Below are 54,347 nucleotides of genomic sequence, written 5' to 3' on the forward strand. Positions count from 1 at the left end.
GGTCTTGACGAAGATGACTGGGAAGGTTGGGCTCAGTTAACAGAACGTTTAGGTGATCGTCTGCAGATTGTTGGAGATGACCTCTTTGTTACTAATGTAGAAAGATTAAGCAGAGGTATTGAGGAAGATTCTGCTAACTCAATCTTAATTAAGGTTAACCAGATTGGTTCCTTAACTGAGACTTTAGATACTATTAAGATGGCTACAAGAGCAGGGTTTACTTCTGTAGTATCACACCGTTCCGGTGAAACAGAAGATGTAACAATTGCTGATCTTGTTGTAGCAATGAATACTGGCCAGATTAAAACTGGTGCTCCTGCCCGTTCCGAAAGAGTTGCTAAGTATAATCAGCTGCTAAGAATTGAAGAAAGCTTAGGCGATGCAGCTCAGTATGCAGGTAAAGAAGCATTCTTTAACCTTAAGTAAAATTTTTTAAATCTAAAAGATAGTAACTATGAGACTGGGTAGAGATTTTTCTCTGCCTGGTCTTTTATAGTCTTAGATAAGGAAACTGTTTTCCGAGTTTTTAAAAAGTCTTTTTATCTTCTAAGTTATTGTTTTTTTGTCTTTAATATGTTAAAATTAAAACTGTGTTGAATTATGGATATCTAGTATTATTTTACTTAACTTACTGGAGGTGAGATTTAGATGTTTGTACTTAAGGTTTTACATTTTATTATAGCGATTGCAGTAATTGTTGGAGTTCTACTTCAGTCTGGTAAAAGTGCCGGTCTATCTGGAGCGATTGACGGTGGTGCCACAACTTTTTTTGGTAAGTCAGGAAAGAAGATGGAAGATAAAATTAGTAAGGCAACAACTGTTGCAGCAGTATTATTTATGATTAACTCTCTAATTTTAGCTATATTTTAAGTTTCATAATTAAATAATGATTTGTTAATTACAAAACAGGAGATTGAGTATTTTATAAATCATCTAATATTAAGCTAGGTAAAATTTTATAGTTTTGAATGCAATTAATACCAGATAAGATGCTAAAGATTAGCAAATAAAAATAAAATATTAATTAATAAGGAGGTTGGTGCATGAATTTTTATACACCTTTAGCGGGAATAATAGCTTTAATTTTTGCTTTTATTCTTGCTGGAAAAGTTAAAAAAGAAAGTATGGGAACAGAGAGAATGGCCGAGCTATCAGATGCAATCAATGAGGGGGCAATGGCATTTTTAGGTCGTGAGTATAAGATGCTTTCAGTATTTGTTGCAGTTGTAGCTGTAATAATGGCTGTTGTACCCAGTCTAGGCTGGCAGTATGCAGTATCATTTATCCTGGGTGCATTTTTCTCTGCTTTAGCTGGGTTTATAGGAATGCAGATTGCAACTCAGTCCAATGCCAGAACAACACATGCTGCTAGAACAGGCTTAAATGCTGCTCTAAAAGTTGCATTTTCTGGTGGAACTGTCATGGGGATGTCTGTTGTAGGTTTAGGAACCTTAGGACTTGGAATTTTATATATGTTCTTTTCTCATAATGTAGAGTTTATTAGAGGTTTTGCTTTTGGCGCCAGTTCTATTGCTTTATTTGCCCGTGTTGGTGGCGGTATTTATACCAAAGCTGCTGATGTTGGTGCTGATTTAGTGGGTAAAGTAGAAGCTGGGATTCCAGAAGATGATCCCCGGAACCCTGCTGTTATTGCTGATAATGTTGGTGATAATGTTGGTGATGTGGCAGGAATGGGAGCAGATTTATTCGAATCATATGTTGGATCAATTGTAGCTGCTATGACTTTAGGAGCTGCTTTAAGTGTAGATCATGTTTTACTGCCGATGTTAATTGCAGCCTTAGGAATTATTGCTTCTATTATTGGTACCCGCTTTGTAAGAGCTAAAGAAGGCGGAAATCCTGCCAAAGCTTTAGAAAGAGGGACTTTAAGTGCTGCTGGAATTACAATTATTGGAGCTTACTTTTTAGTAACTTCTTTAACTGGAGAAATTGGTATTTTTGTAGCAATTATTGCCGGCTTAGTTGCTGGAACACTAATTGGTAGAATTACTGAATACTATACTTCTGAGCATTATGGGCCTGTTAAACATATTGCCCGTCAGTCACAGACTGGTACCGCAACTAACATAATCAGTGGTTTATCTGTTGGTATGAGAAGTACAGCCCTTCCAATTTTAGTTATTGCAGCTGCTATTTATTTAGCTTATAATTTTGCCGGTCTTTATGGTATTGCAATGGCTGCAGTTGGTATGCTTTCTACAACAGGTATTACACTTTCAGTTGACGCTTATGGACCTATTGCTGATAATGCCGGTGGAATTGCCGAAATGGCAGAGCTGGATTCTTCAGTTAGAGATATTACTGATAAATTAGACTCTGTTGGTAATACAACAGCTGCTATGGGTAAGGGTTTTGCAATTGGTTCAGCTGCTTTAACAGCTTTATCATTATTTGCAGCTTTCTCACAGGCAGTTGGTTTAGAGTCTATTTCGCTGACCAATCCACAGGTTATTATTGGACTTTTCTTAGGAGCTATGCTTCCTTTCCTATTCTCCGCAATTACAATGGAGGCTGTAGGTAAGGCCGCAGGAGAAATGATCGAAGAGGTAAGAAGACAGTTTAAAGAAATGCCAGGTATTATGGAAGGTACTCAAAAACCTGACCACAGAAAATGTGTTGATATCAGTACAACAGCTGCTCTAAAAGAAATGATTTTACCAGGACTTTTAGCTGTAGTTGTGCCAGTAGTAGTTGGACTCTGGGATGTGCAGGCACTGGGTGGTCTTTTAGGTGGAGCCCTTTCTTCCGGTGTGCTCTTAGCGATTATGATGGCTAATGCCGGTGGAGCCTGGGATAATGCTAAAAAATATATTGAATCAGGAGCATTTGGTGGTAAAGGAACAGAAACACATTCTGCTTCTGTTGTCGGTGATACAGTAGGAGATCCATTTAAGGATACCTCTGGTCCATCCTTAAACATCTTAATCAAATTGATGACTATTGTTTCACTTGTATTTGCTCCTTTATTCATGTAAAATTAATATAGTAGTAAAGGATTAATCACCCTCCTTGTAGTTAATGCTGCTGGGAGGGTTTTTTGATAGAAGGGTAGTGATTTAATGCCGGAAGTCGATGATCAAATGTGTTTTGCCTGTGGTGAGGAAAATCCAATTTCTCTGGCCTTGAAATTTGAAGAAATTGGTAAAAATAGGGTTAAAGCCGAATTTGTTCCCGGAGAAAATCATCAGGGCTATAATGGGATAATTCATGGTGGTTTAACAGCTACTTTACTGGATGAAGCAATGGCCTATGTAATTGGATTTAAGGGAATCAAAGCTTTTACTGCCGAGTTAAATATAAGGTACAGAAAAGCAATAGAAATTGGAGAAAAGATAGAAATAATCGGAGAATATAAAAATTCCAAAAAAAGTTCTATTGCAAATGTTCATTATGCTCGGGCAGAAATTTTTGCTGAAGATGGTAATTTAAAGGCTCAGGCAGAAGCTAAATTTATTGAGGCTGATAATTAAAGTTTTTTTATACTTAAGTAGTTTATTTTTAAGCAAGATCAAAACATAATGGGGAGGAATTTTAATGCAGAGAGAAGAAGCTCTTAAACTGATGGAAGAAAATATCAAGCAGAAAAATTTACGCAAACACTGTCTTGCTGTTGAAGAAGTAATGGCCGAACTGGCTGATCATTTTGATAAAGATGAGCAAAAATGGCGGCTGGCAGGTTTACTTCATGATATTGATTATGAAGAGACTGCAGATCAGCCCGAAAAGCACAGTCAGCTTGGTGCCGATATGCTTGCAGAAATGGGAATGGAAAAGAAAATAGTAGATGCTGTTAGAGCTCATAATGGGATGCACGAGCTGCCCCGGAAAACCTTAATGGCTAAGTCTCTATATGCTGCTGATCCTTTGACCGGTTTAATTGTTGCTTCAGCATTGATTCATCCTGAAAAAAAATTAGAAGCACTGGATACGGAATTTGTTTTAAACCGTTATGGAGATAGTTCTTTTGCCAAAGGAGCAGATAGAGATGTGATTGCTTCCTGTAAGGAGCTGGATCTGGAGCTAAAAGAATTTGTTGATCTTTCTTTAGAGGCGATGCAAAATATTTCTGATGAGCTCGGACTTTAAATTTTAGTTTTAAAAGCGGAAAACAAATTGATTTAAATAGAACGCAAGTTAGTACGGAATCAGAAAAAGATTGGGGATGATTATTAATGAGTGCCAGAAGTGAATTATTAAATAAGTTAAGAGAAGATGTACACCGTCCGCTCAGTAAGGAAGAAATTTTTCAAAAATTTGAAATAGATAAAGGTCAGCAGCAGATGTTTTCAGAGCTCCTTGATGATTTGATCAAGTCGGGTCAAATTTTCAAAAACTCTCAAGGTTTGTATGGTGTCCCGGGAAAATTTAATTTAATTGGGGGCAGAATAGAAAAAATTGCTTCCGGTAATGCTTTTTTAATTCCGGATGATCCCGAAAAGGAAGATGTTTATATTTCTTCAGCCAATATGAATGGGGCAATGCACAATGATAAAGTGTTTGTGCGTCCTGTTCCTTCCAATCGGGGCAAAAGTCAGGCAGGAGAAGTTGCAGAAATTATTGAGAGAGTTAACAAAGAAGTGGTTGGTAATTTAGAAAAATATAAAAATTATGGGTTTTTAATCCCGGATAACAAGAGGATCTGTAATGATATCTTTATTCCACCAGAAGCTTTAAATGAGGCAGAAAATGGGCAAAAGGTTGTAGCAAAAATAAACCGCTGGCCGGAAAAAAACAGAAATCCTGAAGGTGAAATCATAGAGATCCTGGGTGATAAAGATGATGCCGGGGTTGATATCGAAGCTATAATTCGTCAGCTTAACTTACCAGGTGAATTTTCAGATAAGGTTTTAAAACAGACCGAAAATGTTCCAGCTCAGGTAAGTGAAGACACAATTAAAAAGGATGATCAACGAAAAGATTTAAGAGATTTAAAACTGGTAACTATTGATGGACCGGATGCTAAAGATTTTGATGATGCTGTTTCTATAGAAAAAAAGAGTGATGATCTTTATAGATTGGGAGTTCATATTGCTGATGTTAGTCATTACGTATCAGAGGGCAGTCCGCTTGATAATGAAGCCTATTCCCGTGCGACCAGTATTTATCTGGTTGATCGGGTAATACCGATGCTGCCGGAAAAGTTATCTAATGGAATCTGCAGCCTGAATCCTCAGGTGGATAGACTGACCATGACTGTTTTTATAGACTATAGATTTCAGGGGAAAAATGGAATAGAGATTATAGATCATGATATTACAAAATCGGTGATTAATTCTAATCATCGGATGACATACGGTGAAGCTCAGGATATTCTGGAAGATAATAAACAGGCAAAAAAAGAAGAATATGCTGATTTTATAGAAGAGCTGAAGATGATGAATGAACTTCGACGAAGACTGCGCCAAAATCGTTTTGAAGAAGGAAGTATGGACTTTAACTTTCCCGAGGTTAAGGTTGAACTTGACGAAGATGGTCATCCTGTTAATTTAAGGAAAAGAAAACATCGGGAATCAGAACAGTTGATTGAGGAATTTATGATTGCCGCTAACAGAATTGTGGCAGCAGAGATGTCCTGGCGTGAGATGCCCTTTATTTATCGAGTCCACGAAGAACCTGATCTGGATAGAATGCAGCAGTTTAACGAATTTATCCATAATTTTGGTTATCGCTTAAAAGGAGTCAAAAATGGAGTTCATCCCCGGGCTTTACAGGAGATTTTAGAAGATGTAAGGGGAACAAAAGAAGAAAAAATAATCGAAACAGTGATGCTGCGCTCACTCAAAAAAGCAGTTTATTCCGAAAAAAATGTAGGTCACTTTGGCCTGGGAATTACTCATTACAGCCATTTTACCTCTCCAATTAGACGTTACCCTGATCTGACCGCTCATCGGATAATAAAAGAAACTGTAACTGAAGGTTATTTAAGTCAGGATCGTCAGGATGAGTTGGATATCGAGCTTCCCAAAATTGCTGATCACTGCTCACTGCAGGAAAGAAGAGCAATGGAGGCAGAAAGAGATTCTGTTGACTTAAAGAAAATTGAATTTATGGAAGATAAGATTGGTGAGGAATTTGAAGGTATTATCAGTGGAATTACCGGTTTTGGGATGTTTGTGGAATTAGAAAATACTGTAGAAGGGCTGGTGCATATTAAAAACCTTCGTGATGATTATTATCATTATGACGAGGAAAAATATCATCTAATCGGAGAAAGAACCAAAAAGATTTACAGAATTGGTGATGAAGTTAAAGTTAAAGTTACAAAGGTAAATAGAGATGAAAGAGAATTAGATTTTGAATTACTGGAAAAAATAGATTAAGAGAAATTAAAGATTAAGGATGTGATAGTCATGGCTAAAGATAAAGATATAGAAATTATCGCTAAAAATAAAAAAGCCAGACATGATTTTTATATAGAAGAAACTTATGAAGCGGGAATAAAGCTTAAGGGAACAGAGATTAAGTCGATCAGAAATCATCGAGTTAACTTAAAAGACAGCTTTGCTCTGGTACAAAATGGAGAGGTTTACCTGCATAATATGCATATTAGCCCCTATAAAGAGGGAAACCGTTTTAATCATGAGCCAGAAAGAAAAAGAAAACTTCTGCTTCATAAAAATGAGATCAGAAAACTAATCGGTTATACCACTCAAAAAGGTTATACTCTGGTACCTCTGACTTTGTACCTGAAAAAAAATCTCTGCAAGGTGGAACTGGCAGTAGCTAAAGGTAAACAGCAGCATGATAAGAGAAGAGATATTGCCAAGAAAACAGCAAAGCGGGAGATGGAAAAAGCCTTTAGACGCCGTCAAAAAGGTGATATTTAAGGATAATCGATTACTGTTTCCCTGTATTTACAGATTATATTATAAAATGTGAAATATAATTTGACATTCCCTGACCTTTGCGTTATAATATTAATTGTAATAGGAAGACTTATTCGGGGGTGTTCTGGCTTCGCCTGGATAGTGAACCCTTTAGAAGCGAGCCGAGGAGTTCCTTTCACTCGTTAAACACTGGGAATATAAATTATCTGCAAACGATAATAATTACACTTTAGCTGCCGCGTAGGCAGTTAACGCCTGAGCGGATCCTGTCTGTGGAGTCGTCTTAGGTGCCATACAAAACAGGCTTACCTTCTTCTGATGTCTGTAGGAAGAAGGGACATTTAACAGGCTGGCAGTAAGTAATCCTGTTCAGCGGAGTGCTTACTGTGAGACGAAAATCTGAACTACGCTCGTAGAAACTACTGGGTGAGCTATTTAGTACGTGGGTTCGACTCCCACCACCTCCACCAAATAAAAAAAATTATATAACATAAATTTTAGAACCTGATCAAAAGGGTTCTTTTTTTTATTAGCTAAAAACAAATTTTTAAGTTAGAATAGCTTCTATAAGTTAAAATAGATTCTATAAATAGAATTATAATAAAGATAGATATGAGATACCTGAGATTGAGCTTGCTATCTCCTATAAAAAGCAGGAAATTAAGTTGAAATGTTTAATATATATAATAGAATATGAAAAGAGGTGCCCCATGTCCAGAACTAAATTGAAAGATTACATTTTAAAAAACAAAGAGGCTCTGGCAGTTAAATCAAATTAGTATTGCTCAGGAACATTATGCAACTTCAGTTACTCAGCTTGCTATGTCACAATTATATCCCAAGATTTTTTCCTCGTTTAAAAAAGGGAAAAAAGCGATAACTACCTGTATTGGTGATGAACTGCATGAACTTGGAATTAGGATGGTCGCCGATTTACTGGAATTAAAAGGCTGGGATACCATTCATCTGGGTTCAAATACTCCACCAGCAGAAATTTTAAAAATTTTAGAAGAAAAAGAAATTGATCTGCTGGCAATTTCTGCTACTCTGCCCGATCAATTAGAAGGCAGCAGGGAATTAATAAAAGTAGTTCAGGCCAACGATAAATTAACTAAAGTTAAAATTATGGTCGGGGGAAGGCTCTTTAGCCAGAGTGGTGATCTCTGGCAAAAAATTGGGGCAGATGGTTTTGCTGAGAATGCTAAAGAGGCAGTAAAGGCGGCTGATTCATTATTATGATCAAAGATAATCGACAGAGCAGTGGTTTTATATTAAAAATTGATGGGGACAGTCAGATTAAAGAAGTGATTTTCAATTCTTTAGAAAAAGATTTAAACTTTGAAAATAAAAATTTTAGCCAATTTATAGATCAGGGAAGTCTCAAAAAATATTTTTCCTTATTAAAAGAAAGTAACGAAAATGATGTAGTTTTCGGAAGGGAAATAAATCTTAACTTTGCAGGGAAATCAGAAGCTTATATTTTTATTATGCTTAATAATCTTGAGAATGATAATATTTTGATAGCTGCCAACCAGTCTGAGGGGATAATTAAATATTACGAAGAGTTAATGAAAATAAATAATAATTATGTTAACAATTTAAGGAGCAGTATCAAAGACAGAATCGCAGAAGAAAAACCTGTCAGTGATGATGAAATTTATAATGAGATGAGCAGACTAAATAACGAACTTGTCAATACAAAGCGGGAATTAAATAAAAAGAATTTGCTTTTAAAAGCAGAAAAAGAAAAATATAAAATAACTCTGGCCAGTATAGCAGAAGGAGTAATTACTGCTGATCAGGATGATTTGATAGTTTATTTAAATGCTAAAGCTGAAGAATTGCTGGGCTGGTCACAAAAAGAAGCAGCAGGAAAAAAATGTTCTGAAATTTTTAGAGTCTTAATTGAAAAAAATAGGGATTATGATTTAGAAATAATTTCAGATGAAATTAAAGAAGCTGATGAGCATAAAAACAATCTTTCAAAATTACTGGCAGAAAAGGGTGAAATAAATAACCAGGAAGCTGTTTTGACTTCTAAAATGGGCAGACATTTCCCCATTGAATTTTCAGCAGCTTTTGTGGAAGAAACTGGCGGCAAGGTTATTATTTTTAGAGAAATCAGCCAGAGAAAAGATATGGAAAAGCGATTAAAGAAATATGCTTCTACTGATCGACTAACTGAAGTTTTAAATAGAAGAGCTGGACTTGAATACCTGAAAGAAGAAATGGAAACAGCTGAGGCAGCTTAAGCTGTTCTTTCTGTAATTTTTATTGATGTTAATGATCTTAAACTGGTTAATGATAACTTTGGCCATCAGGAAGGGGATGAACTGCTGCAGAAGATTAGCAATATCTTACAGCATTCACTTCGCCGAGATGATAAAGTTATTAGACTGGGTGGAGATGAATTTTTGCTGGTTTTACCACAGAGCAATAAGAAATCAGCGGAGAAAATTTGGTTAAGAATTAAAGAAAAATTTAAACAGGCTACGGCAGCCAATAAAAAGGATTATAAAATTTTGGCCAGCCATGGAGCAGCCGAATACAGTCCTGATTATCAAAAAAGTTTGGATCAGCTGATCAATCAGGCAGATCATGCGATGTATGAGGAAAAGAAAAAAATTAAATCAGCGTCTGATATCAGGTAAAGGAGGAGTTTGATGCAGGAAATTGGACTGGGAACAATACTTTTAAATAACAGTATCGGAAATTATGGTTTAGCTTTATTATTTTTAGTTGCCGTTTTCTTGATAATAAAAATTTTCGATAAATTTTTGCTGGAAGAGATGAACTTATTTGTGGGAAGATTTTCACGTTCATTTTCAGTTTTGCTAAAGAAGATGGTAAAAAAGAGGATCTATCCTCTGCTTTATTTTCTTGCTCTTTATTTGGCTTTTAGAGAGCTAGAAACCAGCACCCAGATCGATAATTTTATCAATCTGACTTTAATGATTTTAACAGTAATTTTTGCAGTTTTAGCAGCTCTGGATATTATTACTTACGGATTAAAAAAATACTGGGCCAAAAAACAGAGGAGTGAAGAACAGCAAAAAGTTTTAACAATTTCACTTTTTCTGGTAAAGATTATTGTCTGGATAATTGCATTTTTATTTATTTTAGATAATTTAGATATTCAAATTGCAGGTCTGATAACAGGTCTTGGAATTGGTGGTGTTGCAATTGCTTTTGCTGCCCAGAATATTTTAACTGATCTCTTTAATTATTTTACAATCTTTTTTGATAAACCTTTTGATATTGGTGATTTTATTATTACGGGTGAGTACAGAGGCACGATAGAACATATTGGAGTAAAGTCAACCAGAATTAGAAGTTTGAGTGGTGAACAATTAATTATTTCTAATACTGATCTTGTTAATTCGCGGATTAATAATTACAAAAGGATGAAACAGAGGAGGATTAACTTTAGTTTTGGTCTGACCTATGATGCTCCACTGGAAAAATTAAAAAAAGTACCCGGGATTGTAGAAGAGATTATTAGATCTCTTGATAAAACAGAATTTGATCGGGCCCACTTTGCAGAATATACAGCTTCCAGCCTGCTGTTTCAGGTAGTTTATTATGTCAAAGATAGTGATTATAAAGTATATATGGAAATTCAGCAGCAGATCAACTTTAGCTTAAAAGAAAAACTTGAAGAATTGGGAGTTAGTTTTGCCTTTCCAACTCAGACAATTCATTTTGGTGGTCAAAGGCAATCAGACAGCAATTCTGAAAGTATTCAAAATATTAGTTCTGAATTAAATCAAAATAAAGTTAATGAGGATAAAATTAATTAATAACTTAATGAATAATGATTTAATTAATTTAAAAAGGGGAATAAATGATGTTAATTGCAAGCTGTGAAATTAAATTATATTTACCGGGAGCGGCGACTTTAAAAGATAAGCGGCAGATAATAAAAAGTCTGCTGCAGAAGAGTAAAAATAGATTTAATCTTGCTGCAGCAGAGGTGGATGCTCAGGATTATATTCAGACTGCTGTACTTGGAGTAGCTGCAGTTGGAAGTGATTATAACCAACTGCAGAGTCTGATGGATAAATATCTTGATTTTATCGAATCTTTTCCCGAATTTTTACTCACAGATTTCGAAGTGACAATCAGCTGATAGATCCTCTTTGTTAATTAAGGAGGCAGCTTCTTGATCGAGTAAAATAGTGATTTCTGGATGTGTCTGCAGTAAGGTAGCTGGAACCTGAGTTGAAATTTTACCGCTGACAGTTTTCTTGATTGCCTCAGCTTTGTTTTTTCCACTTGCCAGTAAAACAATTCTATCTGCCTTTAAGATAGTTGCCATGCCCATTGAAATTGCTTTTTTTGGTACTTCATCTTTACTGTCAAAATAGCGGCTGTTGGCCTCAATGGTTTCTTCAGTTAAATCTACTACTTCAGTAGCTACATTTAAGTTTTCAGCCGGTTCATTAAAACCTATATGGCCATTTGAGCCAATCCCCAGAATCTGTAGATCAATTCCCCGGGCTCTTTTAATAGATTTTTCGTAATCTCTACATTCCTGCTGCGAGTCTTCTGCTGCTCCATCCGGAATATGAATATTTTCCTTTTGGATATTTATCTCATTAAATAAATTCTGATACATATAATGGTGATAGCTGTTGGGATGATCTGCTTTTAGTCCACAGTATTCATCCAGATTAAAGCTCTGAACCTCATTAAAATCTATTTCATCATCTCTATACATTTCAATTAATTTATCATACATGCCCAGCGGTGTTCCTCCTGTAGCCAGTCCCAGATTACTATCCGGTTTTAAAGTAATTTGACTTGCTACCATCAATGCTGCTTTTTTACTCATTGTCTGATAATCTTTCTCTACAATAATTCTCATTTTTACACATCCTTTTTAATAATTTCAAAATTAATCTAAATCAAAAGTGAATTTAAACTTATAATTATCATTTCTGTAATAGGCAGAGGTATATTCTATTGTTTCTGCATTTTCATTTTTGCTGATCTGTTCAAAATAAAGTCCGAGCAGACCTTCTTTAACCTGCATTTTTTCTGCTATACCACCATTTAAAATAACTGCTTCAACTTCTGCTTCTGCCTTACTCAGCTGAATATTATATTTATCTTTTATAATCTTAAACAGGGAATTGTTCTCTAATTCATCTTTTTTTAAATCTCTGAAATGATCTACAGCTAAATAAGTGTTTTCCAGCAGAAAGGGTTTATTTTCTATTAGCCTGAGTCTTTCCAGTCTGAAAAGAGGGGCTTCAGGATTTAAATTCATTTTTACAGCTGCTTTTTTATCTTTAATTTCAGCAAAATTTAAAATTCTGGTAGTATAGTTTAAGCCTTTTTTCTCCATTTCTTTAGTAAAACTCAAAAGAGGAGAAATACTGTAGCTCTGCTGATAATCATTGACAAAGGTTCCACTGCCCTGTTTTCTAATTAGATAGCCATTATCTACCAAGATATCAACTGCCTTTTTAACAGTCATCCGGCTGATATTATTGTATTCAGCTAATTCTCTTTCTGAGGGCAGACGCTCTCCTACCTCAAATTCTCTGTTCTGGACTGCAGTTAGAATGCTTTCTTTGAGCTGATAATAAAGGGGTAAGGGGCTATTTTTATTAATTTCCTGCATAATTTTTGCCTCCTAAATAGGAATATACAACATGTGGTCTATACCAATTATAATATAAAAAATTATTATCTGCAAGTTTAAAGCAGATAATAATTTTTGAACTTAGCTAAAATTTAAAAATAATACCAATTAGAGCTGCTGCCATTATGTAAATTATGGGATGCTGCTTGAATTTGCGGATCGCTATAAAAATAATAATCAATAATAATAGTGACTTATAATCAAAAAATTGGAAGAGATTATTATTAAACTGTAAATTATTTAAATCAAAAATTCCTCCCCGGGCCAGCTCAAAAGCAGCTGAGGCGATTAATCCTGCCACTGCAGGTCTAATCCCGCTAAAAGCCGATTTGACAAGGGGGTGCTGATTAAAGCTTTCAAAATAGTGGGCAATGATTGTAATTATAATTACCGAAGGAGCTGCAAGACCAGCTGTAGCAATTATTCCTCCTGTAATTCCAGCAGTATTGTTACCAATAAAGGTGGCTGTATTAATCCCAATCGCACCTGGAGTTGATTCCGAAATGGCAATCATATTCAGGAGTTCTGCGGCAGTCATCCAGCCGTATTTTACAATTAAATCCTGTAAAAAAGGAAGAGCAGCCAGTCCACCTCCCAGAGCAAACAGACCAACTTTAAAAAATTCTAAAAATAAAATAAGATAAGTCATTATTTATCACTTTCCTGATTCTGTTTTTGGTAGTTATGATAGGCTGTCTGGAGATTACCGCGATAGTATTGGATTAAAATGCCTGCTGCAGCAGAACCCAAAATAACAAAAACCGGTGATAGTCCGAAGATTACCAGCAGTAAAAAGGCCAGTATAAATATTAGTAAACTAATTTTACTCTTATCTGATTTCTGCCACATTTTAATTACTATATCAATTATTAAGGCCACTACTGCAACCTGAATAGCCGCAAAAGCATGCTGAAAAAGATTAATTTGCTGAAAACGCTTAAAAAATGAAGCAATAAGAGTTATAATAATAAGTGAGGGCATAATAAAACCAGAAGTTGCTGCCAGAGCACCTTTAACACCGCTGAGGCTATAGCCGGTCATGGTTGCGGTATTAACCGCTATGATACCGGGAGTGCTCTGTCCAATTGCATAATAATTATAGATATCATTTTCTTTAATCCAGCCTAAATTATCTACCAGTTCTCTTTTGATTATTGGCAGCATTGCATAACCGCCGCCAAAGGTAAAAGAACCAATTTTAAAGAATATCAAAAATATTTTCAGTAATTTTTTCACTTTTTATTCAACCTCCGGCTAATATTATAACATATTCCAAAAAGTATAGCGAAAAAATAGCTCAATTTATTCTATTAAAAGGGCTAATTAAAAAGGATAATAGCAGTTTTTAGAGAATAATATTTATATAGACTTTAATTAATGTATTTAACTCATGCAGTTGAAAGGAGGTTTTTGTTATGGCCGAAATAGTAGGGATTGTTGTTATAATATGGGCTGTTGTTTACTTTTTTGATAGAATGGCTCCATAAGAGGAAAAAATTTGAAGGGAGAATTTAATTATTTCTCCCTTCTTTTCCACCATAATTAGAGAGATAAACTTTAAGTTAATAGGGGAGTAATAATGTCTAATATTATAGAAAATCTAAAGATTATATTTTTATTAGTAAAAAAAGATTTAAAAGAATCCTTAAAAAACAGAACTGCATTGATGATTATTATGCTGCCGCTTTTTGCCTCACTCATGTTTTCGCTTGTCAGTTCAGAGCAGCTGGTGCGAAATTTTGAACTGGCAGTAAGTGGACAGGAAACTCAGGAACTTATATCATTTATTAACGATAATTTTCAAAACTTTAAAATTGAAGAATATGCAAATATTGAGGCCGGAAAAACAGATACTGCTTCCGGTAATATTGATGCTGCCCTTAATTATAATCCGGAGGCAGCAGATATAGAAGATCGTTATCAAATTTATCTGGACAGCAGAGATACGGTTAATTTTTTTATTTTAAGAGAAAATATTTCCCAGATATTAAGCAGCTATCATAATTTAGATAGTGGTCCTCAATTTTATTTTCAGCCTGCTGCAGATTTTACAGCCAGCAGTTCTATTTTGCCGGTCTGGTTAACTGTTACAATTACCATGATTGGCTTAATGTTGATTTCTGCTTCTTTATCCGAAGAAAAAGATAATAAGACTCTATCAGCTCTACTTGTGAGCAGAGTAAATATTTATCAGGTAATAGCAGCCAAAACTTTATTTGCCTGGATTTTAACCTTAATTACTTCGGTCTTAATGGGAGCTTTAAATGGAGTTCTGGCAGTTGGATTTGATAGACTACTGCTGGCTTTTACAATTATTTCTATTGCTGCTTTTGTATTTAGTGGTCTGGGCTTAATTATCAGTCTTTTCAGCAGCTCACAATCTTCTTCCAGATCAATTTCGACTGTAATTTATTTTCCAATTATTTTTCCGGCTCTGGTTGCAGATGTTTCTCCACTAACTCAAAAATTAGCTCTGTTTTTTCCCACTCATTATCTCTATCAGGCTCTGGACAAAGTTCTGGTCTACCAGGGCGGAAACAGCAGTCTTAGTTTAGAATTATCATTTTTGCTTTTATTTGCCATTATTTTTTATCTTATTATTTTGATTTATATCAGAAAGGCTGATTCTATTGTTGAATAATAAAATCATTTTTTTAGCAGTGCTGCTTGTATTTTTAGCAACTCCTTTTGTTGAGGCGGAAAGTTTTGAAAGTCCTGAATCCTTTACAGAATATGTTTATGCTAATTATGCAGATGAAAACTTTGAAGAGGTTTATAATAACTTTGCTGCCGAATTGAAAAGAGTACTTGCCGAAGAGGATTATCTGGAGTTTCAGCAGCATAATTTTGAAAAATACAAACTGGAATATACAGAAATTGAAGTGGGAACAGCTGAAGAAATTACATTTGAAGAAATTGAAGCTGAATTTGAGTACGCCCGTGACTTTGGCAGCTATTACCGGCTGCAGGTAAGTTATCTGCTTAAATTTAGTCGTCTTGGTCGTCGGGAAGAGAGATCAGAAAAGGATGTTTATCTTAGAAAAATCAATGATGATTTTCAAATTTTCTGGGATTATGAGAGTGCTTTAAGTGATGATCAGGCTGCCAATAGAGATGATCAGGATGAGTAAACCGATTATTGAAATCAATAATTTAGAAAAAACATTTTCTGGTTTTAAGGCGCTTCGGGGAATTAATCTCCAGATTAATAAAGGAGAGATAGTTGGTCTTCTGGGCCCTAATGGTGCTGGCAAAACCACTACTCTTAAAATATTAACTGGTCTTTTAAATGCAGATCAGGGAAGTATCAAAATTATGGGAACAGAAGTTGATAAACAGCTCCCGACCTGGCTTAAGGCCAAAATTGGGGTAGTTTTTGAGGAAAGCAATTTATATCTGCGCCTTAATGCCCTCGATAATCTAAAATTATTTGCTGGAATCAATAATGTCAGCACTGAGAGAGTGCTGCAGCTGCTGACTGAATACCAGCTGCAGGATGCTGCTAAAAAAGAGGTTAAGAATTTTTCTAAAGGAATGAAAAAGAGGTTGATGATCTGTAGAGCCCTGCTGGCTGAGCCAGAAATTTTAGTGCTCGATGAGGCTACAGGTGGACTGGATCCTATTTCTGCCGAAATTATTAGAGAAAAGGTTCTTGCTTTAAAAAAAGAGGGGAAAACTGTTATTCTGTGCACTCATTATCTGGAAGAAGCAGATCGGCTCTGTGATCGAATCGCCTTTATTAATCAGGGCCAGGTAATAGCTGTAGATAGTCCGGCAGTATTTAAAGATAGTCTGCAGGAAAAATATGTTGAGCTTAAATTTTTAGCTGATTCAGAAATGGCCGAGCAGGAAAGGTATAATTTTATAGAAAATATTTTAGATGCAGAAGATAACTATAGTCTGCAGTCTGGACATTTAACTCTGCAGTTAAATATTAATCAGCAGCTTTTTGAAAAGGCTGCAGGAATTGGGGCTGAATTTAAGCTGCTGGGTCTGGAAAAAGTAGAGGCTGATTTACAGCAGGTTTTTAACAATTTAAATAATTAATGATAGCTAGCGGGGTAGATAGAATGCAGGAAATTTCACCTGATTTTGATTTTCTTTTTAATAATTTAAATAAAATGGCATATATTTTTTTTGATCCCACTCATTTTGGTCCTGTAAATAAAAAAATGGCTGTTTTTTGTTCATCTGAGATCCACGAATTAGAGGGTCAATCAATATCAGTTATCCTGGATCAAAAAGAGATAGAAACAGTTAAAAAATTTAACCAGAAAATTTTCGAAGATGGTTTATGCAAAAGTGCTAAAATGGAAATTGAAATAAATAATGAATTACACATAATTGAAGTTGAGACAATACCTCATCATAATCAGATGGGGCAAGTTGATTATTTACTCTGTCTGGCCGAGGATATTACTGCTGAAATAGAAAAAGAAGAGAGATTTTATAGAAATAAAAAAAGGTACAGCAGCATTTTCAAAAAAGCGCCCCTGGCTTTTGTTGTTTCAGATAGAAAAACTAATATTATTGACTGGAATGATAAGGCGGAGGAGATTTTTGGCTGGCAGAAGGAAGAGGTTATAAATAAAAATTTCAATCTTATTGTGGCAGAGGAATCCTATTCTGAAATTACAGATGTGGTGGAAAATGTTTTTGAAGGTGAAAAAAGTTATAATATCAATAAAAACATAGCAAAAGATGGCAGTGAACTTTACTGTGAGTGGAATACAGCTTTAATTAAAGATAAAAATGATAAAATACTGGAGATTATTTCTATTGCTCAGGATATCAGTGAAAAGATAAAAACTAAACAGAGAATAAAAAATCAGAAAGAAGAATTAAAATACAGTGAATTAAGAACTCAATTTTTTGCTAATATTTCTCACGAATTAAAAACTCCTTTAAACCTAATTTTTTCAAGTCTGCAGTTATTAGATTATAAACTGCAGAATACCGACTCAAAACAGACCAATCAATTTGCTAAATATTTAAGCTCAATTAGAAATAATGGTTTTAGACTTTTACGACTGGTTAATAATTTAATTGATCTAACTAAAATTGATGTTAATACTTTTCAGCTTCATCGTGGTAATTTTGACATTATAGAGCTTGTAAAATCAGTAGTTGAAAGTACAGCGGATTATCTGGAGACAAAAAATAGAAATTTTCGTTTTGAATGTGAATTAGATTCTCAAATTATCGCCTGTGATCCTTTTAATATAGAAAGAGTAATTTTAAATTTAATCTCAAATGCTGTAAAATTTACGGCCGAAGGTGATGAAATTTTATTAAGAATTGAAAAAGAGGGAGCTCGGGTAAAAATATCTCTGAGAGATACCGGGATCGGAATCAAAAAGGAGAATCAGGATATTATATTTGAGCAGTTTAGACAGGTTGATCAGAACTTTAATAAAAAGCGTGAAGGTAGTGGGATAGGATTATCACTGGTTAAATCCATTGTGGAAATGCACGGGGGAACAATAACTTTAGACAGTATTTATGGTATCTACAGCTGTTTTAATGTTTATCTCCCGGTTGATAAAATAGACGAAAAGACTCTAGCAGCAGAAAGTTATGCTGCTGACAGTCTGTTAAATAAGGTGGAACTGGAGTTTAGTGACATTAATTATATTTAGAAGTAAGGAGGGGTTTCCTTGTCAGTGCTCAGAAAACTTGCAACTATAATTTTAGTAACAATTATATTATCTTTAATTTTAACTAATAATGCAGCAGCTCAAAATACAATTTATTTTAATGGTCAGGATATCACTTCTCAGATTGAGACTGTAAGTCGTGAGGGTGAGCTTCTTATCAGGGCAAGGGACCTGGCAGAACTTCTGGATGCTGATTTAACCTGGCGCCCCGCTTTGAAATCTCTGGAGATGGAATCTCAATCTGTTACAATTAAGATTATGGCCAACAGCCGCTATATTCAGATTGAAAATGATGCAATCAGAACTGAAGCAGGTCTGCAGCTGGTTGATAATCAGGCCTATATTCCACTGGCGAAATCAATAGAAGCTTTTGGCTATTTATTAGAATATCAGCGGGATAATGAAGAATTATATATTTTCCAGCCGGAAACTACAATTAATAATGTTTCCTGGCAGGAGGATGGTAATCAATTACAGATAGAAATGGATGAGATAACACCTTATAGAGTTTTACATAGTGAAGATGGCAGAGAGATAACAATAGAAATTGATAAGGCAGAGATTGACCAGGAGTTTAGTGATAACATTTCTAATAACAATTATTATTTGAGGGTGGTAAATGTTCCCGATAGGGCTTTATTAAGACTGGTTATCAAGAGTAGAACTCCGATTCCATTCCAAATTGATGGAGGGGTTTATGAACATGAGGATTCGCTTGTGCTTAGCTTTTTGCCCCAGCTTAAAGATATCCGGCTTAACGAGGATAATCTTTTAAGTGTGGAGGCTACTGGAGAAATTCCTGATGCCAGAACTAAATATTTGTCGGAAAGCAGAAAAATGATTATTGACATACCTTCGGTAGTCATTGGAAATTTTGATCTGGATATTGAAGAACATCCCTTAATTAAGGATATTAAAGTAACCCAACATGATCTGGACCCTGTTATTTTACGAATAGAAGCCACAATGGCAAATGGAGATATATTTAAGCCTGTACAGCGGGAAAAAAGTAATTTATTGACCTTTAAACCCGGTCAGCGATCCGAAATTACAGACCTGGAATATGCAGCAGGCAGTTTTAGTTTCGCCTCTTCTTCTGCCTTAAATCCGGAGCTCTTTTTGCTGGAATCTCCTCCCAGACTGGTTATGAATCTCTATCATGTTAATCGAGGTAGTGGGATTCAGGATAAAATTGAAGTTAATAATCCTCAGATTACGAGTCTGAGGACTGCAAGATTTGACGATCAGACAGTAAGGATTGTTGCTGATTTAGAGGAATTAACCGGCTATGAGTGGGTGGAAGAACAAAAAAATGGGCTTTATTATTATACTGTTAATTTAAAAAATAAATTTTCTGAAATTAAAACTGAGGATAATGCAGATTATCAGTATCTGAATATCTTAATGGATTCCAGGGCTAATTATGAGGTCAAAAAATTTAATTATCCTCATCGAATTGTTGTGGACTTTAAAAATACTTTAAATAACCTGGATGATTTTAGTAGAATTGAAAAAAGTTCATTAATTAAAGATATCAGGAGCAGTAATTATCAGCTGGAAGGTGAAGAAGTTACAAGGCTTGTTTTTGAATTAAATGATTATTACAGCCACCGGGTGGAGAGCTATCAGGATCAAAAAGGTATCAAGATCGCTCTGGCCAAAGAATATTTAAATCCGGAGATGAAAGCAGAAAAGATAGTAAAAAGTCAGCTGATAGTGATTGATGCTGGACATGGTGGTTTTGATCCGGGAGCAATTGGAGCAACTGGACTGGAAGAAAAAGTTTCCAATCTGGCTATTGCTAAAGCTACTGCTAAACAATTATCTAAAACAAATCATAAAGTTCTTTTAACTAGAGATTCTGATGAGTTTCATTCTTTACAGAATCGGGTGAAATATGCTAATGATCGGAAAGCTGATATATTTGTCAGTATTCATGCTAATTCTTTTAATAACCCCCAGACTGGTGGTGTAGAAACATATTATAACCAGCATGAGAGTAATCAGAATAGATTTTTAGCTGAAAAAATTCATGATAAGCTGGGACGAGGACTTAAAATTAATGATCGCGGAATTAAGGAAAGTAATTTTTATGTAATTAAATACACTAAAATGCCTTCTGCTCTGGTAGAAGTTGCCTTTTTGAGTAATGCTGTGGAAGAAAATATGCTTAGAACAAAGAGCTTTCAGGATCGGGCAGCAGCTCTGATAGCAGATGGAATACTTGATTATCTGGAAGAGAATGGAGGGGAGTAAAATGGCTGCAGAAAAGAAAAAATTAAGCTCTGATCGAAAAAGAAAATTGCTTCTAATTTTGAGAATTTTAATTCTGACCGGGGCTGTAGTATATCTCCTTTTTCTCTTTTATAATAATTATCTTTTAGAAGATAAATTGCAGGTTTATTTTGCCACTGCTGATGCCAGTCATCTGAGGGCAGAGAGTAGAGAGCTTGATCAAGAAAGTGATATCTATCTTCAACTTTTCGAGGAGCTTAAAGCTGGCCCGGAAAGTGATGATTTAGCAGAAACAATTCCAGAAGGAAGTAAATTGCTCAATTACCAGCTTGATAATCAGCTATTAAGCTTAAATTTTAATCAGGCCCTGAAAAATAATCACTGGGGAGGAAGTACTGGCGAAAGATTGACAGTTTATTCTATTGTAAATTCTTACACATCTCTGTCTGAAGTCGAAAGTGTAAAAATACTGCTGGAGGGAGAAGAGGTTGAAAGTCTGGTTGGTCATCTTGACTTAAGCCGTCCCTTGATGTACAATCAAAAACTGACTGAGGGGAGTTAATTATAGAGATAGGAGTTGGTTTTGTTGGAAGAATCAAGTAGGGCAATAGGACTATTAGATTCAGGTGTTGGGGGCCTGACAGTTGCTCGCGAAATTTTCAAACTGCTGCCAAAAGAAGATATTATATATTATGGTGATACTCTGCATCTTCCCTATGGACCAAAAGATTTAAACTTAGTCAGGGAATATGTGGAAAAAATAATAAGGTATTTAATTAGCAAAAAAAATGTTAAAGCAGTTGTGATAGCCTGTAATACTGCTACTTCTGCAGCCCTGGATCATGTCCAGAAAAAATTTGAGATACCTATCTTCGGCATGATTAAAAGTGCTGCCGCTAAAGCAGTTGAGATAAGCTCCAGACAAAAAATAGCAGTAATTGGGACAGAAGGTACTGTTAATAGTTTTGCCTATCAAAATGCAATTTTAAAATTAAATAACAGAGCTGAACTTTATGCTGAGGCCTGCCCAAAATTTGTAGATTTAGTCGAGCAGGGAAAATTTGATGGGGCAGCAGTAGAAAAAACTGCCCGCAATTATCTGTTACCTTTAATTGAAGCTGAGGTCGATTCTTTGATCCTGGGCTGTACTCATTTTCCTTATTTAAGTCCTTTATTAGCTAAAATAATGGGGACTAAGGTTACATTAATCAATCCTGCTCACGAAATGGCTGTTGAAGTGCGAGATAAACTAACAGAAATAGATCTGCTTAAAAAATCACCTGCTGAACAACCCGAGCATAGATTTATAGTAAGTGATCGTTCCAGAATCTCACGCAGATTTTTGGAGCATGGCCGAAAATTTTTAGGTTTAGAAGCTTTAAATTTCAAAGAAGAAAATATATTTAGTAAAGAATACAACTGGGAGGAAAGTATATAATGCGTACAGATGGAAGAAAAGTTAATCAATTAAGAGATGTAGAAATAACAAGGAATTACACTAAGTATGCTGAGGGTTCTGTTTTAGTTGAGACCGGTGATACTATGGTTTTATGTAATGTGTCTATAGAAGATAGTGTTCCTTATTTTTTAAGAGGTCAGAACAAGGGCTGGTTGACAGCAGAATACTCTTTATTACCGAGAGCAACTCAGGATAGGAATATTAGAGAAGCTGCAAAACGTAAATTAAGCGGCAGAACTCAGGAAATTCAGCGTTTGATTGGCAGAAGTTTAAGAGCAATTATTGACCTGGATAAAATGGGAGAAAGAACAATTTGGGTTGACTGTGATGTTCTTCAAGCTGATGGAGGTACCAGAACTGCTTCAATTACCGGTGCCTATGTTGCTTTAGTGGATGCAATAAATTTTATGATGGATGAAGGGAAATTAAGCGAAAATCCTCTAAATGGATTTATGGCTGCAACAAGTGTAGGCATCGTTGAGGGGACTCCGATGCTTGACTTATGTTATGAAGAGGACTTTAAAGCTCAGGTTGATATGAATATTGCAATGACCGAGGCTGGAGAAATTATAGAGATTCAGGGTACTGCAGAAGAACATCCTTTTAGTAGAGATGAGTTAGATCAACTATATGATCTGGCAGAAAAGGGGATTCTGGAACTTATAGAAGAACAGAAACTGGCCCTGGTTGGTAATTAAAATGAAAAAAATTGTTATTGGAAGTGGAAATCAGCATAAAATAGAAGAGATTAAAGCTTTTTTTTCAGATTTAGAATTTAAATTTGAAGGACTGGATCCAGAATTAGAACTGCCGGAAGTTATAGAAGATGGAAAAAGCTATCAAGAGAATGCATTAAAAAAAGCCAGACAGCGGGCTGAAGAATTAAACGAGATTGTACTTGCTGATGACTCCGGGCTTTCAGTTGACTATCTGGATGGAGCACCTGGAATTTATTCTGCCCGTTTTGGTGGAGATGATTTAAATGACCAAGAAAAATACTTAAAAGTATTGAAACTTTTAGAAGGGCAGCCGAGGGCAAATAGAAAAGCGGCCTTTATTTCAGTAATTGCTCTTGTAGATCCTTTTCGAAATATAGAAATTACTGTTAAGGGTAAATGCGAAGGCGTTATTGCCGAAGAACCTGCAGGAGAAAATGGATTTGGCTATGATCCAATATTTTATCTGCCTGAATATGATAAAACAATGGCCCAACTTAGCCAGTCAGAAAAGAATAAAATTAGTCATCGAGGTCGCGCTCTTCAGAAAATGAAAATCAGACTAAAAGAGAGTTATAACTAGAAAATTAAAGTATCAACTATTTAATTTGCTCTAAAGTCATGTAAATGCCGTTTTCTTTTTTGACCGAAAGCGGCATTTACTATATACTATTAATTGTCGCCGCGAAAAAAGTTATTGTTTTTTTGGGGCACAAAACACGTCGGAGCGTGGCGCAGTTTGGTAGCGCACCTGCTTTGGGAGCAGGGGGTCGAAGGTTCAAATCCTTTCGCTCCGACCATTTTAAATTATAGCAAATTTTTGAGCGGGAGTAGCTCAGTTGGCTAGAGCATCAGCCTTCCAAGCTGAGGGTCGCGAGTTCGAGTCTCGTTTCCCGCTCCATTTTATTGCGCCCGTAGCTCAGCCCGGATAGAGCAACGGACTTCTAATCCGTAGGCCACAGGTTCGAATCCTGTCGGGCGCGCCATTTAAAACTCGACAACAATCTAATATGGTGGATGTAGCTCAGTTGGCTAGAGCGCAGGATTGTGGCTCCTGAGGCCGTGGGTTCAAGCCCCATCATCCACCCCATTTAATACATCTATTTAGGATGTATTTTTTTATGCCTAAATTTAATTTTGTAGCCATTTTGCAGCCGTTTTTTCTATTTGTTATTCATAATCTTGACTAATAACTTTTAAAGAGGATATAATTAACTTAAGTACAGATATTATAGAAGCTTATTATTTTGATTAGTGACTTAGATTTTAACTGAAATATTTTGCCTAGATTGAAAATTTAGGAGAGATAAAGATGAAAAGAAAATCTCGGCCGATTAAAAACATTGTGCTGTCTTACTTTATTTTTGGTATACTCTGGATTCTGTTTTCTGATACGCTGGCGGGATATATGATTAATGATCTGAATTATTATCAGAGTTTTCAATCTATTAAAGGGATTATATTTATAGCTGTTACAGGTATTTTTTTGTACTTTCTTCTAAAAACTAATTTAAAAGAAATCACAGAAAAAGAACAAGAGCTCTATCAACAGGCTTATTTTGATAATTTGACTTCGCTGCCCAATAAGAGATCTCTTTATCAGGATTTATCCAGTAAAATTGAACACAGCCAAAATAATAGAGTCCAGTTCTCTTTTGCCATATTTTATCTTGATCTAAGTAATATTGATAATTTAACTGAGATCAGGGGATATACCCAGGGTAGTGATCTAATTAAAAAAATAGCTAAAATTTTAAAAAATGATATTTGTAATGACCAGGATTGTAAACTTTACAGTTATAATTATAATAAATTTATTTTAGTCTACAATAATCCAGGCAAAAATATTGTTTACCAGGAAGAAGCTAATAAAATCACTGACATAATTAATAATCTCTGGAATAGGGGCGAGATCGACTATTATATTGATTTAAAAATAGGTGTTTCCACTTATCCCGATTCAGGTAGGGATGTTGAAACATTAATTTCTGCAGCTCAGTTGGCGGCAAGTAAATGTGATACAGAAAATAAAGAATTTCAGATTTATAACCACTATATGTTTCTGGATAAGCTGGAATTAGAAAATTTAAAAAGAGATTTAAGAACAGCAATTAAAAAAGAAGAATTTGAGTTATATTATCAACCTAAACTGCGCTGTTCTGATCATAAAATCTGTGGACTGGAAGCTTTAATCCGCTGGCAGCACCCAGATAGAGGTATGGTATCTCCCTACAAATTTATTAAACTTGCTGAAGAAACAGGTTTGATTATAGAAATCGGTGACTGGGTTCTAGAACAGGCTTTTAAGCAGCTTTTAAAATGGCAGCAGAAATATGAAGATCAAATCAGTCTTTCTGTTAACCTCTCACCACTGGAACTTTATGATGAGCATAAGATAAAAAAGATAAAAAAACTTCAGCAGCAGTATCAAATAAATAAAGATTTATTGGAATTCGAAATAACTGAAAATGTACTGCTGGACAACAGAGGCGATCCACTTCAGATACTTAAACAGCTAAAAAGGCTCGGTTTTTCAATTGCTCTTGATGATTTTGGAATCGGATATTCTTCTTTTAGTTATTTAAGCAGGCTCCCAATTGATACTCTTAAGATCGATAAATCATTTATTGATCAATTAAATGATCAGAAAAATATGATTTTAATTGATTCTATTATTAATTTATCACATAAAATGAAGCTGGAGGTAATTGCGGAAGGAATTGAAACTGCTGATCAGCTAAAAACAATGAGTGATCTAAATTGTGATCAGATTCAGGGCTATTATTTTTATAGACCCCTTCCCTTATCTGAGCTTAAAGTAATTTTAGCGGAAGAATTTAAGACAACTGAAACGAGTTAATCTCGGTCTGGATAAATTATCTTATCACCATTTCTTTAATTTCTTAAAAAGTTATGCTATAATATATTCACTCTATACTGACTAAAAGTCAAAAAACAAGTGGGGGTAACCAAGAGTGACTAAGCAAACAAAAAAATCGCTTAAGAGGCGTACTACAATTTTAAATGAAGCAGAAAAATTATTTATAGAAGAAGGCTTTGAGAAGACAACTGTTAAGGATATTGCACAAAAAGCTGGTGTTGCTAAAGGAACATTTTACTATTATTTTGATACCAAAGAAGATATTATTTCATCTCTGCTGGAAAAAAGATATATAAAGACTGAAAAAAAAGCAAAGCATGTTTTACAAAGTACGGAAATGAGTTCTTTAGAAAAATTAGAAAAAGTAATTTTGAGACTTATTTTTAGCAGAAGAGGTAACTTTAAAGTTTACGAATTTTTTAAGATTGATGAAAATGCTAAGTTTATGAAAGAAAGAAACAAGGAATTCTGGAATAAATTTATGCCTATTTTTACTGCTATAGTCGAAGAGGGTGTAGAAAGAGGAGAGTTTGAAACTGATTATCCGGAAGAAGTAACAGAAATTCTATTTATGGGAATTGATAATTTTCTGCATCGACACTATGCTAAATTTACAACAGAGGAAATGTATATAGATAAATTTGCTGCTGTGGAGGAATTATTAAACAGAGCTCTCAACTTAAAGCAAAGAAAAATTGATTTGTCTTTAATGAAACCCGAAAAATCATAAAGGATTTAAATTAACAATAATAAAGAAGCTTTAGTTTCTTGGTTAATATCATTAATAATGGTGGTGAAAATATGAAAAAAGATTTTAATGATAATGAACTGCTGGCTTTTCTGGGTAGACTGGCAAACAAATGGGGAACCGGACATCAAAGTGTAAGTAAAATTCTGGATAAGACTCGGAACTTTATTGAAACAAAAGATTATAAACTTCCATTTATTGATAAAGTAACTGAACTGCTGGAGATGTTGAGTGAATACTCAAAAGGAAATTTTAAATTAAATGATGCAGCAGTGGGGTGGATTGTAGCAACTCTGGCCTATCTAATTTTACCAACCGATTTAATCCCTGATTTTTTGCCGGGGGTTGGTTTTACTGATGATGCAGCAGCTTTTATTCTGGCGTTTAGACAGCTTTCTCAGGAACTTGAACATTTCCGTAAGTGGAAAGAATTAGAGTCAGAAACTATAGATATTGAAGCTGAATAAATTAATTTTAAAAATTACTGGATATTTTCTTTAATCTATTATATAATTGAAAAGATGAAAATTTTGCTGCAGGGATTAACTTTTATCAATAAAAATCAAAGATAATTTGATAATTGATAAAAAATCCTTGACAAGAGCAAAAAGCTATGCTACCATTATATGTGCTTTTTGTGAAAAAGAAAAAACAAATTTTCACTCACAGCATTATTTACTATGCGAAAGTGGCGGAATTGGCAGACGCGCTAGATTTAGGATCTAGTGGGCAATCCCCGTGTGGGTTCGAGTCCCACCTTTCGCACCATTTAATAATTCTGTCATTGACCCCCGATATTGGCCCGGTGCCAGATCGGGGATTATTAACATATAGAGAGTTTTTAAAAAGTTTTATTTAAATATCAGTTAGGAGGAATATTAATGGAAGTAAAAAAAGAAGTTTTGGAAGGTAATAAAGTTAAACTGGACGTTGAAATAGAAAGTGACCGTGTAGATGAAGCACTAGAACAGGCATATCGTCAGGTGGTTAAAGATATTGAAATTCCTGGTTTTAGAAAAGGGAAGGCACCACGAAAAATTATTGAACAGAGATTTGGCGAAGAGGTGCTGCACAAGGATGCACTTGATATTCTTATTCCACAGGGATATAGTGAAGCTGTAGAAGAAGCTGATATTGAGCCAATAGCACAGCCTGATATAGAAGATTTTTATATTTCTAAAGGAGAGCCTGCTACTTTTACTGCAATAGTTGAAGTAAAGCCTGAGGTTGAGCTTGGTGAGTATAAAGATTTGGGTATTGAAAAAGAAGATGCTGAAGTTCAGAAAGAAGAGATCAAGCAGCGTTTAGAAAAAATGCAGGATGAGTACAGCCAGTTAGTTACTGCAGAGCGAGAAGAACTCCAGGAAGGTGACTTTGCTATTATTGACTTTACCGGTTATGTAGATGGCGAAGAATTCCCGGGTGGTTCTGCAGAAGAGTACAGTTTAGAGATTGGTTCTGGCAGCTTTATTCCAGGTTTTGAAGAACAGTTAGTTGGAATGAAAGTAGGAGAAGAAAAAACTGTAGAGGTTACATTCCCGGAAGATTATCAGGCAGATGATCTTGCTGGTGCAGATGCATCTTTTGATGTTGTGCTGAAAGAAATCAAAGTTAAGGAAAGACCTGAACTTGATGATGACTTTGCTGTTGAAGCAAGTGATTATGAGACAATGGACGAATTAAGAGTTAGCATTGAAGAGGAAATTGCAGAGCAAAAGAAAGAATCTGTAGAAAACAACTTTAGGGAAGAAATTATTAAAAAGGCAAGCGAAAACGCTGAAGTTAAGATGACTGACACTCTTGTTGATGAGCAGCTGGATCAGATGTTCCAGAGACTAACCCAGTCTATCTCACAGCAGGGAATGGATGTAGAAGATTATCTAAACTATATGGGTATGGACGAAGATACCTGGAGAGAACAGAATAGAGAAACAGCCTCTGAACGTGCAAAAGAACTGCTTGTTCTGGAAGCTATCGCCGATGTTGAAGATATCGAAGTAACAGATGAAGAAATTGAAGAAGAGGTTAATGAGATTGCAGAAATGCATGATCAGGATCCTGAGCAGATCAAAGCTATTCTGCAGATGCAGGGACAGCTTTCACAGCTAAAAGAAGATATTATCAGACAAAAAACAATTGATTTCTTAACAGAAAACAACTAATATTTGATTAGATTGTTAAACATTAACTGTTTTTCAATCTGTTTTTAGATATAATAATTATGGTACAAATATATAGGTACCAGGTATCAAAAACGATTTCGAGTGCCAGGTACCCAAAATACAGGGAGGTTTTAAACTATGAGCCTAATTCCAATGGTCGTTGAACAAACTAATCGTGGGGAAAGATCTTATGATATTTATTCCCGACTTTTAAAAGATAGAATTGTATTTTTAGGTTCTCCAGTAACAGATGATGTTGCAAATACTGTTATTGCTCAACTGCTCTTTTTAGAAGCAGATAATCCAGACAAAGATATTTATTTATATATTAACAGTCCAGGTGGTTCAGTAACAGCTGCTCTGGCAATGTATGATACAATGCAGTATATTAAACCTGATGTAGTAACAATTGGTATGGGACAGGCTGCAAGTGCCGGTGCGCTGCTGCTTGCTGCTGGTGCAGAAGGGAAACGTTATGCTCTTCCTTATGCAAGAGTTATGATTCATCAGCCAGCCGGTGGAGCACAGGGTAAGGCGACTGAAGCCGAAATTCATATTAAAGAATTAATGAGAATTAGAGAATTGCTGAACAATATTCTCAGTGACCACACAGGTCAAAGTCCAGAAAAAATTGCTCAGGATGTAGAGAAAGACTATTTCATGACTGCAGAAGAAGCTGTAGATTATGGATTGATTGATGAAGTAATTACCCGTAATGAATTAAATGAAAAGTAATTTAGCCCAAGAGGTGATAAAATGTTCAAATTTGGCGATCACGATCACGAAGATGGGGAACTAAAATGTTCCTTCTGTGGTAAGAGCCAGGATCAGGTCCAAAAATTGGTTGCTGGTCCAGGAGTCTATATTTGTGATGAATGTATAGAGCTCTGTAATGAAATTGTAGAAGAAGAATTAGATGAGGAACTGGATCTCGAGTTTGAGAGTGTTCCAAAACCTAAAGAAATAAAAAAATATTTAGATGAGTATGTAATTGGACAGGAAAGAGCTAAAAAATCACTTTCTGTAGCAGTTTATAATCATTATAAAAGAGTTAATTCTAATATGATGGTTGATGATGTAGAACTGCAGAAAAGTAATATTATGATGGTTGGACCCACAGGTTGTGGTAAAACACTAATGGCTCAAACTCTGGCCAAGATAATAGATGTACCAATTGCGATAACTGATGCCACTTCCTTAACAGAAGCTGGTTATGTAGGAGAAGATGTGGAAAATATCCTGCTTAAACTAATTCAGGCTGCTGATTATGATGTAGAAAAAGCAGAAAAAGGTATAATCTATGTTGATGAAATCGATAAAATTGCTCGCAAATCTGAAAATACATCTATTACCAGAGATGTATCTGGAGAGGGAGTTCAGCAGGCACTGCTTAAAATTATCGAAGGTACTGTTGCCAGTGTTCCACCTCAGGGTGGACGTAAACATCCTCATCAGGAATTTATTCAGATAGATACAACCAATATTCTCTTTATTGCTGGTGGAGCTTTTGATGGACTGGAGAAATTAATTGATTCCCGCATCAGCGAAAAAGTAATGGGTTTTGGAGCTGATATCAAAACCAAAGAAGAAAATAAAAATATTGGAGATACTTTAAAGCATATTCAACCTCAGGATTTACTGCACTATGGTTTAATCCCTGAATTTATCGGTAGAATGCCGGTTCAGGTTACCTTAGATCAGCTTGAGGAAGAAGATATGGTTCGGATTATGAAAGAACCACGTAATGCTTTAGTAAAGCAGTATGAGAAATTCTTTGCGATGGATGATATTGAGTTAGAATTTACAGATGACGCTCTGATAGCAATTGCTTCTAAAGCTCTGGAGCGGGATACAGGTGCTCGCGGTTTGAGATCAGTTGTAGAAAATACTGTTTTAGATATTATGTATGAACTGCCATCAAGACCTGAAATTAGAAAGTGTATTATTACTAAGGAAGTTATAGAAGAAAATGCTGATCCGATTCTGGAAATTGAAGATGAACTTCTGGAAGAGGAAGAAAGCGCCTAACAGCTAAAAGATTAAATAATAGAAACTGTTTAAGATAAATTAAGCTGTGATAAGATCTAGAGATAATATTACTCCTAAAGAGTGAGTGGTATTATCTCTTTCGTTTTTTTTGCATAATATTGGAGGGGAAAGTTAATTGACCCCGAATTATAAAAATAGAATAAATTAAAAGTGATTAGTTACTTAAATACAATAGATAGAGGTGAAAATTAATGACTGAAGAAAATGAAATTAAAGAGATAATGGAGCTCCCTTTACTGGCATCCCGTGGGGTAATTGTTTTTCCACATATGGTAATTCCTCTTTTAGTGGGCAGAGATAAATCTGTTGCTGCTCTGGAGGAAGCTATGATGGAAGAAAAGAAAATTATTATCGCTGCCCAGAAGGATGAGACGGTAGAAGAACCTGATATTGATGATATATATAGTTTTGGTACAATTGCAGAAGTTAAACAGCTGGTTAAACTACCGAATGGGATGATTAAAGTTGTAGTGGAAGGTTTAGAAAGAGCTGAGGTTATTGATTATCTTGACACAGAAGAATATTTTCTGGTAGAAGCAGCAAGCCGCCCGGAAGAAAAAGTTGAAGTTACTACAAATGTTAATGCTTTAATGAGAACAGTAGTTAAAGAATTTGAGGAGTACATTAAATATAACCGCAACTTACCTGCTGAAACAATTATGTCGGTCAGTAATATTGAGGACCCCGGCCGCCTGGCGGATGTTATTTCTTCCCAGGTTGAGTTGAAATATAAGCAGCTGCAGGAATTACTAGAAGCAACCGATATTATAGTCCGTTTAGAAAAAATGCTGAATCTGCTGCAGGATGAAATTGAAGTTTTAAAGATTGAGCAGGATATCAATAAAAGAGTTAAAAAGAAGGTAGAAAAAAATCAGAAAGAATATTATTTAAGAGAAAAAATGAAGGTTATTCAGGATGAACTTGATGAAGATAAGAGTACGACTGATGAGATAGATGATTATTGTGAAAAACTGGAAGAAGCTGATTTACCTGAAAAGGTAGCTGAGAAGGTGGAAGAGGAAATTGAGAAACTTGACCGAACTCCCAATATGTCACCTGAAGCTACAGTTATTCGTAATTACCTGGACTGCATTTTAGATCTTCCCTGGAATAAAGAAACAGATGAAGAAATTGATATTAAAAATTCTGAGGAGATTTTAGAAGCAGATCATTATGGACTTAAAGATGTTAAGGAAAGAATTTTAGAATATCTGGCTGTGCGCAAGATAGCACCAGCCAAAAAGAGTCCTATCTTATGTCTGGTGGGAGCTCCAGGTGTTGGTAAAACTTCTCTGGGACGTTCAATTGCCAGAGCTCTGGATAGAGATTTTGTGCGCCTTTCCTTAGGTGGAGTCAGAGATGAGGCAGAGATTAGAGGTCACCGTAGAACCTATATTGGTTCCCGTCCCGGAAGAATCATTAATGCAATGCGTGACGCCGGCAGTAAAAATCCGGTTTTTCTGCTGGATGAAGTTGATAAGATGAGTTCTGATTTTAGAGGTGATCCTGCTTCTGCACTGCTTGAAGTTTTAGATCCAGAGCAGAACAAGGAATTTGGTGACCACTATCTGGAAGTGCCCTTTGATCTCTCACAGGTTTTATTTGTGACAACTGCCAATGTGGCTCATACAATTCCAGCACCATTACTTGATCGAATGGAATTGATTGAAATTCCAGGCTATACAGAAGATGAAAAGCTTAAAATTGCAGAAGGTCATCTGCTTCCCAAGATTTACGAAGACCACGGTTTAAAGGAAGATCAGATTAATATATCTTCAAATGCGATCTTAAAAGTAATTAGAGAATATACAAGGGAAGCTGGTGTGAGAAATCTGGAGCGCAAGCTTGCTGCTATTACTCGTAAGGTGGCCAAGGAATTTGTGGAAGGTAGAGATCACAAAGCTCTGGTAGCAGTCAACAGTGTGGAAAAACATCTGGGCTTACCTGATTATGAACATCAGGAAAGTAATCTGGAAAACAGAGTTGGAGTTGCAACCGGACTGGCCTATAATCAGGCTGGAGGAGATATTTTGGATATTGAGGTTGCAGTAGTCCCTGGAAAAGGAGAGTTAACTCTTACCGGTTCTTTAGGAGATGTGATGAAAGAATCCGCTCAGGCAGCCTTAAGTTATGTTCGTTCCAAGCAGAATGAATTAAATTTAAGTGATGGCTTTTATAAAAAATATGATATTCATATCCACGTTCCTCAGGGTGCAGTTCCCAAAGATGGTCCTTCTGCCGGTATCACAATTGCGATTGCTTTAGCTTCTGCCTTAACAGGCCGTAAGGTAAGAGGAGATTATGCAATGACCGGAGAAATTTCTTTAAGAGGAAGAGTACTTCCAATCGGTGGTTTGAAAACTAAAATTCTTGCCGGACGCAGAGCGGGAATAGAAAACTTTATTTTACCGAAAAAGAACGAAAATAAGTTTAAAGAGATCGAAAAAGAGATTACTCGCGATTTGAATGTAAGTTTTGTCTCTCACATGGATGAGGTAATGGAACTTTTATTATTAGAGGATGAGAATCATGCAGATTAGTAATGCAGAATTTTATACAAGTGTATTTAAATATGAAGACTGCCCCAGATTACAGCAGCCTGAGGTAGCCTTCAGTGGGCGTTCTAATGTAGGTAAATCATCTTTGATCAATAGACTTACCAGACAAAAAAAATTGGCAAGAACAAGTAATACTCCGGGTAGAACTCAATCTCTAAATTATTATAATATTGAAGACAAATTTTATTTAGTAGATTTACCCGGCTATGGTTTTGCCAATGTACCGCAGAAGGTTAAAGACGACTGGGCAGAATTAATTGACACTTATTTAAATTACAGAGAAAATCTAGTCGGAGTAGTTCAGATTATTGACTGCCGCCATAAACCAACTAAAGATGATAAAATGATGGTTGAATGGCTTCAGGCCAGTGGTCTGAGCTACCTAATTGTTGCTACTAAGGTAGATAAAATATCAAATAACAAAAAAGCAAAACAAAAAAAATTAATCCAGAAAAAGTTAAACTTAACAGAGGAAGATAATTTTACTTTCTTTTCAGCTCAAACTGGAGAAGGAAGTAAAGAAGTCTATCAGTATCTTGATTTTCTAATGCAGCTGGCAAAAGATAGGGGCTAAAAATGGAGCACAGCTATACCACATATTTTGCTGAGATTTATGATGATGTAATGAAAAATGTTCCTTATAAATACTGGTCCAGGTATTTAAGTGATCTTTTAAAATATTATAAGCATCAACCAGACTCAGTGCTGGAACTTGCTTCCGGAACCTCTAATATGACTTTTAAGTTAATTGAACTAAAGTCTGTTAATAGAATTACTGCGCTGGATTTATCTCCAGCCATGATTTCTAAGGCTGCAGAAAAATTAGAAACTAAACTGCAGAATTCTCAGGAATTCAGCTCTTTTTCAGCTGCTGAAAAAGAAATGAGTTATCAGCTTCAGCAAAAGCAGCGGCAGCTGAGAATTAACTTTAAGGCTCAAAATATGACCGAATTTTCTTTTGAGAACAAATTTGATTTGATCGTCTCCTTTTTTGACAGTCTAAATTATTTAACTGATATAGATCAGCTTCAAAATTGCTTTAAGAGTACTGCCTCTTCCCTGAGCAGAGATGGATTATTTATCTTTGATATGAATTCAGTTGGTAGAATTAAAACAATTGAAGAAAAATCATTTGTAATTGAAGGAGATAGTTATGAGTGTTTCTGGGAGGATGTTGTAAAGGCAAAAGAGAATTTGTGGCAGGTAAAATTAAAAATATGTCCGGATAATGATCAGCTGCCCTGTTTTGAGGAAACTCACAGTGAGCGGGGCTATAAAATTGAGACTATTTTAAGGCTGCTTAAAAATAGTGGTTTTAAAGCTGTAGATGTTTATAATGCCTTTAGCTTTGCCAGGGGTAGAAATAATTCGGACCGCCTTTATTTTGCAGCTGCCAGAAATAAAGATCGATTGCAAACTAATCAGGGTCAGCTTAAAAAGATGTATTATGGAATCAAAAATAGAGTTGACTACTTTTTGGTTAGCTTAAAATATTTTCTTTAGTATTTTTTAGAGAATTGTTGCAGCTAAAAATAACATTTAAATTAGAAAAGCAGGAGCTTTGATCAAAGCTCCTGCTTTTTTTAATCTATTTAACTTTTTTAGAATAAATTAATTGATAATCTATTTTTTAACAACTTTTCGCAGATCCTGATCCTTATCTTTTGGTCTGCTCCAAATTTTCTTTTTAATCCAGGGCAGTACATAATAATCTAAACCGAAGGAACGTCCTGAACCAATTAAAGTGATTGAAGCAAATAAGAACCAGTATAAAGGACTAAAGTGTCCGGGCCATTCACTGGACCAGTGTGCATACTGACCGGCCAGTAAAAAGTTAACTGAAAATCCAGCAGAACCTAAAGCACCCAGAGTTGCAAATAAACCGAAAACTAAAGAAATACCGATTCCTATCATACTTAGAGTTACTACAATTTGAAAGAAAAGTGGAAATCTAAAGAAAATAGCTTCATTTAGCCAGACATACCAGCCAACAGCATATTCACCAATCGGTGATCCTGTGGCACCTGAAACCAAATAATCTGGTGTTGTTAACCAACCATCTCTTACTTTAGTATAACCTTCATAAAGCCACATGATTCCAACAAAAACACGTAAAAGAACCAACCAGAGAGATCTTGAAGTCTCACTGACAAAACCAAATAGACTTGGTAGTAAGCCTTTATGAGAAGCCTGTTCTTTCATATATTCAGTAATCATGCTGTAGGTTTCTTTTAATCCACCAATTTCAAAGCGATAGAACATGTTAACTGAGTGTTTCATAAACATTGCAGGGATTCCTGTTAAAGATAATCCCATTACTTCAGCAACTGCATAACTGCTTCCAACTGAAACCATTACTCCATGTAAATTTGGTTCAAGTTCTTCTTTTGAACCACCTTTAATTTCAGCTACAACATTTTCAGCTGCACACTCACCCGTCTGCTGAGCAGACTCTACTAAAGCAGGTAGGATTTGGTCATCTTTCCAGGGAGCTGCTGCATTATCACCAATAGCATATACATTAGAATAATCTTCTGTCTGCAGATATTTATTCACTTTTATTCTATTTGCCCGGCTTGTAGCCAGACCAGAATTTGCTGCAAAATCAGCTGCCTGTACACCACAGGTCCAGATAATGGTCCGAGCTTTGACTTCCACTCCGTCATTTAAAATCAGCTTATTTTCTTCAATTTTATCAACAAACTCACCGGTTTTAACAGTAACTCCATTATCTCTCATATAATTCATTGCTTTTTCAACCAGCTCATCACTGAGATTAGGAAGTATTTTATCAAGGCCTTCAAAGTTATAAATTTCTATTTCATTGCGTGGTATATTATATTCTTTGCTGTACTCATCAAGCCATTCAATTAACTCTCCAACCATTTCAACTCCAGTAAAACCTCCGCCGGCAACTGCAAAAGAAAGCAGTTCCTTTCTTGCGGCTGGATCATCAGTCATCCTTGCTTCCTGAAGACAATTTTCAATATGTTTTCTGATATCCTTCGAATCATCCATAGACCACAAGGTAAAGGCATGTTCACCGACACCTTCAACTCCACAGTGACTGGGCTTGCTGCCTGCTCCCATAATTAAATAATCATAGCTGTATTGATGATCTTCAGAATTTAAAATCTGATTTTCGAAATCAATCTCGTTGATTTCATCCTTAACTATATTTACTCTTGTTGAAGAAAAGATTCTCTCTAGATCAATTTCTAGTGCATCTTCTTCAATCCTTTTACCTGCCACTTCGTGTAATTCTGTTAACAGGGTATGGTAAGAATTCCTGTCAATGAGAGTAATTGTAGAGTCAGGATGTTTTTTTAGTTGTTTATGTAGAGTTTGGGCAGCAGCTACTCCACCATAACCTGCTCCTAGTATAACAATATTATTACTCAATTTTTTTCCCCCTTTAATTTTCTTTCATTATTCTTATTAGTTTTCTCCTATTATGACCCCTTTAATAAAAAATAAATTTATTAATTCACATACTTTAAAGAGCCATGAGTTATTTTTTTCACACTCTTATTATAGCATAATAAAATTAAATTGCAAATCTCTTAGTGAAATACTCGGGTTAATCTTTGCAAACTGCAGTATTTATGATAAAATATAAATGATTTGCTTTAGCCAAATGAGCTTTAGTTTAATATTTTCGCAAAAAATATTTAATTTTAAAACCGGGAAGTGATAATTTGTTTAAAAATAAGAAAATTATTTTGCTAGTCATATTATCAATATTTTTATTGATTTTAACTGCCTGTGGAAATGATGCCGAAGAGATGCCTCAGGCAGAAGATAATGCCTTTTTAATGGATACTTTAGTTCAGATGCGGGCTCATGGAGAAAATGCCGAAATAGCTGTTGAAGAGAGTATGGAACGAATCAGAGAGATTGAAAACCTGATGAGTAAAACAATTGAAACAAGTGATATTTATAAATTAAACAATAATCCAGAATCTGAAATTGAGATTGACCCCGAAAGTATGGAGGTTTTAAAAAAAGCAGTAGAATATGCTGAAATGACTGATGGGGGTTTTGATCCGACAATTGGAGCTCTAGTTGAATTATGGGGTATTGGAACCAGAGATGCTGCTGTCCCTGATGAATCCGATATTGAAGAGGCATTAGCTAATACAGGTTATCAATATCTAGAGCTGCAGGATAACACAGCAGAAATCACGAATCCGGGTGTAAAGATTGACCTGGGAGGGATTGCCAAAGGATATGCTGCTGAAGAAGTAAAAAAAATTGTTCAGAAACATAAGATTGAGCACGCCTTTGTAAATCTGGGTGGTAATGTTCTGGTAATTGGGGATAAGGTCGATGGTTCTCCCTGGAAAATAGGGATACAGGATCCCCGGAAAGGAAGAGGTAATGTGATGGCTATTGTTGAGGCTGTGGATTTGACAATTGTTACCTCTGGAAATTATGAAAGATATTTTGAGGAAGATGGAGAACTTTATCACCATATTTTAGACCCTAAAACTGGTTATCCAGCAGAAAATAATCTGTTGAGTGTAAGTATTATCAGTGAAAATTCCTTTGATGCAGATGCACTTTCTACAGCTGTTTATGTAATGGGCCTGGAAAGAGGAATGGAATTTATTGAGGATCTGGATGATGTTAATGCTATGTTTATTACAGAAAATCTGGATGTTTATCTTTCTTCAGGTTTAAATGAGCTAGTAAATATTAATGATTCTGATTTTAATCTAATTGAAGGTGAAAATCTTGTTAATTGAAGATAAGCTCTATCAAAAAATACAAAATGAATTAAATGAGAATATTATTAAAATAACAAAATCAAAAAGGCCAATTATTAATCAGGCTGTAGAAGATCTGATTAATGGTGGTGGTAAAAAACTGAGGCCTTTTTTAATGTTTCTTGCTGCTTATTTTGGTGATTATGATAAAGAAAAACTGCTGCAGCTGGGAAGTGGAATTGAACTGCTGCATATGGCTTCTCTGGTTCATGATGATATTATAGATAATGCAAATTTGCGGCGGGGTAAGAAAACAGCTCAAAAGAGGTTTGGCAAAAAAGAGGCTGTTTTTATTGGGGATTTTCTTCTCTCCCGAACTTTTGATATCTTTTTTGAATATCTGGATAAAAAGACTCTGCGAAAAATGAATAAAAATGTAAGGCTGCTATGTGAAGGAGAAATTGAACAATCGGAGAAACGTTTTGATTTTCAGATTGGAATCAGAGATTATTATAGGAGGATCAGACATAAAACAGCCCTGCTTTTTGCTTTGAGCAGTTATCTTGGGGCTTATGTCAGTGGAATCAGAGGTAAAAGGCTCAATTTATTATATAAACTGGGTTTAGAAATAGGAATGGCTTTTCAGATCCAGGATGATCTTCTGGATTTTGAAGGAAAAGAAGAAGAGACCGGGAAATTACTGGCCCAGGATTTAAAAGAGGGAGTCATTACTCTGCCGGTAATTTTACTTTTAAATAAAGATGAGTATAAAGATAAATATGCGGAATATAATAAAACTATTTTAAATGATCAAGTAGTAAATGAGATTATTGCTGATGTAAAAAAATCGGGTGTACTAACTGAAAGCAGAGAAGTTCTCCTTGTCTTTATTAAGAGAGTAAAAAAATATCTGGCTCAATTACCTGATAATAAGGCGAAAAAGAAATTGAGAAAATTAATTGAAGTACAGGTTGAACGCAAATTTTAGATGTAGTTTCGCTACAGATTAGATAAATAAAATTTATAATTATAATAATAGGTACTTGAATTTTTTTAGTTTTAGGTGATATACTAATCTAGTAACTGGGGTTATAGCTCAGCTGGATAGAGCAACAGATTCCTAATCTGTAGGTCGGCGGTTCAAATCCGCCTAACCCCACCACTTATAATGCTTGATATAACAGGAAAGACAACCAAAGTCCACCGGCTAATCGGTAGGGCTTTTTTCATTTTTGTAGCCATTTTGTAGCCATGCTTTCTGATTTTTTAGTTTTTGAAGCTTTTTTACTGCATTTTTCTGCATCGATGGAATAACATGAGAATATATTTTAAGAGTAATTGTTATATCATGATGTCCTAATCTTTCCTGGACTACTTTTGGGTTAACATCAGCCTGAAGCAGCCAGGTAGCATGAGTGTGTCTTAAATCATGAAAACGAACATTTTCTAGACCGACCTTATCTGCTTTCCTTCTGAATCTTCGAGTTACATAATCAGGATGCATCGGCTTTTTATTATCTAATCTAAAAACTAAATCTTCTAAGTCAGTATAACCTTCCATATATTCTTTATAGTTTGATATAACTTCAGCTGTATCGCTATCAAAATCAACTGTTCTAATACTCGTTTCAGTTTTGGGTTCATTATATTCTAAACTTGCTTCATTATTTTCATCTTTTCTAATAACTTCAGTAGATCTTCGAACATGCAGCCTTAAATTATCCAGGTCAATATCCTTCCATTTTAATGCTAAAAGCTCACCGCGTCTCAATCCAGTATACAAATCAAGATATACCAGGGTATAAAAATTGACATCATATTCAATTGCATCAAGTAATTTGGCGGCTTGCCTGTGATTTAAAGGAGTAATCTCTGGAGGTTTAGGTGCAGGAGCTTTTACTCCCTGACAGGGATTTTTATTTATATACTCATATGGTGATACAGCCCGTTTAAGAGCCTGAGAAAGTAATCTATGGTGTTTCTGTACTGATCTATTAGAAAGTCCGCCTTCTCCATTTAAACGGCCATTTTCGAGCTTGTCATTTTAATATTTGATTATATGTCTTGCATGTAATTTTTTTAATTTTAACCTTCCTAAAGCGGGTATAAGATGGTTTACTATAGTTGACTTATAATCTTTATATGTAGTATGAGCTACATTGTTTTTAGCATATTCTTTGAGCCATTTTAGATAAATTGTATAATTAAATGCACGGTTTAATTTAGAAAAAAATAGACACATATCTGTACCTTTTGTATAATGTTAATAACCACAAAAACATTAGGAGGGTACAGAATATGTGTCAAAATAATTGTAACACAAAAAGAGAAAAAGGTGAACACCTGACTTATAAAGATCGTGTAAAAATAGAGCATTTATATAATCAACAGGATAAAAACTTTGCAGAAATAGGAAGAGAATTAAATTGTGATAGAACAACTGTGAGCCGAGAAGTAAAAAAAGGAACTATTGAAATAAGAGATTATGAATGGAGAATTATAGAGGTATACTCACCTGAAAAAGGTCAAGAAGTCTATGATCATAATGCAACAGGCAAAGGCCCAAATTTAAAGATTGGTACAAATGATGAGCTTGCTAAATTTATTAAAAAAAGAATTAAAGCTCATAAATCACCTGCAGCAGTAGCTCAAAACATAAGAGAATCAGATGAGTTTGATATGGAATTACATTGGAAAACAATCTATAATTATATAGATAAAGAAATCTTAGATTTAGATAGAGATGATCTGCCTCATGGTAACTATAAGACAGAAAAAGACAGGCCAGAAGAAAGTGCAAGTACCACCAGGCGTAAGGAAGGTCGGACAATTAGAGGTAGACCCGAAGAGGCAGATACTAGAGAAGAATTCGGACACTGGGAGATGGATTTGGTAGAAGGAATAAAAGAAAAAGGAGAACCTTTTTTGCTGGTCTTAACAGAAAGACAGACCAGAGAGGAAATCATAGAAAAAATACCAAACAAGAAATCTGACTCAGTAATAAAAGGACTGGATCGAATAGAAAGACGATTTGGGGTAGTTAATTTCAGGGAGACTTTCAAAACGATAACCACAGACAATGGATCAGAATTTGCAGATTATGAGGGGATAGAAGAATCTTTTACAGGCAGCAGCATCCCCAGAACCAGCCAGTATTATTGTGATGCATATTGCAGCTGGCAGAGGGGCTCAAATGAGGTAGCTAATAGGTTTATTCGAAGATTCTTACCTAAAGGCACAAGTTTCAAAGGGATCAAGAGAACCCTGGTAAAAAAGATTCAAGAATTCATAAATACTTATCCCAGAAAAATGTTTGACTACGGTAACTCAGATGAATTATTCAGAGAAAAACTAAGTTTTAGCATCTAGAAATACTGAAGGTACAGGTAATTTCAAAGAAATCAAAAAAATCGTGCATTACATGTTGCAATTCACCAAAAAATATTGCAAAGATAAGTGCATTAACTGGAGAAATTATGAGTAATTTAATGTTATGAGAATGTTAAATTTTGTGTACTATAAAAAATTATAATCAAAAAAGAAGGATTTTTTGACTCGATAACGAAATTTAGTTATAATAGGCACTAAATGAATATAAGCAAGTATAAATATTAATTAAATATTTTGTTTTTTGAATAAATTGGTATAATTAATTATAAATTATTGATAGTTAATTATTAAAAACAAATATATTATATATTTTGTCGGCTATTTTATATAGAAGGGTGTCTGTATGGTAGAAACTATAGATTGTTATCATGGTACTTTGAAAATTAATGCGCAATCAATAATTGAAGGACAAAATATTTTACCTAGTACAGGGGATAGACACTGGTTGGGTGATGGTGTATATTTCTTTGAAAGGGATTTTTGGGCTTATTGGTGGATTAGAGAATTATATTTAAATAAACTTGATCCTTTATATAATAATATCTATGAGCTTGATTTAGACGAAAATTATAAAATCATCAAAGCAACTTTAAATTTTAATTCATCTTGTAAGTTTAATTTAGATATAATAGAACATAAAGATGAGTTTGAAACTGCCAAGGAGTTAATGATAGAAAAAGGAGAATTAGATCCAGATATTGATAGTGATAAGATTGTTGATGGTGTTGTAATTAATTATATGTTTGATGTATTATTTTATGATGGTTTATTTGATTTAGTAAAAGCAACATTTGAAAGGAAAGATGAATATAAAAAAATGTTCGAAACAAGATTTGGTTGTAAAATTAAGCATTCTCAAATTTGTATAAAAAATACTTCTGTGATAAACAATTTAAGAAAATTTGATTACTTTAGTAGACTTAGTAGATACTATAATTTATTAAATAGATGGTTTCCAAAACATAGATTTTATAAAAATAATATATATTACTTAAACAGAAAAAAAATATATAACTAAAAGGAGGAATTATAATGACTTCTGAAGAAAGAATTAGAAGAATAAAAGAACATTTTAATAATATTACAAAAGAAGAATTTAAAGAAAATTTAGAAGCAAGTGGTTATGGTGAAATTAAATCTACGTCAGTTTCTAGTATACAATTATATACTAAAGATTTTGAATGTGGCATAGATAATGTTAAAAATGCGAATGAAGATATTTATTCTAGTGAATATCAAAAATTTCCTAATGGATACCTTAATAATGATTTTATTGGAGATGCTGCTTAATGGAAAAAAAAATTAATGATGACTCAAAAAGTCAATTAAATTTTGTTAATTATAAGATTGATGAGCTTGTATTCACAGATAATGAAAATTTTGAAAGCGAAAAAGTAAAAATTGATATGCAATTCAATAAAGATATAGATTATATTGAAGAAGTTGGGTCTCTGGATAGAGTGATTGTAACTTTAGAGGCAGATATTTTTAATGATCCGATTGAAAATAATTATCCTTTTAATCTATATATAAAAATGACAGGATTTTTTGAATTAACTACAAATGATATTAAAGGCAAAGATATAATAATTAATAGAAATACTATAGCAATTATGTTTCCGTATTTACGTTCTCTGGTTTCTACTATTACAGCAAATAGTCAAGTTCCACCTTTGATTATTCCAACAATAAATATTAATAAATTACTAGACAGTGAAGAAAAGTAATTATATTCTTTAGTTAACTTACCAGCCCAAGTGCTGGTTTTTCTTTTTGCATATGCAACTAATATATGGTAAAATATTCATAATAATACAAAAGGAGACGATTATTAATGAAATCAACAGGTATTGTGCGTAAAATTGATGATTTGGGACGTTTAGTTATTCCAAAAGAACTGCGTAAGACTATGGGCATTAATAAGAAGGATCCGATGGAGATTTTTGTAGATGGTGATAGAATTATTTTAAATAAATATGAGCCGGCCTGTATTTTCTGCGGCAGCATGGACAATAATATTGAGTATGAGGGCAGGACTGTTTGTAAAGAGTGTATTGAAGAGATGAATAAATAATTAATTTAAGGATGTTGAAAATGACCGAGGGTATAAAAGAGAAGTTTATTGCTTTTATTGATATATTAGGTTTTAAGCATAAGATTGAATTAGTAGAAAATAATAATGGTTTAACTTTAAAAAAATTGAAAAATATAATTAAATGTCTCGGTTCAGATAAAGATGTGGAAAAATATAAAAAAAATGGACCTGAGATTTGTCCTGAAAGTAATTATATAAATGATGATTTAGACTTCAAAATCACTCGTGTTTCAGACTGTATTATAGTTTCAAGTGAGATATCACCAGTAGGTTTAATTAATTTAATGAGTTATTGTTGTGGTTCTATTTTTGAGTTATTAAGTAAAGGAATTATGTGTAGAGGATATATTCTTAAAGGAAACATTTATCACACTAATAGCTCGGATGAAGAAGAAGGTTTATTTTTAGGTACGGGTTATCAGAGAGCCTATGAAAAAGAAAGAGGGACGCCATTTGTAGAAATAGATTCAGAAATTTGTAATTATATTGAAACTATGGAGGATCCGTGTGTTAAAAAAATGTTTAATCGTTTTGTTTTAAGTGATGATAATGTAACAGCGTTATTTCCTTTTAAAAAATTAAGTCATAATTTTAAAATTACTGGTGATGGATTGAATAGCCAATTCAAAGCTAAAAACCACCGTGAATCAAATGATCGGATGAGACAAAGAATAAAAAAAATGGAAGAAGATATAATGTCTTATGTTGATAGTTCAAATGAAAAAGTAATGGGAAAAGCTAAACATTATATTAATGCTTTAAATAAGCAACTAGAAAACTGTGATAAAGCAGATAAAGTAATTGATATATTTGGTAGATGAAAATAAAATAATCAATTTAGATGACAGTTTATAAAAATTATTGAATAATGGTTATTTAATTAATTGTGGATTGGGTAGTGTACGGGCCACCGCACCCACCAAAATCCACAATAGCCCAAATAGCCATTTTGTAGCCATTTTTTTATGAACTGATATAAAAATCAGTGAATCTTGATAAAAACAAGCCTCTAAAAACCTTGATAAATCGGTAAGAATAATATGTTATAAATAGAAGCAAAGTGGTGTGAAAGAGATTTCTAATCTGTAGGCCGGCGGTTCAAATCCGCCTAACCCCACCACTATTTATTTAAATAAAGGCAAAGTTAACTAAACCCTTCCCTGCCAGGTAGGGTTTTTTGCTGTTGTTTTCTAGGGCCTCTAAGTATTTTTTAAAGAAACTATATTTACTATTATATACAATAATGATAGTATAATATATATAAAAAGAATATTTTGGGGGGCGGCAATAGTGGAAATTCAAAATTTTATAAATTCTTTATCTCAAAAAGCTATTGTTTTAGATAATGATTTAAAGATAACTGCATTTAACAAGTCATTAAAGGAAGCTTTTATAGATAATTATCAAAATAAATATAACTTTCTAGGAGAAAATTATATTGAAAAGGCTAAAGAATTAGGCTTTTTTAACAGGGAACAAATTAATTTAATGAAGCTAAATTTCAAAAAAATCATAAGCCAGGAAGCGGAAGCTTATTCTGAAGAATACTCTTTTGCTCCTGATTTGGTTGAAGATAAGAATATATACTTCGAAATGGATGCTACCAGTTTTGGGAATGGTATTTTGATTTTATATAAGAATATTACTAAACAAAAGAATTTGGAATATCAATTAAAAATGAAAGAACAGCAGTACCGCGCAATATTTGAGAAAGTACCAGTTGGAATGATCTTAAAAGATAAAAAGGGAAAGATACTCAGAATAAACAAGGAAGCATGTAAAATTTCAGGTTTTGATAAAGAAAATTTAGAAAATAATAGTATTTATGGAACTTTAATTAATAAAAGAGATTATGAGAAAGTAAAAAAAGGGGTTAAAAGAGTTTTAGCTGGAGAAGATATCAGAACAAATTTAGAAATATATGATGCCCGGGATAAATTTCAGTATCTGCATTTATTTGAAACCTGTATTAATTTACCCGGTCAGGGGGAGTGTGTTTTTTCGATGCAGATTGATTTACGCCCTTTATGGAAAAAAGAGAATAAAATTAATTTTTTGGAGAGCCATGACAGTCTGACAGGGCTGTTTAATAAAAAGTATCTGGAAAACTTTTTAGATAAAGTTAATATTAATTATTTACTTCCTATTACAGTAATCTACGCTGATATTAATGGATTAAAAATAATAAATGAAAAGCATGGCTTTGCCACCGGGGATCAGGTTATTAAAAAAATATCAAATTTATTTAATTCAATCACAAGGAAAAATGATATTTTAGTAAGAATGGGTGGAGACGAATTTTCGCTAATTTTAACCAACACGGCAGGAGAAACCGCTAAAAGTATTATTTCAAGAATTCGAAAAAAACTAAACAATATAAAAATAAAGGACAACAAGTTATCTTTAGGAATGGGTTATGCAACTACAGAAAAGAATTGGAATAACCTAGAGGATATTTTAAGTAGAGCGGAAAATAATATGAATAAAGATAAATTAAACAGTGATCAAAGTTATAAATATAAACAGGTTAGTAATTTGTTAAAAACTTTAAATGTAAAAAGCAATGAAACAAAAGAACATGTAATGAGAGTAGAAGCAGCAGCAAAAGAATTTGGGATGCATCTTAATTTAGATTATCAAAAGATTAATGAGTTAATGCTTTTAGCCAAATTACATGATATCGGAAAAGTTTTTATTTCAGAATCTATACTAAAAAAGCCTGGTAAATTGACAGAAAAGGAATGGCAGATAATGCAGGATCATACTAAAAGAGGCTTTCAAACTGCCATTTCTATAGATGAGTTTTCCTCTATTGCAAAATATATATTACATCATCATGAGAGATGGGATGGAACTGGTTATCCAGCCGGCTTAAATAAAGAGGAAATCCCTCTCTTAGCAAGAATTATATCAATAGTGGACTCTTATGATGTGATGACCCATGAGAGACCATATTCTAAACCTTTATCCAGGCCAGAAGCACTGGAAGAAATAAAAAAATGTTCTGGAACTCAATTTGATCCGAAATTGGCTTCATCGTTTCTCCAATTTATGCAAAAAAAAGAAAACAGGAACTAAATGTAATTTTAGGAATTATTAGTTTTAATCAGTAATTATTGGTTCTAAGATGGCAGCTAAAAATTATAGACTAAATTTTATTTACTGGAGGTGATAATTATATTTTCCAGAATTATAGATTTCATTAAAAAACCAAAAAGATCAATTCGAAGTAGAATAATCAGCATTTTTATTATTATAATTATTATTTTAAATATAGTGTTTTTTCTTTCATTTATTCGTCGTGATCGAGAGATAGAAATCTATCAGAACAATGTGGATGTCAATTTTAAACTTAATCAGCTGTCACTCCAAATTACTGAGAATTCGCGCCACTTTGATCTTCTTTTTCAGGAAAGAAATGAAGAAAATAGAGAACTTTATCAGAATTCAAGAAGTGAAATCGAAACTTTGATGTCTGAAATCGAACCGGAAATTAGTCGAGACCAGAAGAGTAAAACATTTTATAGGAATTTAAGTAATATGCTGGGTTATCATGATCAACTGGCCTCTGATTTATTAAATAGTACAGTGCTCAACCAGAGCACCTATCAAAAATTAACTGATATTGACACCTTATATTCTTATATGAACAGCCACACTCAAAATTTGATTAATTCTTATCTGGCCTATCACAGCAGCAATTATGTTAATCTACTTGTTGATACGCAAAATAGATCAAAAACTATTTATGCAGTTGTGATTTTAATTAGTGTTGCAGTTTTTATTTTTGCTGTTTTAATGGCCAATAATATTTTAAATACAATCGAAAAATTATCTTCTTCAGCCCGTTATCTCTCTCTGGGACACTGGGAAATTGAAGATATTGAAGAAATTAATTATCGGGAACTGAATATTCTGGGACAGACTTTTAATTTAATGAAGAAAAACATCAGAAAATACATTAAAGAACTCAAAGAAAAATCTGAACTAGAAAATAAGCTCAATCAGGAGAAAATGGAAAATATAGAAAAAGAAAGGCTTTTAAAAGAATCACAGCTTTTAAATCTGCAGATGCAGATGGATCCTCATTTTTTATTTAATACTTTAAATACGGTTTCCAGGACTGCTATGTTTGAAAATGCAGCCGAAACTCAAAATTTAATTATAGCAATTTCTAAAATTATGCGCTATAACCTCGACCATAAGGGGAAGCTGGTGGAGTTGAAAAAAGAAATTGAGGTTTTAAAAGCTTATCTTACAATTCAGGAAACACGCTTTAAAGAACAGATGGATTTTGAAATTAATACAGATGGTGAATTAGAAAACATTAAAATTCCGCCAATGATTATTCAACCTATTGTAGAAAACTCAATTATTCACGGTCTTGCTGATACTGATTCGGAAGGAAAAGTTTTAATTGAGATTGAAAGGTTTGAAGAAAAAGTAGAAATCCGGGTTAAGGACAATGGAGTAGGTATAAAAAGCAAAAAATTGAAGGAAATTTTAGAGGAGAAAGAACAGAAATCTAATAAGAATAAAGAGAGAGAAAGTTTAGGTATTTTAAATGTTATCAAAAGACTTAAGCTTCATTATGGTCAAAATTTATTAAGAATTAATTCTATTATTAATGAAGGAACTGAAGTAATAATAGAAATACTTCTTGGAGATAAAACTGATAATAATTAGATTTTTACTTGAGAAAGAACTGAAGGAGGCAATAATGATCAGGTTATTAATCGCGGAAGATGAGCATTTAGAAAGAAAAGCAATAAAATTCTTTATAAATAAACTTTATCAAGAGGAAATTAAAGTGGTGGCAGAAGTTAGCAATGGTCAGGAAGCGGTTTTTCAGGCTTTAGAAAACAAAGTTGACCTGGTTTTAATGGATATTAAAATGCCAAAGCTTGATGGACTGGAAGCTGCTGCAAGGTTAAAAGAAGAAAAGCCTGAAATAGAAATTATAATTTTAACTGCCCACAGTGAATTTGATTATGCCAGAAAATCAATAAAAATTGGAGTCAGTGATTATCTGGTTAAACCATATGTGGAAGCAGATTTTAAAGAAGTAGTGGATAAGGCAATTCAAAAAATCAGGGAACAGAAAAAAGAAAATGAAAAAGAACAAAGAATGCTCGAAAAAATAAAAAATATAACACCTGTCTTAGAAAAAGAAAGCATTTTAAATATTGTTTATAATACCCAATCTTCACTAGATAATTTTTTAGAGCACAAAAAAATGCTGGGTATTAAGGGAAGTAAATACTTTTTTATGACTGTTAATTATGAAGATAATGCTAAGATTAATGATGACTTTTATAATTCTGTAAAAAAGAAACTAAAAAAAATATTTACGGGAGTTATTTCTTATAATGGTTTAATTAACAGCATCTTTTTAATTATTGATGATAATTTAAATTCTAAAATAAATTCTCAGCAGTATCAAGAAGTAAAAAAGTTAATAAAAAATAAGCCTGAAAATACCAGCGGGCAAATGTATATTAAAAGCAGCAATATTTCCTCTGATTTTAGTAAGATTAGTGATATTTATAATCAAACAAAAGATAATACACCTGATACCCAATATTCGATCAATAATTATCCCTACCAGAATGAAAAGAAGGTTTTTGCAAAAATAATTGATAAGAACAAAGAGTCAGCAAAAAAGGAATTTAATGAAATTTATAACTATCTGCTGCAGGAAGAAAAATGTAATTTTAATAAAATAAAATCTTTTTTGCGCAGGTTTTTAGTCTTTTTAAATCGACGTTTAATGGAATATTACAATGAACAGCAGCCTCTTTTAGAAATGCAGAGATTAGAAAATGAAATTAAACAGATTAATAATTTAGAAGGACTTAAAAACTATTTTGAACAGCTAATTGATAATTTAATTGATGAGCTGCACAATAATGCAAATGAAAAGAAAGTTGAAATTATAGAAACTGTCAAGGATTATATAAGAGAAAATTACAGTGAGGATATTAGTCTGGATGATGTAGCAGACTACATTTCTTTCAGTAAATATTATTTAAGTAAACTATTTAAAGAAGTTGAAGGAATAAATTATAAAGATTATTTAATCAAGGTTAGAATGGAAGAAGCTAAAAAAAGATTAAAAAATGGAGACAAAATTAAAGTTGTTGCCGGTGAAGTTGGTTACTCTGACCGTAACTACTTTAGTCGAGCTTTTAAAAAATATACCGGTATTTCCCCCGGTAAATTCCAATAATTAAAGTTTTGTGCCTAATTTTCTGAAAACAAACAAAGAAATGAATAAGATAACAACTTAGTCTATAGTATTCATGTATTTTGACTGATACAATAAGTTTAGAATAAAAATTAAGGGGGAAACATTAATGAAAAAAGTTTTAGTTTTAGTTTTAGCTAGTCTTTTGATTTTCTCTTTCGCAGTTTCAGCTCAGGAAATGACCTTACGTCTGGCAGATAATCAGCCAGAAGGTTACCCAACAGTTGTCGGTGCAAAAGAATTTGCTCGTTTAGTTGAAGAGAGAACAGATGGTAGAATTGAGGTCGAAGTTTATCCTGGTGGAATTTTAGGAGACGAAAGTTCTACAATCGAACAGGTTCAGTTTGGTGCTATTGACTTTGTAAGAACTTCAATTACTCCAATGGCTAACTTTGAGCCAGCAATGAATGTTTTATCTCTTCCATATTTATATCCCAGTGAAGAATACATGTTTCAGGTATTATTCAGTGAAGTTGGAGAAGGAGTATTAGATGGTCTTAGAGATGCAGGTATTGTAGGTTTAACCTGGTATGACTCTGGGGCTCGTAGTTTCTATACTGCTGATACTAAAGTTACAAGTCCTGAAGATTTAGAAGGATTAAGAATCCGAGTTCAGGAAAGTCAGTTAATGATGGATATGGTTGAAGCACTTGGTGCATCACCTACTCCTATCGCCTGGGGTGAAGTTTACAGTGCACTGCAGACTGGTGTAGTAGATGCTGGTGAAAATAACTATCCTGGTTGGTATTACAACAGTCACCATGAAGTTGCTCCAAATTTTGTTGAAGATGCACATAACCGTATTCCAGAATTAATTATCATGAGTGAGATCACCTGGAATAAGTTAGACGAAGAAGATCAGGAAATTATCAAGCAGGCTGCTGTAGATTCTACTGAAGTACAGCGTGAAGCATGGGATAAGCGTACTGAAGAAGCTAAAGAATTAGCTGTAGAAGAAGGCGCTACAATTACTACTTTAAATGCTGAACAGAAGCAGGCTTTCCAGGACAAAGTTAAAGGTCTATATCCTAAGTACAGTGAAGGTTATGAAGATCTATTAGATAGTATTTTAAACTTTGAAATGGAAGAATAATAAAGTCTAAAATAAAGATTAATATTTAAAATAAGGTGGGGGTTTTTACCTCCACCTTTTAAAAAAGGGTGACTTTTATGAAAAAAGAAAAGAATGAGGGGAAAATTAAATCAGTACTAAATTTATCTGAGCAATTAATTAGTTATTTAGCTATGATTTTTTTAGTAGTGATGATAATTATTGTCAGCACAACTGTTTTTACTCGGTATACTATTAATTTCACTTTTCGCTGGACAGATGAAGTTGCTTTGCTGATGATGATCTGGTTTGGATTTTTAGGAATGGCTCTGGGGGTTAAACAGTCAGTTCATTTAAGTATTGAATTTTTTATGAGTTTATTTCCTGAAAAATATCAGGGTTATATATATAAGATTGAAAATATTCTGGTTGGAGTTTTTGGCTGGTATTTAGTTAAATATGGCTGGCAGCTATTTAGTAGGTCTATAACAACTGTCTTACCTGCTACCCAGTGGTCCAGAGGACTGCTGTTTATTGCTTTACCTATTTCAGGAGCTTTTATTTTGATTTATTCAATTTTTCAATTTTTTGGTATATTAGAAAACAAGTCTTCTATTGTTGATCAGTCAGCTCTAGAAGAGGATAATGAGATTTTAGAGGAGGGGAATTAATGGATCCAGCAGTCATTTTATTATTAGGTTCTTTTTTATTAATGTTATTTATCAGAATTCCCATTGCCTTTAGTCTCGGTCTTTCGACAATGCTTACAGCTTTATATCTTGATTTATCACCGATGGTAGTTGTGCAGCAGATGGTAAGTGGAATTAATTCTTTTTCCTTAATGGCAATTCCATTCTTTATAATTGCCGGAGAAATTATGGGTCAGGGTGGAATATCTGATCGTTTAATTAGATTTTCTAATGTTATTATTGGCTGGATGCGCGGTGGTTTAGCTATGGTAAATATTTTAGCGAGTATGTTTTTTGGGGGAATATCCGGATCTTCAGTAGCGGATGTGTCCTCAATTGGATCAATTATGATTCCAATGATGGAGCAGAAAGGCTATGATAAAGATTATTCAATTAATGTAACTATTACTTCTTCTGTCCAGGGAATTATTATCCCACCAAGTCATAATATGATTATTTATTCACTGGCAGCCGGCGGAGGGATTTCAGTAGCAAAATTATTTTTAGGTGGAATAGTTCCTGGAGTTCTTTTAGGAATTGCACTGATGATTTTAAGTTATGCAATTGCAGTTAAAAGAGATTACCCAAGAGAAGAGAAGGTTTCATTTAAAGAAGCTCTTAAAATAACAAGAGATAGTCTATTTGGGCTTTTTACAGCAGTAATTATTATTGGTGGTGTAACTACCGGTGTTTTTACAGCTACTGAATCAGCAGCTGTAGCTGCAGTCTATGCTTTTATAATTACATTTTTTGTTTATAGAGATATACCTATTTCAAAATTTGTTGATATTCTAAGAAATTCACTCAGTACTCTGGCAATGGTTATCGCAATAATTGCTACTTCAAGTGCCTTTGCCTGGATGATGTCCTATTTACAAGTTCCGGGAATGATTACAGAGACACTATTAAATTTATCGGAGAATCCGATTATTATCATGTTAATTGTTAACCTGATTTTATTATTCCTGGGTACAATTATGGATATGGCACCACTGATCTTAATTGCAACACCTATTTTATTACCAGTAGTAAGAAGTATTGGTATGGATCCAATTACCTTTGGAGTTGTCATGATGCTTAACCTGGGAGTAGGTTTATTAACTCCTCCAGTTGGTTCAACCTTGTTTGTAGGTTGTTCAATTGGTAATGCTCCTATAGAAAAAATAGCAAAATCACTGATGCCATTTTATGCAGTGCTTGTAATTATGGTATTACTATTATCCTTTGTCCCTGGTTTAACCCTCTGGTTACCCAATTTCTTAATGGGCTAACCTCCAGAAGGATAATATTTAAATAAAGTAATACGAATAGAATATTAGATGATAGTAAAAGCAAATATCTCCTTATTAAATTAATATTTGCGAAAAAAACGGCCCTTTCCCGGGGCCGTTTTTTGTTATTCTGAATTTTTTAGAATAATCTAAGTTTTAGGGGCTTTAAATTAAAGTCTATTTAATTGGTATCCAAAAATTCTTTTCTGGCTAATTCTTTTCCTATCTCACAGAGAAAAACTTTTTCAATTAATTTTTCTTTTTCAGAGTTGCTTTTTATTTTTAAATCATAAAATTCCGGCAGATTTACCAGCCAGTCAGCATCATATAGCAATTTGAAATTGTTGCTGCTAACCTTACCCGGGGTATGATGATGAGCTATAATTTCTGCAATTTCGTCCATCATCTCAAAATCAATATTTAAAGATTCCATAATTTCCCTGGCTACAGGTGGACCCTCAATTTCCTGATAATGACCGGCACTGCTGTCATATTTAAGTTCTGCATTTTTAATACCTATATCATGGAGCACAGCAGAATAAATGATTACCTGTTCATTGATATCTTTATCAGGATATTTTTCCTTAAAGATATCTATTAATTTTTCTGCAAAACTGGTAACTCTTAAAGCATGATTAATTCTCTCTTTATCTTCTGCAAAATAGTTTTCCAGCTCTTGAATCAGCTTATTTTTGAGCATTTCTACCTCCCATTTTCAGCAATGATTTTATCCATTAGTTTATTCCACTCCTGATCAACCTTTTGTTCTTCAGGATGGGCATCAAACCATTGAATCGATTTCTTAATTCCCCGGGCAAAAGGTACTGTTGCCTTAAATTCAGGCACAAAACGTTTGATCTTAGAGTTATCAAATACAACACTTACAGCTTTGTCTCCCAGCAGAGAACCTCTGTATTTTGGATCATATTCAGCAATTTTCTCCGAAGCAACATGGACCAGTTCAAGATCTTTAGCTCCAGCTGCTCTGGCAATTTCTCTAAATATCTGATTCCAATTTAAAGTTTCATCAGAAGTAATCTGGAAGGCATGACCAAGAGCCTGCGTATTAGACAGCAGGCCAACAAAAGCTTTTGCAAAATCACTGTTGTGGGTCATTGTCCAGAGAGAACTGCCATCTCCATGAACCAGTATTTTTTTACCCCTGCGCATTCTATCAACTATAGACCAGGGAGCCTGATGGCTGTTTAATGCTGCCGGGATTGAGGTTTTTCCATAAGTATGAGATGGTCTGACAATGGTGATTGGGAAATTATTTTTTCTGTATTCAGCCATTAAAATATTTTCACAGGCAATTTTATTTTGAGAATATTCCCAGTAGGGATTGGCCAGAGGAGTTGATTCGTCAATTAAATAACTGGTCTGGGGTTTTTGATAGGCCGAAGCTGAGCTGATAAAGATGTACTGATCGGTTTTGCCTCTAAAAATTTCAATATCATTTTTTACATGTTCTGGGGTAAAAGCAACCCAGTCAACCACAGCATCAAAACTGTGATCTTTTAATTTTTCCTTTGCTTCTTCTTGATTACGAATATTCCCTTCAATTATTTTTGCTTCTGCTGGAGTCAGATGGTTATTATTACCGCGGTTAAATAAATATAAATCGATACCTTTTTTAACTGCCAGTTCTGATACTGCCTGACTGATAGTTCCTGTTCCACCAATAAATAATACTTTCATTTTATTATTCACTCCTTAAATTTTGAGTTTAGATTTTATAGGACAATCTTTAATATCAATCTTCTCTTATTTAATATATTCACTATTAGTTATTTATCTCCTTTAATTCAGTATTATTTAGCTGAAAAACTTTAAGATATTGTAATGTCAAGTATTTTGTGTAAATAAATTAATATCTTTCTTCAAATAGTTGAATTAGATTTTCTCGAGCAGCTAAAAATCCTTTTAATCTTC

The 54,347-nt window shown here is 34.1% G+C and carries 53 protein-coding genes, 6 tRNA genes and 1 other RNA gene (1 of these 60 only partly in view); 51 read left to right on the forward strand and 9 right to left on the reverse strand.

What is annotated here, in order from left to right; all coding sequences use genetic code 11:
• The 13 genes from eno to C7958_RS07235 form a co-directional block, all read left to right on the forward strand.
• On the forward strand, positions 1 to 426 hold the final stretch of the coding sequence (eno, locus tag C7958_RS07175; protein ID WP_111572048.1) for a phosphopyruvate hydratase. 861 nt of this gene lie to the left of the window's left edge; 426 of the gene's 1,287 nt are visible here — the last part of the coding sequence; the start codon falls outside the window, past its left edge; its stop codon occupies positions 424 to 426.
• Positions 427 to 648: 222 nt separating this feature from the next.
• Positions 649 to 870, forward strand: a complete 222-nt coding sequence (gene secG, locus C7958_RS07180; protein ID WP_111571995.1) for a preprotein translocase subunit SecG — start codon at positions 649 to 651, stop codon at positions 868 to 870.
• A gap of 173 nt (positions 871 to 1,043) precedes the next feature.
• A complete protein-coding gene (locus tag C7958_RS07185; protein ID WP_111571996.1) occupies positions 1,044 to 2,996 on the forward strand; it encodes a sodium-translocating pyrophosphatase in 1,953 nt (650 codons plus the stop codon).
• A gap of 84 nt (positions 2,997 to 3,080) precedes the next feature.
• Positions 3,081 to 3,491 (forward strand): PaaI family thioesterase, encoded by a 411-nt coding sequence (locus C7958_RS07190; RefSeq protein WP_111571997.1) that lies wholly within the window; start codon positions 3,081 to 3,083, stop codon positions 3,489 to 3,491.
• A 64-nt stretch (positions 3,492 to 3,555) separates the two neighbouring features.
• The gene (locus tag C7958_RS07195) at positions 3,556 to 4,107 is read left to right on the forward strand and encodes an HDIG domain-containing metalloprotein (protein ID WP_111571998.1); all 552 of its coding nucleotides are present in this window, start codon (positions 3,556 to 3,558) and stop codon (positions 4,105 to 4,107) included.
• A gap of 86 nt (positions 4,108 to 4,193) precedes the next feature.
• Positions 4,194 to 6,341, forward strand: a complete 2,148-nt coding sequence (gene rnr / locus C7958_RS07200) for a ribonuclease R (RefSeq protein WP_111571999.1) — start codon at positions 4,194 to 4,196, stop codon at positions 6,339 to 6,341.
• Positions 6,342 to 6,371: 30 nt separating this feature from the next.
• Positions 6,372 to 6,848 carry an SsrA-binding protein SmpB gene (smpB, locus tag C7958_RS07205; RefSeq protein WP_111572000.1) on the forward strand — a complete coding sequence of 159 codons (477 nt, stop codon included), beginning with the start codon at positions 6,372 to 6,374 and terminating at the stop codon, positions 6,846 to 6,848.
• A 115-nt stretch (positions 6,849 to 6,963) separates the two neighbouring features.
• Positions 6,964 to 7,318: a transfer-messenger RNA gene (ssrA, locus tag C7958_RS07210) on the forward strand.
• 352 nt (positions 7,319 to 7,670) lie between these two features.
• Entirely contained in the window at positions 7,671 to 8,087 is a 417-nt protein-coding gene (locus C7958_RS07215) for a cobalamin B12-binding domain-containing protein (protein WP_111572001.1), read from the forward strand.
• Positions 8,084 to 9,100, forward strand: a complete 1,017-nt coding sequence (locus C7958_RS07220) for a PAS domain S-box protein (RefSeq protein ID WP_111572002.1) — start codon at positions 8,084 to 8,086, stop codon at positions 9,098 to 9,100. The genes C7958_RS07215 and C7958_RS07220 overlap by 4 nt, the downstream gene beginning before the upstream one ends.
• Before the next feature lie 15 nt (positions 9,101 to 9,115).
• Positions 9,116 to 9,499, forward strand: coding sequence for a GGDEF domain-containing protein (locus C7958_RS07225; protein WP_111572003.1), 384 nt, complete (start codon positions 9,116 to 9,118; stop codon positions 9,497 to 9,499).
• A gap of 12 nt (positions 9,500 to 9,511) precedes the next feature.
• Entirely contained in the window at positions 9,512 to 10,648 is a 1,137-nt protein-coding gene (locus C7958_RS07230; protein ID WP_111572004.1) for a mechanosensitive ion channel family protein, read from the forward strand.
• Between the two features lie 47 nt (positions 10,649 to 10,695).
• Positions 10,696 to 10,977, forward strand: coding sequence for a DUF503 domain-containing protein (locus C7958_RS07235; protein ID WP_111572005.1), 282 nt, complete (start codon positions 10,696 to 10,698; stop codon positions 10,975 to 10,977).
• Here the strand turns inward: C7958_RS07235 and nagB are convergent.
• The 4 genes from nagB to C7958_RS07255 all read right to left on the reverse strand — a co-directional run bounded on the left by nagB (position 10,945) and on the right by C7958_RS07255 (position 13,734).
• Complete coding sequence (gene nagB, locus C7958_RS07240) at positions 10,945 to 11,715, reverse strand: glucosamine-6-phosphate deaminase (RefSeq protein ID WP_111572006.1); 771 nt, start codon at positions 11,713 to 11,715, stop codon at positions 10,945 to 10,947. The genes C7958_RS07235 and nagB overlap by 33 nt on opposite strands.
• Before the next feature lie 30 nt (positions 11,716 to 11,745).
• Positions 11,746 to 12,477 (reverse strand): GntR family transcriptional regulator, encoded by a 732-nt coding sequence (locus tag C7958_RS07245; RefSeq protein ID WP_111572007.1) that lies wholly within the window; start codon positions 12,475 to 12,477, stop codon positions 11,746 to 11,748.
• A 106-nt stretch (positions 12,478 to 12,583) separates the two neighbouring features.
• Complete coding sequence (locus tag C7958_RS07250) at positions 12,584 to 13,147, reverse strand: chromate transporter (RefSeq protein WP_111572008.1); 564 nt, start codon at positions 13,145 to 13,147, stop codon at positions 12,584 to 12,586.
• Positions 13,147 to 13,734: a chromate transporter gene (locus C7958_RS07255; RefSeq protein WP_111572009.1), complete on the reverse strand. Its 588-nt coding sequence runs from the start codon at positions 13,732 to 13,734 to the stop codon at positions 13,147 to 13,149. Before C7958_RS07255 ends, C7958_RS07250 begins: the two co-directional genes overlap by 1 nt.
• A gap of 343 nt (positions 13,735 to 14,077) precedes the next feature.
• On the opposite strand from C7958_RS07255, the gene C7958_RS07260 reads away from it, so the two are divergent.
• The 23 genes from C7958_RS07260 (at position 14,078) to C7958_RS07370 (ending at position 34,466) form a co-directional block, all read left to right on the forward strand.
• Positions 14,078 to 15,139 carry an ABC transporter permease gene (locus C7958_RS07260; protein ID WP_111572010.1) on the forward strand — a complete coding sequence of 354 codons (1,062 nt, stop codon included), beginning with the start codon at positions 14,078 to 14,080 and terminating at the stop codon, positions 15,137 to 15,139.
• Positions 15,129 to 15,629, forward strand: a complete 501-nt coding sequence (locus C7958_RS07265) for a hypothetical protein (RefSeq protein WP_243834288.1) — start codon at positions 15,129 to 15,131, stop codon at positions 15,627 to 15,629. The genes C7958_RS07260 and C7958_RS07265 overlap by 11 nt, the downstream gene beginning before the upstream one ends.
• Complete coding sequence (locus C7958_RS07270; RefSeq protein ID WP_111572011.1) at positions 15,622 to 16,545, forward strand: ABC transporter ATP-binding protein; 924 nt, start codon at positions 15,622 to 15,624, stop codon at positions 16,543 to 16,545. The genes C7958_RS07265 and C7958_RS07270 overlap by 8 nt, the downstream gene beginning before the upstream one ends.
• 23 nt (positions 16,546 to 16,568) lie before the next feature.
• A complete protein-coding gene (locus tag C7958_RS07275) occupies positions 16,569 to 18,137 on the forward strand; it encodes a sensor histidine kinase (RefSeq protein WP_111572012.1) in 1,569 nt (522 codons plus the stop codon).
• A 24-nt stretch (positions 18,138 to 18,161) separates the two neighbouring features.
• Positions 18,162 to 20,411: an N-acetylmuramoyl-L-alanine amidase family protein gene (locus C7958_RS07280; protein ID WP_243834293.1), complete on the forward strand. Its 2,250-nt coding sequence runs from the start codon at positions 18,162 to 18,164 to the stop codon at positions 20,409 to 20,411.
• A 1-nt stretch (position 20,412) separates the two neighbouring features.
• A complete protein-coding gene (locus C7958_RS07285) occupies positions 20,413 to 20,952 on the forward strand; it encodes a GerMN domain-containing protein (protein WP_111572014.1) in 540 nt (179 codons plus the stop codon).
• A 24-nt stretch (positions 20,953 to 20,976) separates the two neighbouring features.
• Complete coding sequence (murI, locus tag C7958_RS07290; RefSeq protein ID WP_111572015.1) at positions 20,977 to 21,828, forward strand: glutamate racemase; 852 nt, start codon at positions 20,977 to 20,979, stop codon at positions 21,826 to 21,828.
• Positions 21,828 to 22,547: a ribonuclease PH gene (gene rph / locus C7958_RS07295; RefSeq protein ID WP_111572016.1), complete on the forward strand. Its 720-nt coding sequence runs from the start codon at positions 21,828 to 21,830 to the stop codon at positions 22,545 to 22,547. Before murI ends, rph begins: the two co-directional genes overlap by 1 nt.
• A gap of 1 nt (position 22,548) precedes the next feature.
• A complete protein-coding gene (locus C7958_RS07300; RefSeq protein ID WP_111572017.1) occupies positions 22,549 to 23,148 on the forward strand; it encodes an XTP/dITP diphosphatase in 600 nt (199 codons plus the stop codon).
• Between the two features lie 140 nt (positions 23,149 to 23,288).
• Positions 23,289 to 23,365: transfer RNA gene (locus C7958_RS07305), tRNA-Pro, on the forward strand.
• Positions 23,366 to 23,389: 24 nt separating this feature from the next.
• A tRNA-Gly gene (locus C7958_RS07310) sits at positions 23,390 to 23,466 on the forward strand.
• A 7-nt stretch (positions 23,467 to 23,473) separates the two neighbouring features.
• Positions 23,474 to 23,551: transfer RNA gene (locus C7958_RS07315), tRNA-Arg, on the forward strand.
• Positions 23,552 to 23,578: 27 nt separating this feature from the next.
• Positions 23,579 to 23,655 (forward strand) — tRNA-His (locus C7958_RS07320).
• 222 nt (positions 23,656 to 23,877) lie between these two features.
• Positions 23,878 to 25,425: a putative bifunctional diguanylate cyclase/phosphodiesterase gene (locus C7958_RS07325; protein WP_243834289.1), complete on the forward strand. Its 1,548-nt coding sequence runs from the start codon at positions 23,878 to 23,880 to the stop codon at positions 25,423 to 25,425.
• 115 nt (positions 25,426 to 25,540) lie between these two features.
• Entirely contained in the window at positions 25,541 to 26,176 is a 636-nt protein-coding gene (locus C7958_RS07330) for a TetR/AcrR family transcriptional regulator (protein ID WP_111572018.1), read from the forward strand.
• A 71-nt stretch (positions 26,177 to 26,247) separates the two neighbouring features.
• Positions 26,248 to 26,661 carry a YkvA family protein gene (locus C7958_RS07335; RefSeq protein WP_111572019.1) on the forward strand — a complete coding sequence of 138 codons (414 nt, stop codon included), beginning with the start codon at positions 26,248 to 26,250 and terminating at the stop codon, positions 26,659 to 26,661.
• Between the two features lie 215 nt (positions 26,662 to 26,876).
• Positions 26,877 to 26,962, forward strand: a tRNA-Leu gene (locus C7958_RS07340).
• Positions 26,963 to 27,075: 113 nt separating this feature from the next.
• The gene (tig, locus tag C7958_RS07345) at positions 27,076 to 28,356 is read left to right on the forward strand and encodes a trigger factor (protein WP_111572020.1); all 1,281 of its coding nucleotides are present in this window, start codon (positions 27,076 to 27,078) and stop codon (positions 28,354 to 28,356) included.
• Between the two features lie 138 nt (positions 28,357 to 28,494).
• Complete coding sequence (gene clpP / locus C7958_RS07350) at positions 28,495 to 29,091, forward strand: ATP-dependent Clp endopeptidase proteolytic subunit ClpP (RefSeq protein ID WP_111572021.1); 597 nt, start codon at positions 28,495 to 28,497, stop codon at positions 29,089 to 29,091.
• A 21-nt stretch (positions 29,092 to 29,112) separates the two neighbouring features.
• The gene (clpX, locus tag C7958_RS07355; RefSeq protein ID WP_111572022.1) at positions 29,113 to 30,384 is read left to right on the forward strand and encodes an ATP-dependent Clp protease ATP-binding subunit ClpX; all 1,272 of its coding nucleotides are present in this window, start codon (positions 29,113 to 29,115) and stop codon (positions 30,382 to 30,384) included.
• A 212-nt stretch (positions 30,385 to 30,596) separates the two neighbouring features.
• Positions 30,597 to 32,945, forward strand: coding sequence for an endopeptidase La (lon, locus tag C7958_RS07360; protein WP_111572023.1), 2,349 nt, complete (start codon positions 30,597 to 30,599; stop codon positions 32,943 to 32,945).
• Entirely contained in the window at positions 32,935 to 33,537 is a 603-nt protein-coding gene (gene yihA, locus C7958_RS07365) for a ribosome biogenesis GTP-binding protein YihA/YsxC (protein WP_111572024.1), read from the forward strand. Before lon ends, yihA begins: the two co-directional genes overlap by 11 nt.
• 2 nt (positions 33,538 to 33,539) lie before the next feature.
• Positions 33,540 to 34,466, forward strand: coding sequence for a class I SAM-dependent DNA methyltransferase (locus tag C7958_RS07370; RefSeq protein ID WP_111572025.1), 927 nt, complete (start codon positions 33,540 to 33,542; stop codon positions 34,464 to 34,466).
• Between the two features lie 120 nt (positions 34,467 to 34,586).
• Here the strand turns inward: C7958_RS07370 and C7958_RS07375 are convergent, their stop codons facing one another.
• Positions 34,587 to 36,365 (reverse strand): FAD-dependent oxidoreductase, encoded by a 1,779-nt coding sequence (locus C7958_RS07375; protein ID WP_111572026.1) that lies wholly within the window; start codon positions 36,363 to 36,365, stop codon positions 34,587 to 34,589.
• Positions 36,366 to 36,661: 296 nt separating this feature from the next.
• On the opposite strand from C7958_RS07375, the gene C7958_RS07380 reads away from it, so the two are divergent.
• From C7958_RS07380 to C7958_RS07390, 3 genes are all read left to right on the forward strand, one after another.
• On the forward strand, positions 36,662 to 37,711 hold the full coding sequence (locus tag C7958_RS07380) for an FAD:protein FMN transferase (protein ID WP_111572027.1): 1,050 nt from the start codon (positions 36,662 to 36,664) through the stop codon (positions 37,709 to 37,711).
• Positions 37,692 to 38,660, forward strand: coding sequence for a polyprenyl synthetase family protein (locus tag C7958_RS07385; RefSeq protein ID WP_243834290.1), 969 nt, complete (start codon positions 37,692 to 37,694; stop codon positions 38,658 to 38,660). Before C7958_RS07380 ends, C7958_RS07385 begins: the two co-directional genes overlap by 20 nt.
• 97 nt (positions 38,661 to 38,757) lie before the next feature.
• Positions 38,758 to 38,834, forward strand: a tRNA-Arg gene (locus C7958_RS07390).
• A 45-nt stretch (positions 38,835 to 38,879) separates the two neighbouring features.
• Here C7958_RS07390 and C7958_RS07395 read toward each other — a convergent pair.
• Complete coding sequence (locus C7958_RS07395) at positions 38,880 to 39,596, reverse strand: site-specific integrase (RefSeq protein ID WP_111572029.1); 717 nt, start codon at positions 39,594 to 39,596, stop codon at positions 38,880 to 38,882.
• 120 nt (positions 39,597 to 39,716) lie between these two features.
• Complete coding sequence (locus tag C7958_RS16115; RefSeq protein WP_111572030.1) at positions 39,717 to 39,914, reverse strand: hypothetical protein; 198 nt, start codon at positions 39,912 to 39,914, stop codon at positions 39,717 to 39,719.
• Between the two features lie 56 nt (positions 39,915 to 39,970).
• On the opposite strand from C7958_RS16115, the gene C7958_RS07405 reads away from it, so the two are divergent.
• From C7958_RS07405 to C7958_RS07460, 12 genes are all read left to right on the forward strand, one after another.
• Entirely contained in the window at positions 39,971 to 41,041 is a 1,071-nt protein-coding gene (locus C7958_RS07405; RefSeq protein ID WP_111572031.1) for an IS30 family transposase, read from the forward strand.
• 364 nt (positions 41,042 to 41,405) lie between these two features.
• The gene (locus C7958_RS07410) at positions 41,406 to 42,080 is read left to right on the forward strand and encodes a hypothetical protein (RefSeq protein ID WP_111572032.1); all 675 of its coding nucleotides are present in this window, start codon (positions 41,406 to 41,408) and stop codon (positions 42,078 to 42,080) included.
• Positions 42,081 to 42,094: 14 nt separating this feature from the next.
• On the forward strand, positions 42,095 to 42,352 hold the full coding sequence (locus tag C7958_RS07415) for a hypothetical protein (RefSeq protein WP_111572033.1): 258 nt from the start codon (positions 42,095 to 42,097) through the stop codon (positions 42,350 to 42,352).
• Positions 42,352 to 42,789 (forward strand): protein-export chaperone SecB, encoded by a 438-nt coding sequence (locus C7958_RS07420; RefSeq protein ID WP_111572034.1) that lies wholly within the window; start codon positions 42,352 to 42,354, stop codon positions 42,787 to 42,789. The genes C7958_RS07415 and C7958_RS07420 overlap by 1 nt, the downstream gene beginning before the upstream one ends.
• A 107-nt stretch (positions 42,790 to 42,896) precedes the next feature.
• Positions 42,897 to 43,136: an AbrB/MazE/SpoVT family DNA-binding domain-containing protein gene (locus C7958_RS07425; protein WP_111572035.1), complete on the forward strand. Its 240-nt coding sequence runs from the start codon at positions 42,897 to 42,899 to the stop codon at positions 43,134 to 43,136.
• Between the two features lie 20 nt (positions 43,137 to 43,156).
• Complete coding sequence (locus tag C7958_RS15630; RefSeq protein ID WP_166668492.1) at positions 43,157 to 43,978, forward strand: hypothetical protein; 822 nt, start codon at positions 43,157 to 43,159, stop codon at positions 43,976 to 43,978.
• Positions 43,979 to 44,447: 469 nt separating this feature from the next.
• Complete coding sequence (locus C7958_RS07435) at positions 44,448 to 46,235, forward strand: sensor domain-containing diguanylate cyclase/phosphohydrolase (RefSeq protein WP_111572036.1); 1,788 nt, start codon at positions 44,448 to 44,450, stop codon at positions 46,233 to 46,235.
• A 90-nt stretch (positions 46,236 to 46,325) separates the two neighbouring features.
• Positions 46,326 to 47,843 (forward strand): sensor histidine kinase, encoded by a 1,518-nt coding sequence (locus C7958_RS07440; protein ID WP_133960279.1) that lies wholly within the window; start codon positions 46,326 to 46,328, stop codon positions 47,841 to 47,843.
• A gap of 34 nt (positions 47,844 to 47,877) precedes the next feature.
• Positions 47,878 to 49,386, forward strand: coding sequence for a response regulator transcription factor (locus C7958_RS07445; protein ID WP_111572038.1), 1,509 nt, complete (start codon positions 47,878 to 47,880; stop codon positions 49,384 to 49,386).
• A 127-nt stretch (positions 49,387 to 49,513) separates the two neighbouring features.
• Entirely contained in the window at positions 49,514 to 50,497 is a 984-nt protein-coding gene (locus tag C7958_RS07450) for a TRAP transporter substrate-binding protein (RefSeq protein ID WP_111572039.1), read from the forward strand.
• A gap of 77 nt (positions 50,498 to 50,574) precedes the next feature.
• Complete coding sequence (locus tag C7958_RS07455; protein WP_111572040.1) at positions 50,575 to 51,126, forward strand: TRAP transporter small permease; 552 nt, start codon at positions 50,575 to 50,577, stop codon at positions 51,124 to 51,126.
• Entirely contained in the window at positions 51,126 to 52,415 is a 1,290-nt protein-coding gene (locus tag C7958_RS07460; RefSeq protein WP_111572041.1) for a TRAP transporter large permease, read from the forward strand. The genes C7958_RS07455 and C7958_RS07460 overlap by 1 nt, the downstream gene beginning before the upstream one ends.
• A gap of 181 nt (positions 52,416 to 52,596) precedes the next feature.
• On the opposite strand, the gene C7958_RS07465 is transcribed toward C7958_RS07460, so the two are convergent.
• Complete coding sequence (locus C7958_RS07465; protein ID WP_111572042.1) at positions 52,597 to 53,115, reverse strand: HD domain-containing protein; 519 nt, start codon at positions 53,113 to 53,115, stop codon at positions 52,597 to 52,599.
• A gap of 2 nt (positions 53,116 to 53,117) precedes the next feature.
• A complete protein-coding gene (locus C7958_RS07470; protein ID WP_111572043.1) occupies positions 53,118 to 54,113 on the reverse strand; it encodes an SDR family oxidoreductase in 996 nt (331 codons plus the stop codon).
• Positions 54,114 to 54,347 lie beyond the last annotated feature (234 nt).

This window comes from Halanaerobium saccharolyticum (genome assembly GCF_003259895.1).
GTDB classification, from domain to species: domain Bacteria; phylum Bacillota; class Halanaerobiia; order Halanaerobiales; family Halanaerobiaceae; genus Halanaerobium; species Halanaerobium saccharolyticum_A.

Coding starts and splice junctions, on each gene's coding strand:
- secG (WP_111571995.1), top strand. CDS start 649: ATGTTTGTACTTAAGGTTTTACATTTTATTATAGCGATTGCAGTAATT.
- C7958_RS07185 (WP_111571996.1), top strand. CDS start 1,044: ATGAATTTTTATACACCTTTAGCGGGAATAATAGCTTTAATTTTTGCT.
- C7958_RS07190 (WP_111571997.1), top strand. CDS start 3,081: ATGCCGGAAGTCGATGATCAAATGTGTTTTGCCTGTGGTGAGGAAAAT.
- C7958_RS07195 (WP_111571998.1), top strand. CDS start 3,556: ATGCAGAGAGAAGAAGCTCTTAAACTGATGGAAGAAAATATCAAGCAG.
- rnr (WP_111571999.1), top strand. CDS start 4,194: ATGAGTGCCAGAAGTGAATTATTAAATAAGTTAAGAGAAGATGTACAC.
- smpB (WP_111572000.1), top strand. CDS start 6,372: ATGGCTAAAGATAAAGATATAGAAATTATCGCTAAAAATAAAAAAGCC.
- C7958_RS07215 (WP_111572001.1), top strand. CDS start 7,671: ATGTCACAATTATATCCCAAGATTTTTTCCTCGTTTAAAAAAGGGAAA.
- C7958_RS07220 (WP_111572002.1), top strand. CDS start 8,084: ATGATCAAAGATAATCGACAGAGCAGTGGTTTTATATTAAAAATTGAT.
- C7958_RS07230 (WP_111572004.1), top strand. CDS start 9,512: ATGCAGGAAATTGGACTGGGAACAATACTTTTAAATAACAGTATCGGA.
- C7958_RS07235 (WP_111572005.1), top strand. CDS start 10,696: ATGTTAATTGCAAGCTGTGAAATTAAATTATATTTACCGGGAGCGGCG.
- nagB (WP_111572006.1), bottom strand. CDS start 11,715: ATGAGAATTATTGTAGAGAAAGATTATCAGACAATGAGTAAAAAAGCA.
- C7958_RS07245 (WP_111572007.1), bottom strand. CDS start 12,477: ATGCAGGAAATTAATAAAAATAGCCCCTTACCCCTTTATTATCAGCTC.
- C7958_RS07250 (WP_111572008.1), bottom strand. CDS start 13,147: ATGACTTATCTTATTTTATTTTTAGAATTTTTTAAAGTTGGTCTGTTT.
- C7958_RS07260 (WP_111572010.1), top strand. CDS start 14,078: ATGTCTAATATTATAGAAAATCTAAAGATTATATTTTTATTAGTAAAA.
- C7958_RS07270 (WP_111572011.1), top strand. CDS start 15,622: ATGAGTAAACCGATTATTGAAATCAATAATTTAGAAAAAACATTTTCT.
- C7958_RS07275 (WP_111572012.1), top strand. CDS start 16,569: ATGCAGGAAATTTCACCTGATTTTGATTTTCTTTTTAATAATTTAAAT.
- C7958_RS07285 (WP_111572014.1), top strand. CDS start 20,413: ATGGCTGCAGAAAAGAAAAAATTAAGCTCTGATCGAAAAAGAAAATTG.
- rph (WP_111572016.1), top strand. CDS start 21,828: ATGCGTACAGATGGAAGAAAAGTTAATCAATTAAGAGATGTAGAAATA.
- C7958_RS07300 (WP_111572017.1), top strand. CDS start 22,549: ATGAAAAAAATTGTTATTGGAAGTGGAAATCAGCATAAAATAGAAGAG.
- C7958_RS07325 (WP_243834289.1), top strand. CDS start 23,878: ATGAAAAGAAAATCTCGGCCGATTAAAAACATTGTGCTGTCTTACTTT.
- C7958_RS07335 (WP_111572019.1), top strand. CDS start 26,248: ATGAAAAAAGATTTTAATGATAATGAACTGCTGGCTTTTCTGGGTAGA.
- tig (WP_111572020.1), top strand. CDS start 27,076: ATGGAAGTAAAAAAAGAAGTTTTGGAAGGTAATAAAGTTAAACTGGAC.
- clpP (WP_111572021.1), top strand. CDS start 28,495: ATGAGCCTAATTCCAATGGTCGTTGAACAAACTAATCGTGGGGAAAGA.
- clpX (WP_111572022.1), top strand. CDS start 29,113: ATGTTCAAATTTGGCGATCACGATCACGAAGATGGGGAACTAAAATGT.
- lon (WP_111572023.1), top strand. CDS start 30,597: ATGACTGAAGAAAATGAAATTAAAGAGATAATGGAGCTCCCTTTACTG.
- yihA (WP_111572024.1), top strand. CDS start 32,935: ATGCAGATTAGTAATGCAGAATTTTATACAAGTGTATTTAAATATGAA.
- C7958_RS07370 (WP_111572025.1), top strand. CDS start 33,540: ATGGAGCACAGCTATACCACATATTTTGCTGAGATTTATGATGATGTA.
- C7958_RS16115 (WP_111572030.1), bottom strand. CDS start 39,914: ATGTGTCTATTTTTTTCTAAATTAAACCGTGCATTTAATTATACAATT.
- C7958_RS07405 (WP_111572031.1), top strand. CDS start 39,971: ATGTGTCAAAATAATTGTAACACAAAAAGAGAAAAAGGTGAACACCTG.
- C7958_RS07410 (WP_111572032.1), top strand. CDS start 41,406: ATGGTAGAAACTATAGATTGTTATCATGGTACTTTGAAAATTAATGCG.
- C7958_RS07415 (WP_111572033.1), top strand. CDS start 42,095: ATGACTTCTGAAGAAAGAATTAGAAGAATAAAAGAACATTTTAATAAT.
- C7958_RS07420 (WP_111572034.1), top strand. CDS start 42,352: ATGGAAAAAAAAATTAATGATGACTCAAAAAGTCAATTAAATTTTGTT.
- C7958_RS07425 (WP_111572035.1), top strand. CDS start 42,897: ATGAAATCAACAGGTATTGTGCGTAAAATTGATGATTTGGGACGTTTA.
- C7958_RS15630 (WP_166668492.1), top strand. CDS start 43,157: ATGACCGAGGGTATAAAAGAGAAGTTTATTGCTTTTATTGATATATTA.
- C7958_RS07445 (WP_111572038.1), top strand. CDS start 47,878: ATGATCAGGTTATTAATCGCGGAAGATGAGCATTTAGAAAGAAAAGCA.
- C7958_RS07450 (WP_111572039.1), top strand. CDS start 49,514: ATGAAAAAAGTTTTAGTTTTAGTTTTAGCTAGTCTTTTGATTTTCTCT.
- C7958_RS07455 (WP_111572040.1), top strand. CDS start 50,575: ATGAAAAAAGAAAAGAATGAGGGGAAAATTAAATCAGTACTAAATTTA.
- C7958_RS07460 (WP_111572041.1), top strand. CDS start 51,126: ATGGATCCAGCAGTCATTTTATTATTAGGTTCTTTTTTATTAATGTTA.
- C7958_RS07465 (WP_111572042.1), bottom strand. CDS start 53,115: ATGCTCAAAAATAAGCTGATTCAAGAGCTGGAAAACTATTTTGCAGAA.
- C7958_RS07470 (WP_111572043.1), bottom strand. CDS start 54,113: ATGAAAGTATTATTTATTGGTGGAACAGGAACTATCAGTCAGGCAGTA.